General features: G+C 70.4%; 53 protein-coding genes, 1 tRNA gene, 1 pseudogene and 1 CRISPR repeat array (2 of these 56 cut by a window edge). Of the genes and pseudogenes, 21 read left to right on the forward strand and 34 right to left on the reverse strand.

Going from position 1 to position 57,252, the window contains the following annotated elements:
* The 12 genes from J4H86_RS04255 to J4H86_RS04310 form a co-directional block, all read left to right on the forward strand.
* Positions 1-487: the end of an ABC transporter substrate-binding protein gene (locus tag J4H86_RS04255; RefSeq protein WP_236542200.1), read on the forward strand. 494 nt of this gene lie to the left of the window's left edge; the window shows 487 of its 981 coding nt (coding positions 495-981); its start codon lies beyond the left edge, outside the window; the stop codon is at positions 485-487.
* Positions 484-1,269, forward strand: a complete 786-nt coding sequence (locus tag J4H86_RS04260) for an ABC transporter ATP-binding protein (RefSeq protein WP_236542201.1) — start codon at positions 484-486, stop codon at positions 1,267-1,269. The genes J4H86_RS04255 and J4H86_RS04260 overlap by 4 nt, the downstream gene beginning before the upstream one ends.
* Positions 1,270-1,311: 42 nt before the next feature.
* The gene (locus tag J4H86_RS04265; protein ID WP_236542202.1) at positions 1,312-2,124 is read left to right on the forward strand and encodes a class I SAM-dependent methyltransferase; all 813 of its coding nucleotides are present in this window, start codon (positions 1,312-1,314) and stop codon (positions 2,122-2,124) included.
* Between the two features lie 9 nt (positions 2,125-2,133).
* Positions 2,134-2,811: a uracil-DNA glycosylase gene (locus J4H86_RS04270; RefSeq protein ID WP_236542203.1), complete on the forward strand. Its 678-nt coding sequence runs from the start codon at positions 2,134-2,136 to the stop codon at positions 2,809-2,811.
* 781 nt (positions 2,812-3,592) lie between these two features.
* A CRISPR array of direct repeats spans positions 3,593-4,047; the repeat unit is 28 nt; unit sequence GTCCGTTCCCCGCGCGCGGGGATGATCC.
* Positions 4,048-4,383: 336 nt separating this feature from the next.
* Positions 4,384-7,743: an NACHT domain-containing protein gene (locus J4H86_RS04275; RefSeq protein WP_236542204.1), complete on the forward strand. Its 3,360-nt coding sequence runs from the start codon at positions 4,384-4,386 to the stop codon at positions 7,741-7,743.
* 113 nt (positions 7,744-7,856) lie between these two features.
* Positions 7,857-8,747 carry a sulfotransferase family protein gene (locus tag J4H86_RS04280; protein ID WP_236542205.1) on the forward strand — a complete coding sequence of 297 codons (891 nt, stop codon included), beginning with the start codon at positions 7,857-7,859 and terminating at the stop codon, positions 8,745-8,747.
* Positions 8,748-8,882: 135 nt separating this feature from the next.
* Entirely contained in the window at positions 8,883-9,263 is a 381-nt protein-coding gene (locus J4H86_RS04285; protein ID WP_236542206.1) for an Rv3235 family protein, read from the forward strand.
* Positions 9,264-9,300: 37 nt separating this feature from the next.
* Positions 9,301-9,462 (forward strand): hypothetical protein, encoded by a 162-nt coding sequence (locus J4H86_RS04290; RefSeq protein ID WP_236542207.1) that lies wholly within the window; start codon positions 9,301-9,303, stop codon positions 9,460-9,462.
* Between the two features lie 273 nt (positions 9,463-9,735).
* Complete coding sequence (locus J4H86_RS04295; RefSeq protein ID WP_236543894.1) at positions 9,736-11,940, forward strand: tetratricopeptide repeat protein; 2,205 nt, start codon at positions 9,736-9,738, stop codon at positions 11,938-11,940.
* 82 nt (positions 11,941-12,022) lie between these two features.
* Positions 12,023-13,336, forward strand: coding sequence for a phosphoenolpyruvate mutase (gene aepX / locus J4H86_RS04300; RefSeq protein ID WP_236542208.1), 1,314 nt, complete (start codon positions 12,023-12,025; stop codon positions 13,334-13,336).
* A complete protein-coding gene (aepY, locus tag J4H86_RS04305) occupies positions 13,333-14,469 on the forward strand; it encodes a phosphonopyruvate decarboxylase (RefSeq protein ID WP_236542209.1) in 1,137 nt (378 codons plus the stop codon). The genes aepX and aepY overlap by 4 nt, the downstream gene beginning before the upstream one ends.
* Entirely contained in the window at positions 14,466-15,599 is a 1,134-nt protein-coding gene (locus J4H86_RS04310) for a phosphonoacetaldehyde reductase (RefSeq protein ID WP_236542210.1), read from the forward strand. Before aepY ends, J4H86_RS04310 begins: the two co-directional genes overlap by 4 nt.
* A 397-nt stretch (positions 15,600-15,996) precedes the next feature.
* Here the strand turns inward: J4H86_RS04310 and J4H86_RS04315 are convergent, their stop codons facing one another.
* From J4H86_RS04315 to J4H86_RS04330, 4 genes are read right to left on the reverse strand one after another with little or no spacing between them, the layout of a single operon-like run.
* Positions 15,997-16,944 carry a glycine betaine ABC transporter substrate-binding protein gene (locus J4H86_RS04315; protein WP_236542211.1) on the reverse strand — a complete coding sequence of 316 codons (948 nt, stop codon included), beginning with the start codon at positions 16,942-16,944 and terminating at the stop codon, positions 15,997-15,999.
* A 5-nt stretch (positions 16,945-16,949) separates the two neighbouring features.
* A complete protein-coding gene (locus tag J4H86_RS04320) occupies positions 16,950-17,756 on the reverse strand; it encodes an ABC transporter permease (RefSeq protein ID WP_236542212.1) in 807 nt (268 codons plus the stop codon).
* On the reverse strand, positions 17,753-18,952 hold the full coding sequence (locus J4H86_RS04325) for a betaine/proline/choline family ABC transporter ATP-binding protein (RefSeq protein ID WP_236542213.1): 1,200 nt from the start codon (positions 18,950-18,952) through the stop codon (positions 17,753-17,755). Before J4H86_RS04325 ends, J4H86_RS04320 begins: the two co-directional genes overlap by 4 nt.
* On the reverse strand, positions 18,949-19,593 hold the full coding sequence (locus J4H86_RS04330; RefSeq protein WP_236542214.1) for an ABC transporter permease: 645 nt from the start codon (positions 19,591-19,593) through the stop codon (positions 18,949-18,951). The genes J4H86_RS04325 and J4H86_RS04330 overlap by 4 nt, the downstream gene beginning before the upstream one ends.
* Before the next feature lie 248 nt (positions 19,594-19,841).
* Between J4H86_RS04330 and J4H86_RS04335 the strand changes: the two genes are divergently transcribed.
* Positions 19,842-21,509 carry a formate--tetrahydrofolate ligase gene (locus J4H86_RS04335; protein WP_236542215.1) on the forward strand — a complete coding sequence of 556 codons (1,668 nt, stop codon included), beginning with the start codon at positions 19,842-19,844 and terminating at the stop codon, positions 21,507-21,509.
* An 86-nt stretch (positions 21,510-21,595) separates the two neighbouring features.
* Here the strand turns inward: J4H86_RS04335 and J4H86_RS04340 are convergent, their stop codons facing one another.
* From J4H86_RS04340 to J4H86_RS04380, 9 genes are all read right to left on the reverse strand, one after another.
* On the reverse strand, positions 21,596-21,976 hold the full coding sequence (locus tag J4H86_RS04340; protein WP_236542216.1) for a tripartite tricarboxylate transporter TctB family protein: 381 nt from the start codon (positions 21,974-21,976) through the stop codon (positions 21,596-21,598).
* A gap of 117 nt (positions 21,977-22,093) precedes the next feature.
* A complete protein-coding gene (locus J4H86_RS04345) occupies positions 22,094-23,200 on the reverse strand; it encodes a Bug family tripartite tricarboxylate transporter substrate binding protein (RefSeq protein WP_236542217.1) in 1,107 nt (368 codons plus the stop codon).
* A 30-nt stretch (positions 23,201-23,230) separates the two neighbouring features.
* Positions 23,231-24,001, reverse strand: coding sequence for an HpcH/HpaI aldolase family protein (locus J4H86_RS04350; RefSeq protein WP_236542218.1), 771 nt, complete (start codon positions 23,999-24,001; stop codon positions 23,231-23,233).
* A gap of 51 nt (positions 24,002-24,052) precedes the next feature.
* Positions 24,053-25,024, reverse strand: a complete 972-nt coding sequence (locus J4H86_RS04355; protein WP_236542219.1) for an NAD(P)-dependent oxidoreductase — start codon at positions 25,022-25,024, stop codon at positions 24,053-24,055.
* Positions 25,021-26,106, reverse strand: coding sequence for an Ldh family oxidoreductase (locus tag J4H86_RS04360; protein WP_236542220.1), 1,086 nt, complete (start codon positions 26,104-26,106; stop codon positions 25,021-25,023). Before J4H86_RS04360 ends, J4H86_RS04355 begins: the two co-directional genes overlap by 4 nt.
* Before the next feature lie 26 nt (positions 26,107-26,132).
* Positions 26,133-27,839 (reverse strand): tripartite tricarboxylate transporter permease, encoded by a 1,707-nt coding sequence (locus tag J4H86_RS04365; protein WP_236542221.1) that lies wholly within the window; start codon positions 27,837-27,839, stop codon positions 26,133-26,135.
* A gap of 586 nt (positions 27,840-28,425) precedes the next feature.
* Positions 28,426-30,087: a thiamine pyrophosphate-dependent enzyme gene (locus J4H86_RS04370; protein ID WP_236542222.1), complete on the reverse strand. Its 1,662-nt coding sequence runs from the start codon at positions 30,085-30,087 to the stop codon at positions 28,426-28,428.
* Entirely contained in the window at positions 30,084-31,004 is a 921-nt protein-coding gene (locus J4H86_RS04375) for an NAD(P)-dependent oxidoreductase (protein WP_236542223.1), read from the reverse strand. Before J4H86_RS04375 ends, J4H86_RS04370 begins: the two co-directional genes overlap by 4 nt.
* 61 nt (positions 31,005-31,065) lie before the next feature.
* Positions 31,066-31,767 (reverse strand): GntR family transcriptional regulator, encoded by a 702-nt coding sequence (locus J4H86_RS04380; protein WP_236542224.1) that lies wholly within the window; start codon positions 31,765-31,767, stop codon positions 31,066-31,068.
* A 164-nt stretch (positions 31,768-31,931) separates the two neighbouring features.
* Between J4H86_RS04380 and J4H86_RS04385 the strand changes: the two genes are divergently transcribed.
* Positions 31,932-32,441 (forward strand): SixA phosphatase family protein, encoded by a 510-nt coding sequence (locus J4H86_RS04385; protein ID WP_236542225.1) that lies wholly within the window; start codon positions 31,932-31,934, stop codon positions 32,439-32,441.
* A gap of 476 nt (positions 32,442-32,917) precedes the next feature.
* Here the strand turns inward: J4H86_RS04385 and J4H86_RS04390 are convergent, their stop codons facing one another.
* Positions 32,918-33,766 (reverse strand): NAD(P)H-dependent oxidoreductase, encoded by an 849-nt coding sequence (locus tag J4H86_RS04390; protein ID WP_236542226.1) that lies wholly within the window; start codon positions 33,764-33,766, stop codon positions 32,918-32,920.
* Between the two features lie 71 nt (positions 33,767-33,837).
* On the opposite strand from J4H86_RS04390, the gene J4H86_RS04395 reads away from it, so the two are divergent.
* A complete protein-coding gene (locus J4H86_RS04395; protein WP_236542227.1) occupies positions 33,838-34,872 on the forward strand; it encodes a GlxA family transcriptional regulator in 1,035 nt (344 codons plus the stop codon).
* Here the strand turns inward: J4H86_RS04395 and J4H86_RS04400 are convergent.
* Both J4H86_RS04400 and J4H86_RS04405 read right to left on the reverse strand, forming a co-directional pair.
* The gene (locus tag J4H86_RS04400; protein ID WP_236542228.1) at positions 34,857-36,011 is read right to left on the reverse strand and encodes a peptidoglycan recognition protein family protein; all 1,155 of its coding nucleotides are present in this window, start codon (positions 36,009-36,011) and stop codon (positions 34,857-34,859) included. The genes J4H86_RS04395 and J4H86_RS04400 overlap by 16 nt on opposite strands.
* Positions 36,011-36,253, reverse strand: coding sequence for a hypothetical protein (locus tag J4H86_RS04405; RefSeq protein WP_236542229.1), 243 nt, complete (start codon positions 36,251-36,253; stop codon positions 36,011-36,013). The genes J4H86_RS04400 and J4H86_RS04405 overlap by 1 nt, the downstream gene beginning before the upstream one ends.
* 769 nt (positions 36,254-37,022) lie before the next feature.
* Here J4H86_RS04405 and J4H86_RS04410 point away from each other — a divergent pair.
* Together J4H86_RS04410 and J4H86_RS04415 are read left to right on the forward strand one after the other, a co-directional pair.
* Positions 37,023-37,463 carry a hypothetical protein gene (locus J4H86_RS04410; RefSeq protein ID WP_236542230.1) on the forward strand — a complete coding sequence of 147 codons (441 nt, stop codon included), beginning with the start codon at positions 37,023-37,025 and terminating at the stop codon, positions 37,461-37,463.
* The gene (locus tag J4H86_RS04415) at positions 37,454-37,942 is read left to right on the forward strand and encodes a hypothetical protein (protein WP_236542231.1); all 489 of its coding nucleotides are present in this window, start codon (positions 37,454-37,456) and stop codon (positions 37,940-37,942) included. Before J4H86_RS04410 ends, J4H86_RS04415 begins: the two co-directional genes overlap by 10 nt.
* A gap of 54 nt (positions 37,943-37,996) precedes the next feature.
* Here the strand turns inward: J4H86_RS04415 and J4H86_RS04420 are convergent, their stop codons facing one another.
* Both J4H86_RS04420 and J4H86_RS04425 read right to left on the reverse strand, forming a co-directional pair.
* Positions 37,997-38,740 (reverse strand): hypothetical protein, encoded by a 744-nt coding sequence (locus J4H86_RS04420; protein ID WP_236542232.1) that lies wholly within the window; start codon positions 38,738-38,740, stop codon positions 37,997-37,999.
* On the reverse strand, positions 38,737-39,513 hold the full coding sequence (locus tag J4H86_RS04425) for an ABC transporter ATP-binding protein (protein WP_236542233.1): 777 nt from the start codon (positions 39,511-39,513) through the stop codon (positions 38,737-38,739). Before J4H86_RS04425 ends, J4H86_RS04420 begins: the two co-directional genes overlap by 4 nt.
* A 267-nt stretch (positions 39,514-39,780) precedes the next feature.
* Here J4H86_RS04425 and J4H86_RS04430 point away from each other — a divergent pair, with 267 nt between their 5' ends.
* Complete coding sequence (locus tag J4H86_RS04430; RefSeq protein ID WP_236542234.1) at positions 39,781-40,659, forward strand: polysaccharide deacetylase family protein; 879 nt, start codon at positions 39,781-39,783, stop codon at positions 40,657-40,659.
* A 16-nt stretch (positions 40,660-40,675) separates the two neighbouring features.
* Here J4H86_RS04430 and J4H86_RS04435 read toward each other — a convergent pair whose 3' ends face one another.
* Together J4H86_RS04435 and J4H86_RS04440 are read right to left on the reverse strand one after the other, a co-directional pair.
* Positions 40,676-41,269, reverse strand: a complete 594-nt coding sequence (locus J4H86_RS04435; protein ID WP_236542235.1) for a class I SAM-dependent methyltransferase — start codon at positions 41,267-41,269, stop codon at positions 40,676-40,678.
* A gap of 31 nt (positions 41,270-41,300) precedes the next feature.
* The gene (locus tag J4H86_RS04440; RefSeq protein WP_236542236.1) at positions 41,301-41,819 is read right to left on the reverse strand and encodes a hypothetical protein; all 519 of its coding nucleotides are present in this window, start codon (positions 41,817-41,819) and stop codon (positions 41,301-41,303) included.
* A gap of 228 nt (positions 41,820-42,047) precedes the next feature.
* On the opposite strand from J4H86_RS04440, the gene J4H86_RS04445 reads away from it, so the two are divergent.
* From J4H86_RS04445 to J4H86_RS04455, 3 genes are all read left to right on the forward strand, one after another.
* Positions 42,048-43,193 carry an alpha/beta hydrolase gene (locus J4H86_RS04445; RefSeq protein WP_236542237.1) on the forward strand — a complete coding sequence of 382 codons (1,146 nt, stop codon included), beginning with the start codon at positions 42,048-42,050 and terminating at the stop codon, positions 43,191-43,193.
* A 231-nt stretch (positions 43,194-43,424) separates the two neighbouring features.
* Complete coding sequence (locus tag J4H86_RS04450; RefSeq protein ID WP_236542238.1) at positions 43,425-43,664, forward strand: hypothetical protein; 240 nt, start codon at positions 43,425-43,427, stop codon at positions 43,662-43,664.
* A 217-nt stretch (positions 43,665-43,881) separates the two neighbouring features.
* Entirely contained in the window at positions 43,882-45,138 is a 1,257-nt protein-coding gene (locus J4H86_RS04455) for a hypothetical protein (protein ID WP_236542239.1), read from the forward strand.
* A 238-nt stretch (positions 45,139-45,376) separates the two neighbouring features.
* Here the strand turns inward: J4H86_RS04455 and J4H86_RS04460 are convergent.
* The 14 genes and pseudogenes from J4H86_RS04460 to J4H86_RS04525 all read right to left on the reverse strand — a co-directional run.
* A tRNA-Pro gene (locus J4H86_RS04460) sits at positions 45,377-45,450 on the reverse strand.
* Positions 45,451-45,517: 67 nt separating this feature from the next.
* Positions 45,518-46,921: pseudogene (gene der, locus J4H86_RS04465) on the reverse strand (ribosome biogenesis GTPase Der); the annotation flags it as partial.
* Positions 46,922-46,996: 75 nt separating this feature from the next.
* The gene (cmk, locus tag J4H86_RS04470) at positions 46,997-47,704 is read right to left on the reverse strand and encodes a (d)CMP kinase (protein ID WP_236542241.1); all 708 of its coding nucleotides are present in this window, start codon (positions 47,702-47,704) and stop codon (positions 46,997-46,999) included.
* Positions 47,705-47,868: 164 nt separating this feature from the next.
* Positions 47,869-48,942: a prephenate dehydrogenase gene (locus J4H86_RS04475; protein ID WP_236542242.1), complete on the reverse strand. Its 1,074-nt coding sequence runs from the start codon at positions 48,940-48,942 to the stop codon at positions 47,869-47,871.
* A gap of 79 nt (positions 48,943-49,021) precedes the next feature.
* Positions 49,022-49,384, reverse strand: coding sequence for a chorismate mutase (gene aroH, locus J4H86_RS04480; RefSeq protein WP_236542243.1), 363 nt, complete (start codon positions 49,382-49,384; stop codon positions 49,022-49,024).
* 67 nt (positions 49,385-49,451) lie between these two features.
* Positions 49,452-50,684: a pseudouridine synthase gene (locus J4H86_RS04485; RefSeq protein WP_236542244.1), complete on the reverse strand. Its 1,233-nt coding sequence runs from the start codon at positions 50,682-50,684 to the stop codon at positions 49,452-49,454.
* Positions 50,659-51,210 (reverse strand): SMC-Scp complex subunit ScpB, encoded by a 552-nt coding sequence (scpB, locus tag J4H86_RS04490; RefSeq protein WP_236543895.1) that lies wholly within the window; start codon positions 51,208-51,210, stop codon positions 50,659-50,661. The genes J4H86_RS04485 and scpB overlap by 26 nt, the downstream gene beginning before the upstream one ends.
* A 137-nt stretch (positions 51,211-51,347) precedes the next feature.
* The gene (locus J4H86_RS04495; protein ID WP_236542245.1) at positions 51,348-52,241 is read right to left on the reverse strand and encodes a segregation and condensation protein A; all 894 of its coding nucleotides are present in this window, start codon (positions 52,239-52,241) and stop codon (positions 51,348-51,350) included.
* Between the two features lie 49 nt (positions 52,242-52,290).
* Entirely contained in the window at positions 52,291-52,683 is a 393-nt protein-coding gene (locus J4H86_RS04500) for a hypothetical protein (protein ID WP_236542246.1), read from the reverse strand.
* Positions 52,680-53,645 carry a ParA family protein gene (locus J4H86_RS04505; RefSeq protein ID WP_394356446.1) on the reverse strand — a complete coding sequence of 322 codons (966 nt, stop codon included), beginning with the start codon at positions 53,643-53,645 and terminating at the stop codon, positions 52,680-52,682. Before J4H86_RS04505 ends, J4H86_RS04500 begins: the two co-directional genes overlap by 4 nt.
* A 211-nt stretch (positions 53,646-53,856) precedes the next feature.
* On the reverse strand, positions 53,857-54,909 hold the full coding sequence (locus J4H86_RS04510) for a site-specific tyrosine recombinase XerD (RefSeq protein ID WP_236543896.1): 1,053 nt from the start codon (positions 54,907-54,909) through the stop codon (positions 53,857-53,859).
* 617 nt (positions 54,910-55,526) lie between these two features.
* Complete coding sequence (locus J4H86_RS04515; protein WP_236543897.1) at positions 55,527-56,321, reverse strand: MetQ/NlpA family ABC transporter substrate-binding protein; 795 nt, start codon at positions 56,319-56,321, stop codon at positions 55,527-55,529.
* Between the two features lie 84 nt (positions 56,322-56,405).
* Entirely contained in the window at positions 56,406-57,086 is a 681-nt protein-coding gene (locus J4H86_RS04520; protein WP_236542247.1) for a methionine ABC transporter permease, read from the reverse strand.
* Positions 57,086-57,252: the end of a methionine ABC transporter ATP-binding protein gene (locus J4H86_RS04525; RefSeq protein ID WP_236542248.1), read on the reverse strand. It continues 823 nt past the right edge of the window; 167 of the gene's 990 nt are visible here — the last part of the coding sequence; its start codon lies beyond the right edge, outside the window; it ends in the stop codon at positions 57,086-57,088. Before J4H86_RS04525 ends, J4H86_RS04520 begins: the two co-directional genes overlap by 1 nt.

Consider the following 57,252-nt stretch of genomic DNA (forward strand, 5'->3'; position numbering starts at 1 on the left):
CCAGGTGGAGAGCTACGGCCGGATCTTCGACCGCGCCGATGAGGCCGACGAGGTCGTCACCTCCCTGCGGGAGCGGGTGGAGACGATCGAGCGCCAGGCCGCCGACGAACCGGAGCGCACCGCCGCCGTCCTGTTCCCCACCGTGGGTGGCGGCACCACCTACGCCTACGGCAGTCACAGCATGGCCGACCCGCAGCTCGCCGCCGCCGGCCTGACCAACGTGTTCGGCGACGTCGAGGAACGCGTCTTCGAGGTCGCCACGGAGACCCTGGTCGACCTGGACCCCGACGTGCTCGTGCTCCTCCACGTCGACGGTGACCCCGAGCCGGTGCGCCAGGCCATGGTCGACCTCCCGGGCGCCGACAGCATCACCGCCGTCCAGGAGGACGCCATCCACGTCCAACTGTTCAACTTCACCGAGCCGCCCACGCCGCTCGCGGTGGACGGCCTGGAACGCATCGCCGAGGAGTTCGGGACGGACCAATGATCACCGCAGCGGGAATCTCGTTCGCGTTCGGGACCGCCCCCGTCCTGGAGGGTGTCGACATCGAGGCGCGTCCCGGACGCGTGGTGGGCCTCATCGGTCCCAACGGCAGCGGCAAGACCACCCTGCTGCGCACCCTCTACGCCGCGCTGCGTCCCCGTGCCGGCATGGTCACACTGGACGAGGCCCCCGTGGCGGACGTTCCCCCTCGGGAGGTCGCCCGTCGCCTCGCCGTCGTGGCGCAGGAGGGCACAGGGGAGCTGCCCCTGTCCGTGACCGACCTCGTCCTCCTGGGGCGTACGCCGCACCTGTCCACCTTCCAGCGGACCGGCGCGGAGGACCACGCGATCGCGGCGTCCGCGCTGCGCCGGGTGGGGGCCCGGCACCTGGCGGACCGCGTCTTCTCCGGCCTGTCTGGCGGTGAGAAGCAGCGGGTGCTGATCGCGCGGGCGCTCGCCCAACAGGCCGACCACCTCCTCCTGGACGAACCAACGAATCACCTGGACATCCGCTACCAACACGAGGTGCTGGACATCGTGCGCGGACTGGGTGTCACCACCGTCGTGGTGTTGCACGACCTGAACCTCGCCGCGCGGTACTGCGACGACCTCGTGCTGTTGCACGAGGGCCGCGTCAGCGCCGCCGGAGCGCCCGCCGACGTGTTGTCCCCCGAGGTCCTCGAACCCGTCTACCGCATCGGGGTGGAGCAGGTCCGCACCGGCGACGAACTCCACCTGCTCTTCCGCCCACTGCGCCACGACGCGGCCGTCGAGAAGAGCGCCTGAACGACCCACCACCCACGCCGACCCCACACGAACGAGGAACGGATGCCCCACCCCACTCCCCGACCCTGGTCCGCCTCCGAGGCCTCGGACGAGGCGGTGAGCTCCGAGTACGCTCAGTCGAACATCACCGGGTACTGGGACCACCGCGCTGAGTCCTACGACGCCTTCCAGACCCGGCGGCTGCGCAACGACGAGATCCGACGGGCCTGGCTGTCGGTCTGGGCACGACACCTTCCCGCCTCCCCCGCGCGGATCCTCGACGCCGGGACCGGTCCGGGCCACATGGCGCGCCTCCTCACCGAACTGGGCCACTCCGTGATCGGAATCGATGCCTCCCAAGGGATGATCGACCGCGCGCGTGCGCACGCGCGGGTACACAGCGCGCCCACGGGAACGAGTCCGGAGTACCTCCGCGCCGACGCCGTCGCTCCGGACTTCCCGCCCAACAGCTTCGACGTGGTGACGAGCCGCTACGTCCTGTGGACCCTGCGTACGCCCGAGGAAGCGCTCGCGAACTGGCTCCGACTCCTGCGCCCCGGAGGTCGACTCGTGTGTGTCGACAGCACCTGGTTCCCCGACGGCGTCCGCGCCGGTGGCACCGGCGACGCGTCGTTCCGTTCCCGCTACGACGACCAGGTCCTGGCCCGGCTGCCTCTGGCCGAGTCCGACACCATCGAGGACACCGCTGCCGCCGTCCGACGCGCCGGCTTTGCCGCGACCACCGTGACTCCCCTGCCGGAACTGCTGGAGCTGGACCACCGCCACGGGGTCGCCAGGGACCACGAGCCTCGGATCCAGTTCGTCGTCTCCGCCCGGCGTGACCGAACCGCACCGCCTGTCACTCAGCGGCAGTAGGGTGCTGCCATGACATCACGGCCCCTGAACGAGCTCATGGACGAGGGTTGGGCGAAGGCCCTGGAGCCGGTCGCCGAGACGATCGGCAGGATGGGGGACTTCCTGCGCGCGGAGATCGCCGCGGGGCGCACCTACCTCCCCGCGGGCGATAACGTGCTGCGCGCGTTCCACCAGCCCTTCGACCAGGTCCGGGTCCTGCTGGTCGGCCAGGATCCCTACCCCACCCCGGGGCACGCGGTCGGCCTGAGCTTCTCGGTGGCGCCGGAGGTCCGCCCCATCCCCGGGAGTCTGCGCAACATCTTCACCGAGTACTGCGACGACCTCGGCCTCCCGCAACCCAGCAACGGCGACCTCACCCCGTGGACGGAGCGCGGTGTCCTGCTGTTGAACCGGTCCCTCTCGGTGGCACCGCGCAAGCCCAACTCCCACGCGAACAAGGGCTGGGAGGATGTCACCGACCAGGCCATCCGTGCCCTCGCCGCCCGTGGTACCCCCATGGTGTCGATCCTGTGGGGCAGCAAGGCCCGCAACCTGCGCCGCCTGATGCCCAACGTCCCGGCGGTGGAGTCCACCCACCCCAGCCCCATGTCGGCCCACAACGGCTTCTTCGGCACCCGCCCCTTCAGCCGCGCCAACGCCCTGCTCCAACAGCAGGGCGCCGACCCCATCGACTGGACCCTCCCCTAGAAGGGGCGTTCCACCATCGGGCACGGCCCAGCACCAGCGGGGAAGGGAGCAGTGGCCTCCCCACCGACGCACGGCTGTCCCGATCGTCGTGCTCCACGTCCGCGACGCGCGACTGGTGCCGAGTTCCACGCGAGAAAGTCAATTCGGGAAAAGACCACGTGTGTCCGTTATGCCGGAATTTCGAGAAGCAAAGAAATCCGACGCTTGCCAGTGGTAAGCACGCAGGTCATAAAGTGTCCGTTCCCCGCACGCGGGGATGCCCCCTCTTGCCACCGCGACGGTGACCGGGGAGTTGGGTCCGTTCCCCGCACGCGGGGATGCCCCCGCACAAGATCCTTACGCCCCGCCATACCCATCGTCCGTTCCCCGCACGCGGGGATGCCCCCCCGCCATACCCATACACCAAACCGTTCAACGGGTCCGTTCCCCGCACGCGGGGACGACCCCCAACCTCGGCCATCCCCACTGCGAGACCTGGTCGACACCACGTCGGAGGCTAACTACCCGCGCCACCAAGGAGCCATCATCCGTGGAGTTGGCATTACGCCTGTCGGCATCGCTGTTGTCTTGCGACGGCTTCGCGACACGCGACTGGCGTCGTAACCGGGTGGCGCGGCGGGCCAGGCGCGCGCAGTTGCCTGGCCCGCCGTGTTCGTGTGTGGCACCCTGTTTCGCACGCGCGTTAATTCGGGGGAGGCAGTATTGCCTGTCCGTTATGCCGGAATTTCGAGAAGTAAAGAAATCCGACGCTTGCCAGTGGTAAGTGCGCAGGTCATGAAGTGTCCGTTCCCCGCGCGCGGGGATGATCCCCGGCGAAACGCCAGCTCACGCAGATCCGCGTCGTCCGTTCCCCGCGCGCGGGGATGATCCCGCGGCCCGCATCGACTCATACCGCCGGCTGTAGTCCGTTCCCCGCGCGCGGGGATGATCCCGGTTCGGGGACGAAGCTGGTCTTCACCAACGAGTCCGTTCCCCGCGCGCGGGGATGATCCCGAGGAGAACGTTCACCGTGACCACCGCCCTGTGTCCGTTCCCCGCGCGCGGGGATGATCCGCTCTACGAGATCCTCATAGGTGATCGCCGCGGGTCCGTTCCCCGCGCGCGGGGATGATCCCGGTCGACCGAGGCGGCGAAGCATTCGATCGGCGTCCGTTCCCCGCACGCGGGGATGACCCGCACTGCGACGTGCTTCGCGCACGACCACCGCCGTCCGTTCCCCGCGCGCGGGTATGGCCCCGGGGGCTACGACAAGCCACCCATGACCAGTAGCTCCATCACGTACGTCACCACTGTCCGGAACTAGCGTCGCCCCCGCGCATTCGCACTGTAGGACCGCTGGCGCGCTTGGTGGGTGCCGCTCGGAATGTGCGCGGGCGTTCCTGGGAGCCCCGCCGCGGTACGGGCGCTGGCGCGACCACACCGCTCCGATCTGACTGTCGTGCTCCGCGCCGTGGTCGCCTGGGTGAGGGGGTCGGCCCGGTGGGGGCGCGATTGCCTGTGCTGTGGGCCGTTTTCCTATCATGGCGGCGCGCCATCGCTCCGTTGGCAGCGTCGAACCGGGGAGGACCCCGCATGTCTGGCTCACGATCCGCGCTGTCCTACGCCGAGGCGCTCCGGGTGCTCGGGGGCGGGGACTCGGCGGCCGCGGCGTTCGCGGAACGGGTCGCGGAGGGGGCGCTGGAACTGCTCGGGGTGCCCGGGTTGGGTGGGCTGCGGGGACTGATCGTCAAACACGGGCGGGAGCAGCTCGGCCGGCTCACGGGGACGCTCCGGGGCGCGGGGCGGTTGGACCGGTCCGACCGGCTCGCGGCGGCGCACGCGATCATCGTCGTCGAAGCGTACTTCGAGGCGTTGGCCGAGGACCCCCCGGAGGGGATCCCGATGGAGTTCTCCGCGGCGGAGAAGTCCGCGTTGGGCAGCGTGGAGTCCGTTCCGGACGGCCGTTCGGCATTGCTGCGCCAACTCGCCTCCGCCCCGATCCCCCTCCCGTCGCCCTCCCGTTCCCCGGAGGAGAACCGGCTCGCGGTCCAGGAGTATCTCGACACCACGTTGGTCGCGGCGACTCGCAGGTTCGTGCGGGGACTGGCGTGGTGGGACGAGGCGGACGAGACCCGTCGCGGCGCGTTGCTGGACGCGCTCGGTCGGGTCACCGGGCGGGCCATGACCCGCTACGCCGAGTCCTACCGACAGCTCGTGGCCGAGCACGCGGAGTTCGCCGCGTGGAACGCGGGTGTCGAACACGCCGCGACGCGTCACCGGGTGGAAACCGGCCTCGCCCAGCTCGGCGGGTTGCTGGCCCGCATGAGCACCGGTCCCACCGCCGGCGAGCGCCGCTCCGTGCTCGCCGCCCGCCACCGCGCCGTCCTGACTCGCCCCATCCTGGACACCCCCGAGATCCCGCGCGGGTTCGTCCTGCCGACGTTGGAGGAGAGCTACATCAACCCCCGGGGGCGCGTGGGGCAGGCCGTCCGGGACGTGCAGCCCGGTTCGGACGCGTGGGCCGAGGACAGTCCGCTCCGGGACGACATCCAGTCCGTGTTGGCGGGGGAGCTCACCGGTCCCGACGCGGTCGACCGGCCGCTGGTGCTGCTGGGCCATCCGGGGTCGGGCAAGTCACTGCTCACCCAGGTGCTCGCGGCGCGGCTTCCGGCGGAGGACTTCCTTCCCATCCGGGTCACCCTGCGCGACGTGCCGGCCGACGCACCGGTGCGGGAGCAGATCGAACACGCGCTGCGAGAGGCGATCGGGGAGCCGATGTCCTGGGCGGACGTCGCCCGCTCGGCGGAGGGGGCCCTTCCGGTCGTGCTGCTGGACGGTTTCGACGAGCTGCTCCAAGCCGCGGGGAAGGACCAGGGCGACTATCTGGAGCGGGTCCGGGAGTTCCAGCGTCGGGAGGCGGAACTGGGACGTCCCCTCGCCGCGGTGGTCACCTCCCGGACCGTGGTGGGCGATCGGGTGCGGTTCCCCGACCGGTGCCCCGTCATCCGACTGGAGCCCCTCACCAGTGCCCAGATTCGCCGTGGGCTCGCGGTGTGGAACGACGCGAACCCCACCGCCGACCCGCTGACGCTCGACCACCTGACCCCCGTTCGTGAGCTCGCCGAACAGCCCCTCATGTTGCAAATGCTGATGCTCTACGACGTGGAGGGCGCCGCGCTGCGCACGGGTACCGAACTCAGCCGTAGTGGCCTCTACACCGAGCTGCTGACCGCCTTCGCCGCGCGCGAGGTGCGCCGCGCTCACTCGCACCTGGTGGCCGCGGAGACCGCCCGAGCGGTCGAGGAGGAGCTGCGTCAGTTGGAGGTCGCCGCTCTCGGGATGTTCCTGCGCCAGGGACAGCGCATCACGGCCGACCAGTTGGACACCGATCTCGCCGCGCTCCGCGCCGAACCGCCCCAGCCGGCCCAGGCGGCCCAGGCGGCCCCGTCACCGACCGGAGGGGGCCCCGACGCGCGGCGCGTCCTCGGCCGCTTCTTCTTCGTCAACGTCTCCCGGGCCAACGACCAGCACCACGAACGGTTGGTGTACGAGTTCCTGCACGCCACGTTCGGTGAGTTCCTCGTGGCACGGGCGGTCGTGAGCGCGGTCGTGGACCTGGCGACCGCCCGCGCGGAGTCGGCCCGGGGACGGCTCCCCACACCCCTGGACGACGGCCCGCTCTACGCGCTGTGCTCCTTCGGGGTACTGGCGCGCCGCTCCCCGGTCGTGGAGTTCGTGGAGGAACTCCTCGCGCATCGCTTCGGCTCCGCCCTGGTACGCCGGTCCGACGTCCACGCGCTGCTGGTGGAATTGTTCCGCGCCGCCCCCTACCCGCACCCGGCACGTTCCCGAGGCGGCTACGAGCCCATCCGACTGCCCGTCACCTCCCGACAGGCCCGCTATACCGCGAACCTGCTCTGCCTGCTGGTATTGGTGTCCCCGGAGCCGATCGACATCGCCGAGCTGTTCCCCGACGCCGAGGACTCCCGAGCAGCGTGGCGGGGGCAGGCGGGCCAGTGGCTGGACCTGCCCTGGGACGGCTGGCACGGCATGCTGGACACGGTCCGGCTGCGCCACACGGCCGCGGACGACGGCTCGTTGGTGAGCGTGGTGGAGCGAGAGCGCGGCGACCCGCTCAACGTCGGCGAGTGTCTGGGTCTGGAGATGAGGCACGCCGGCGACATCGACATCGTGGACCCACGCGCCATCGAGGTCCCTGCGGCGGGAATCACCGGCCGGCTCCTGCGCTCGATCGCGCTGCGCGTCAACGGTACCGCCGCCCGCACCACACTGACGCTGCTGCCCTATCTCCGCCACGTCTCCGACCTGCTCACCGAGTGGTTCGACGACGCCGTGGACGCGGGGGTCCTGTGGTCGCAGACCCACGACATCCTGGAGCTCCGACTCGCGCCTCCCAGCACCGACCCCCGGGGACGGCTCACCCGCTACGAGCGACTCCTGGCCACCCGTACCCTCGGTCGGATCGAACTGCTGACGCTGCGTCAGGCCACCGAGGACCTCGCGGTACTGAAACACCGACCGTCTCCTCCTCCGACCGGCGACACCGAGTCAACGATGGACACCGACCTCTACCGGAGTTTCCTTCGGTCGACGGTGCTGCGGTACCTGGACCAGCTCCACCGACGTGTCGAGGGTCCGGTCCTCCATCCTCGCGAGGTGCGCCCGGTGCTGGACCATCTCGCCTCCCACCTACCGCAGAAGGACTCCCCCGCCGTCCACCACGTGCGAGATCGCCTGGCGAAACAGGCGACACCCCCGCAGCGCCCCGCGCCCGTCGCGGCGGCGGGTGACACGCCCGGCCCCGGTGCCGGTCCACCGCGCGGCGCCACCGGCGGCGGGCGAGTGGATCCGACCCTCAGCCGGAGGAACGAGCACGCGCGCCAGTTCGGCTCCGGCGGCGGCACCAAGGGCCTACACGGAAGTGCCGGCTGACGGACGCCAACCGCTCTACTCTGGGACAACCGCGGCGACGCCACACGCGGACGCCGCGGCGTGGCCGGCGTGGCGCACGGACCAATCCGACATCAATGCCAAAATCGTTCACGATGACGCAACAGCCCTACATTCTGGTGGTCAACTCCCGGGTTGTGCACCGCCCCCTGTTCCTGATCGGGGCACCGCACTCGGGAGTCGAGGTACTGGCCCGCGCCCTGGGCCACTGCGCGGGTCTCTACCTCACGTCCGGTCGACCCGCCGTGCTGCAGGCGATCTACGCCCTGGCCCGCCGCCCCTCGATCACGCACGGGCGCGCGGCGGGCACCGCCGCCATGTTGCGGGACGCCTTCGCCACGGCGTGGCAGCTCACCACCGACAGTTGCCCGGACTGCTCGCCCCGGGCGCGACCCGGCACCGCACCGTGGGACGTCGACGCCACCCTGTGCCGGCATGGGCGCGGGATGGAGGCGTTCGGTGACGCCAGCCCGGACCTGCTGTACTCGGCCGAGGCCCTCGCGCTGACCTTTCCCGACGCCCGCTTCGTCCAGGTGATCCGCGACGGGCGGGACGCCGTCGCCTCGATGCTGGGCGACAGCCAGATGATGTCGTGGTTCCGTACCGACGTCGTGGCTCGGCTGGACGAACTCCCCCACCCGTTCTTCGGGATCGAGACCGAGGAGGACAAGGCGGGTTACGGAGAGCTGTCCAACGCCGCGCGGTGCGCCCTGCGCTGGCGCAGCGCGATCCGCCTCTCCGCCCGGCTGCGCAGTGAGCTGGCCGAGGACCGGATGATCACGATCCGCTACGAGGAGATCCCGGGCAACGAGGTCGCGGTCGCGGAGCGACTGACGAGCTTCGTCGGGCGGGGGGTCTCCGCCTCGGAGCTCATGACCGACACCAGCTACCGGATCGGCATGTGGCGACGCGGACTCGACCGAGATCAGTACGCCCATGTCCGCACCACCGCGGGGACGGAACTCGCGCGGCTCGGCTACACCTGAGAACAGCACGTCACGGGGTCGCGGGTGCCGACGGTGACGCACCGGACCAACAAGCTGGAATTCCAGCGTGGCTCCGGCCCGCCCCTCGGCACTCTGGACGGATGCATACTCGCGTCGACGAGAGGACGGGCATCCGTGATCCCCCACACATCCCTCACTCACGCCCAACCGCCCCGACCCCACCCCGCGATCGTCGTCTCCTCTCCCCCGTCGGCCCCACTGTCCCATTTCGGCCAACTCGCCCAGGCGGTCGCCGAGACCCTCGCGACTCGACGCGACCCCCGTCAACTCCATCCCCTGATGACACCGGCCGCGTTCGAGTGTCTCCAGGACAACATCGGCGTCTACGGTTGGCGCACCACACCACGCCTACGGCGTCTGCGCTCCCTCTCCCCCCGCCCAGGCGCCCTCGAGGTCTGCGCCGTCGTGCAGTGCGGCGGACGGGTCCGGGCGCTCGCCCTGCGCTTCGAGGGTGTCGAGCGGGCCTGGCTCTGCTGCTACCTACGCACCGCCTGACGACCGGCTCATGATCGTCACCAGTAGGATGATCCGCATGGGTGAAATCGGACTCTTCGAACTTGTCCTGCTGGTGGCGATGCTGGCGGCCCCGCTCGCCATCCTCGGCGCGGCCGTCGTCTACGTCGTGCGCGTCGCCCGGCTGGGACCCGCGGAAACACTCAACCGCGCGACGCGCCGCAGAAATCTCCCGCAGTAATCAACCGACTACTTTTCGCACGCACACCGCATCTCCGTTCCCAGACTTCTCAGTTTCGAACAAAGAAACCACCAAGGACGTAACGATTCGTTCAACATCGGTACGAGTTGCGTTCCAGCTCCTTTAACCCGATGCTAGATTCGATGCGTCCCCAACGAACGCCTCGGCGTGCAGGGTGATCAAAGCCGCGCCGGCCGACCTCGGTTAATCCGCGGCACCACGACAGAAGCCAGATTCCTTTCTGGAGTAGACTTGACCCGCCCTGCGACCTTCGTGGCTCGACGCTCCGCCGCTGTTTGTCGGTTACTTCGCTGCTGGCCTGCGGCTGAATACATTTATCAGACCGCAATTCACCGTGGCGCGGCCGACGCTGGATTGCATTTCCGACTGGGGCAGGTTCGCGAACACCGCGGAAATCCCGCAGGCGCGCTCGACGCCTATACGACGGCAATTCAGCTCGACTCCTCCGCCGCGATCCACCATTTCCGTATGGGGCGCGCGCTGGAACAGCTCGACCGACTCGCCGAGGCCGAAGAGGCTTATGCGGAGGCGCTGCTGCGGGATTCCGCCGACACCGTGGCCCTGCGTCAGCGCGCGAAACTCCGGGAGAAGCGGAAGAATTTCCAGGCCGCCGCCGAGGACTACGAGCGGGCGCTGGAACTGGCGCCGCACCGCAAGGACCTGCACCTCGCCCTGGCCAACGCGCTGGAGAAGGCCTGCGCGCCGTTGCGCGCCGTCGACGTCTACTCCGGACTGCGCGAACGCTTCGGGGACGACGCCAAGGTGCGCCGCAAACTCGCGATCGCCTACGACAAGTCCGGTGACTGGCAGGCGGCGCGCGACATGCTCAGTCACGTCATCGCCGAACGCCCCGCGGACAGGGACGCGCACTACCGGCTCGCCGGCGTCATCGACCGGTTGGGGCGGATCCCGTTCGTACTGCGGGAAGGTGAGGTCCTCCACGTCACCTCCTCCGAACCGGACGACCTGGGCAGCCGGGCGATGTCCCACTTCGAGACCTCGCTGGCGGGGCAGCCCAAGAAGGTGACCTGGCTACACCGGGCCGCGGCCCGTCTGGCCCGGCGCAAGACGCTGTACAAGGTCGCCATGCGGGTCCCCATCGTGGCGACGCGCCTGCACCGTCGTGTGTCCCGCCCGGAGACCCGGTTGCGGCGGCTGTACGAGCTCGGCCAGATGTACGAGCGTGCGGGGAAGCTCGCGGAGGCGGCGCGGCACTACCGGTCCGCCGTGGCCGGCCTGGAGAGCGTCGACGCCATCTGGGTGCACAAGGCCGAGCCGGCGTGGCGGTTCCGCCTGGCCTACGTCGAGACGCGGCTGGGGGCCAACCTCGCCGAGGCAACGGCCGACGACGCCGCGCCCGACGCCGACGACGCCCGGCTCCTGCGTGAGGCCCACCCCGACACCGAGGCCTCCTCGATGTTGGTACGCGGACAGCAGCCGGGCGGCTTCTTCGACGCCACGATCGTGGACGTCGGCCTGCGGGTCGAGGGTTTCCTGCTGCCGACCGACGGTGACGACACGGTCGACATCCACCTCGACGGCGCGCCGGTGAAGAGTGTCGCCACCAACCCCAAGGCGTGGCTGCGTCCCTTCAGTTTCGACCTGTCCCACAAGGTCCTGGCCCAACTGCCCACGACGTCGCGCCTCACCCTGTCCTGCGGTGACCGCCCACTGGTCAGCACCCGGGGCAGCACGGTCATGGCGTTGACCGTGCCCGACGGCTCCAGTCGCCTCCCCGAACTGATGGACGCCGGCTACACCATCAGCAAGAAGGGTGTGCTGGCCGCCCCGCCGGAGGAGATCTCCGACCGGCAGCTCCGGTACCTCAAGTCCTACGGCGAGGCCAAGGACAAGTTCGAGGAGGTTCTGGGCAAGAAACTGTTCCTGCTGTACGGGACGCTGCTGGGCTGCTACCGGGACCGGGCCTTCATCGCCGGGGACGACGACTTCGACGTCGCCTACATCTCCGACGCCACCGACCCGGTGGAGCTGAAGTCGGAACTGCAGGACCACGCTCTGGCGCTGCTGGCCGCCGGATACGACATCAGCATCACGGTCACCGGGCGCCTGTTCAAGGTTCGCCTGGGCCGGACCTGGCTGGACGTCAACGCGTTGTGGTTCTACGCCGACCGCGCCTGGGCGTTCGACGCCCACAACCTGAAGCGGTCACAGTTCGAACCGGTGTCCACCATGGAGTTCCTGGAACACGACGTCTACGTGCCGCGTGAGATCGAGGCGTTCCTGAGCGACAACTACGGCACCGACTGGCGTACACCCCAACCCGATTTTCGCTATTACCGCAGTGAAGAGGACCGTCGGATCCTGCGCCGTTCCTGGCTCACGCCCAGTGAGGCCCGGGAGTTCGCCCGCCTGTGCGCTCTGGAGCAGAGCCGCAACCCACGGGCCGGAACCTTCGTCGGTATCGGTGACCCCGCCGACACCGGGTTCAGCGTCTAGGAACCGTTTCCCCCTCTCCCCCATTCCCGTCGTGACGTGACCACGTGGCGGCGGGACAACCGGATATTTGGAGTGCAAGGACATGACAGAGCGACCGCAGGTCTACGTGGGCATGAGCGCAGACCTCATCCACCCGGGGCACATCAACATTCTGCGCGAGGCGAGCCAGCTCGGGGACGTCACCATCGGGCTCCTCACCGACGCCGCGATCGCCAGCTACAAGCGTCTCCCCCACATGTCCTACGAGCAGCGCAAGACCGTGGTGGAGAACCTCGCCGGGGTCACCCGGGTCGTCGCCCAGGAGACGTTGGACTACGTCCCCAACCTGGAGAGCCTGCGTCCCGACTTCGTCGTGCACGGCGACGACTGGAAGTCCGGGGTCCAGGAGCGCACCCGTGAGCGCGTGATCTCCGCCCTGGACCAGTGGGGCGGCAAGCTCGTCGAGGTCCCCTACACCCCGGGCATCTCCTCCACCCAGCTCAACTCCTCGGTCAAGCAGGTCGGCACCACGCCGGACGTGCGGCTCACTCGCCTGCGCCGGCTGCTCGACGCCAAGCCGATCACCCGCATCATCGAGGCGCACAGCGGCCTCACCGGGCTGATCATCGAGAGCACGAGCGTCAAGCGTGAGGACGGCAGCACCGTCGAGTTCGACGGCATGTGGTCCTCCTCCCTCACCGACTCCACCGCGCGCGGCAAGCCCGACATCGAGGCCGTGGACATCTCCTCCCGGCTGCAGATGGTCAACGAGCTGTTCGAGGTCACCACCAAGCCGCTGGTGTTCGACGGCGACACGGGGGGCAAGCCCGAACACTTCCCCTTCACCGTGCGCTCGTTGGAGCGGCTCGGCGTGTCCGCGGTCATCATCGAGGACAAGGAGGGGCTCAAGCGCAACTCCCTGTACGGAACGGACGTCGCCCAGACCCAGTCCAGCATCGAGGACTTCTCCAACCGCATCGCGATCGGCAAGAAAGCCCAGATCACCGACGACTTCATGATCATCGCCCGGATCGAGAGCCTGATCCTGGAGAAGGGCATGGAGGACGCGGTCGCGCGCGCCGAGGCCTACATCGACGCCGGCGCCGACGGCATCATGATCCACAGCCGGCAGAAGACGCCCGACGAGGTCTTCGAGTTCTGCTCCCGCTTCAACAAGCTGCCCCGCCGCGTGCCGCTGATCGTGGTTCCCACCAGCTACCACCAGGTCACCGAGGCCGAGCTCGTCGACCACGGCGTGAACCTCGTGATCTACGCCAACCACATGCTGCGTGCCGCCTACCCGCAGATGGCGAAGGTGGCCACGACGATCCTGGAGCACGGCCGCGCCTACGAAGCCGACCCGATGCTCGCCCCGATCAAGGACGCCCTCGCGATCGTTCCGGCGAACGAGTCATGATCGCGCCCAAGGAGTTCACCCAGGTCTGTGAGGAGCAGGGCATCACGCTCTTCACGGGCGTGCCCGACAGCCTGCTGAAGAATCTGTGCTCGCACGTGATGGCGGAGCTGCCCCGGGACCGGCACATCGTCGCCGCCAACGAGGGCGGTGCCGTCGGCATCGCCATGGGCCACTACCTGCGCACCGGCAAGCCGGCCCTGGTCTACCTGCAGAACTCGGGGTTCGGCAACATCGTCAACCCGCTGCTCTCGCTCGCCGACCCCGACGTGTACGGCGTGCCGATGCTGGTCGTCATCGGGTGGCGCGGCCAGCCGGGTGTGAAGGACGAGCCGCAGCACGTGAAGCAGGGCCGGATCATGGAGGCCGCGCTGGACGCGCTGGAGGTCCCGTGGTCGGTGCTCCCGAAGGACCCCGAGGACGCCGCGACGGCCGTCCGCCGGGCCGTGTCCGCGGCGGTGGAGCAGGGCGGCCCGTCGGTGCTCCTGGTGGAGAAGGGCACGTTCTCCGACGCCGCGACGTCGCAGGAGGCCCCCGCCTCGACGCTGCCCAGCCGGGAGGACGCCCTGATCGCCCTGGCGGACGCCGTGGGCGACCAGTCGGCCATCGTCTCGACGACGGGCATGCTCAGCCGGGAACTGTTCGAGTACCGCGAGCGCAGCGGCACCGACGGCAGTCGTGACTTCCTCACCGTGGGAGGTATGGGGCACGCCAGCGCCATCGCGTTCGGCCTGACGACCGGTGGCGACGACGAGGTCTGGTGCTTCGACGGCGACGGCGCGCTGCTCATGCACCTGGGCGGACTCGCGGTCATCGCCGACCACGCGCCGGACCGCTTCTTCCACGTCGTGTTCAACAACGGCGTCCACGACAGCGTCGGCGGTCAGCCGACCTCGATGGACGTCGTGGACACCGCGGCCACCGCGAAGGCGCTCGGGTACCGCTACGCCGCGTCGGTGAGCGACCTGGCGGAGCTTCCCGACCGGGTCGCCGAGCTGCGAGCCCAGGGCGGCCCGAGCCTGCTTGAGCTGCGGGTGCGCCCCGGGAACCGGGCCGACATCGGGCGCCCCACCCGGACCCCACAGGAGAGCCGCGAGGCGTTCATGGCCGCACTCGGTGGAGGTGCCTCGGAATGACCCGCACCTGCTACGGTTTGGGGGCCGTGGACCAGCTCCCCCGCCTGGTCGAAGAGCTGGGTGGGCGCAGGGTCCTGCTGGTGTGCGGCGAACGTTCGTTCGCCGCGTCCGGCGCGGACACCATGCTCCCCGAGCTGCGGCGGCGGGCGGAGGTGCGCCGGTGGAGCTCCTTCGAGCCCAACACCAACGCGACGGACCTGCTCGCCGGACTCGGCATCGTCGAGGAGTTCCAGCCGGACACGGTGGTGGCGGTCGGTGGCGGCAGTGCGATGGACATGGCGAAGCTGCTGTGCGCCTTCCCTGACGCGCGCGACACGGAGGCGTTGCACACCGCGATCCGAAGCGGGAAGCCCACGGCGCCCCGTGGGCCGCGTCTCGTCCTGGTTCCCACCACGAGCGGTTCCGGGTCGGAGGCCACGCACTTCGCCGTGGTGTACATCGGCACCGACAAGTACTCCATCGCCGCGCCCGGCCTGCTCCCGGACGTGACGGTGCTGGATCCCGCCCTGACCCTGAGCGGCTCGCCCTACCAGCGGGCGACGTCCGGGATCGACGCGGTGTCCCAGGCCGTGGAGAGCCTGTGGGCCGTGGGTGGAACGGCGGAGAGCAGGGGCTTCGCCCGGCGTGCGCTGCGGGTGCTCCTCCCGGCGATCGAGGGTTTCGTCCACACCCCGGACACCGGGAACGCGCGGGCGATGGCGGTCGGGAGCCACCTGGCGGGCCGGGCCATCAACGTGTCGAAGACGACGGCGGCCCACGCGCTGTCCTACGGTCTCACCAAGGGCTACGGGGTGAGCCACGGTCACGCGGTGGCGTTGACCCTCGGACGGTTCGTGGAGGCGCACGCCAACGCCGTCGACGCCGACCTCCAGCCCGCCGTCGACGTCGAACGGCACCGGGACGCCATGTCCCGGGTGTTGGACGCGCTGGGCGCCGCGGACGGTGCCGAGGCCCGACGGCGATTCACGGAGCTGGGCGAACGCCTCGGTCTGTCCATGCGTCTGGACGAGGTGGGAGCCGACTCCGAGGAGCGCGTCCGCGCGCTCACCGCGAGCGTCAACACCGAACGTCTGGGCAACAACCCGGTGCGGTTCTCCGCGGAGGGACTGGTCGCGCTGCTGCGCGCCTGACCCCAGCGAGGGACCGGACGGACGTGCGGGGGCGGCACCCAGCGGGGTGCCGCCCCCGCACGCGTGTGTGCCGCGGCCTGTCGCCGGCGGCGGTGTCCCCCTGTCGTCCACGCGACGCGAGACACGCCACACCCGTTCCCAGTGGGACCGGGCCCACGTCCTTCACGGGCGCGGTGACCGCGATCGTGCCCATCCGCGTTTTCCGCGACCGTCCGGAGGCCACGAACTCCCCGCGGGGACTCCCGCGACGGGGATGCCGACCGGCCTGGGGCGGACACGGCCGGCTCGACGATCCACCGGCCAGCTTCGCGCGGCCCCTCTCCCTTATGGACCGGGCGGGCCGCACGTGTGGAGCCGGTACGACCGTGCCCCACACGTGCGCAAGAACCCCGACGACCTAGATCAGGTCGTGGTCGATGAGGAAGTCCTCGGCGATGATCTCCTCGAGTTCGCCCTCCTCGATCAGGCGGGCGTTGAGGTCCTGCATCACCTCGTCGGTCAGTGCCTCGGTGATGGGCGCGAACAGGTCGCGCAGCGCGTCGCCGTACTCGTCGTCGATGTCGGAGCGGGTCGTCAGGGCGACGTTGTAGCTGGGGAAGGACTCCAGGTCGTCCTCCAGCACCTCGAGGTCGTTGGTGACGATCTCTCCGTCGGTGGCGAAGACCTCGCCGAAGTTGCACGGGTCGCTGTCGGGAACGCGGGTGTGGATCACGCCGAGTTCCATCTCGTGGAGCTGGCCGCCGGGGAGGTCGAAGCCGTAGTCCTGCTCCAGTCCGGGCAGGCCGTCGTCGCGGGTGATGAACTCCGCGGCGGCGCACATGGACGCGTCCTCGGGGGTGTCCTCGACCAGTTCGGCGTACTCGGAGATGGTGGTGACCCCGAGGCCGGAGGCCACGCCAGGGGCGCTCGCCACGGCGTAAGTGTTGTTCATCGGCCCCGGGTCGTACCAGACGACGCCGTTCTCCTCGTCCTCTTCCGCGACGGCCGCGTAGAGCTCCTCGGCGCTGTCGGGGGCGTCCTCGATCTCGTGTCCGAGCAGGGCGCTCCAGCCGGTGCCGGTGTACTCCCAGTAGAGGTCGATCTCCTCGGTCTCCAGGGCGCGACGCACGTTCTCCGTGCCCTCGATGCCGGTCTCGTCCACGGGGTCGGCGCCGGCCTCTTCCAGGGCGCGGATCGCGATGTGGCCGAGGATCGTCTGCTCAGGGAACTCCTTCGATCCCACGACGATGGGGGCACCGTCGAGGGAGCCGTCGCCCGGCCCACTGTCGGACCCGCCGCCTCCACAGGCGCTGAGCGCGAGCGCCGTGACGGCGACGCCCGCGAGAGTCCGATGTGTCTTGGCCATGATCTCTACTCCTCAGAGTTGTCGGAAAGCCCCCGCGGGCGCAAGCGGTCCTCCGCGAGGCCGGCGAGGTAGTCGATGAGCAGCGCCAGTACCGCGGTGAGCACGGCGCCGACCAGGGTGATGAGGGGACGGACCTGCACCGAACCGGTGACGATCAGGCTGCCGAGTCCGCCGGCTCCGATGAAGGTGGCGACGGCGGCCGAGCCCACGTTGATGACCAGGGCGGTTCGGATCCCGGCGAGGATCACCGGCACCGCGAGGGGGAGCTCGATGCGCAGCAGGACCAGGCCCGATCCCATGCCCATCCCCCGCGCCGACTCGATCACCGTGGGGTCGACCTGTCGCAGCCCTACCATCGTGTTGCGCAGCACCGGCAGCGCCGCGTAGGCGACCAGCGCGGCGACGGCGGGCCAGAACCCGATGTCCCAGATGAGGGCGAACAGCGCGACGAACCCGATGGAGGGCACGGCGACACCGATGTTGAACACGGCGACGGTGAACGGGGTGATCGGTCGCGCCCACCGCCGGGTCAGCACGATCCCCAGCGGGACGGCGATCACCAGCACCAGCAGTGTCGACACGACGGTCAACGAGACGTGCTCACCCGTGCGTTGGGCGATGTTGGCGACGGTGAGGACCCGGGACTCGATGCTGTCCAGCGGACGCCGCTGGACCCACCAGGCGAGTGCCAAGAGCACGGCCAGGAGCAGGAGCGGCATGAACAGGTAGCCGGCGAGCGTGCGGCGCGGCCGGGTGGGCCGCGTGGCCGGTGGCGCCGGCGCGGCCGGGTCCTGCGTGGGTCGGTCCGTCACAGCGATGGCGACGCACCTCCCCCGGCGGTGTCGGCGTCGGCGACACCGAGCTGTCCGCTCGCCCGGCCCCGCTCGGCGGCGCGCATCCCGCGCACGGCCTCGTTGATGGCGTGGATGTCGACGGTGCCGCGGTACCGGTCATCGTCGTCGACGACGATCGCGGTGGAGAAGCTGGCGACGAGCATCTCGTTCAGCGCGTCGCTCAGCGTCGCCCGCTGGCGCACCACGGCGTCGGCGAGGAGACCGGTCCGGTCCAGCTCGCCGTCGACGGCGGAGTCGAGGTGGTCGCGGCCGAGCCACCGGCGGGGGCGGTCGTCGTGGTCCAGGACCAGCACCGCCGTCTGGTCGGAGCGGCGCAGCGCGTCCTCGACATCGGCGCGGGTGGCGTCGGCGCGCAGGGTGGGCCAGTCACCGATCTCGATGTCGGCGACCCGGCTCAGGTTCAACCGCTTGAGCCCCGCTCCACGTCCGATGAAGTCGGCCACGAAGTCGTTCTCGGGCGCGACCAGGATCCTCTCCGGGGTGTCGTACTGGACCACCTGGGAACGTTCGCGCAGGATCGCGATCCGATCGCCCATCTTGATCGCCTCGTCGATGTCGTGCGTGACGAACACGATGGTCTTCTTGATCTCGCTCTGGATCCGCAGGAACTCGTTTTGCAGCCGGTCGCGGGTGATGGGGTCGATGGCACCGAACGGCTCGTCCATCAGCATGACGTCGGGATCGGCGCTCATCGCGCGCGCGACGCCGACCCGTTGGCGTTGTCCACCGGACAGCTCCTTGGGGTAGCGGCGGGCGTAGACGCCTGGATCCATCCCGACCATGGTGAGGAGTTCCTCGACCCGCTCCTTGATCCGGCCCGGATTCCACTTGAGCAGTTTGGGGACGGTCGCGATGTTGTCGTGGATCGTCATGTGGGGGAACAGGCCGATCTGCTGGATCACGTAGCCGATCTGGCGTCGTAGCTGGTCGGGGTTGACGTGGGTGACGTCGACGTCGTCCATCCGGATCCGGCCGGAGGTCGGCTCGATCAGACGGTTGATCAGCTTCATCGTGGTCGTCTTGCCGCAGCCCGACGGGCCGACGAACACGACCACCTCGCCCTCGGGGATCTCCATGGTGAGGTCGTCGACCGCGGGGGTCTGTTGACCGGGGAACCGCTTCGTCAGGTTCTCCAGGTGGATCTTGGTGGTCATCGGAGGCCTCGCGAAGTGGTGAGCCGGGACACTAGGACGTAGAGGGCGTCGAGGACGACGGCGACGACGATCACGCCGAGCAGCCCGCCCAGGGCGATGTTCAGGGACGCGGGGCTGCCGATGCGCCCCAGCGCGCGGAAGATGTCGTTGCCGAGACCGGGCCCGTTCACGTAGGCGCCGATCGCCGCGATCCCCACGATCAGGACCGTGGAGACGCGCATTCCGGTCAGGATCACGGGCCAGGCGAGTGGGAGCTCGACGAGCAACAGTCGGCGGGCCCGCCCCATCCCCATGCCCGCGGCGGACTCGACGACGGCCGGGTCGACCTGGCGCAGGCCGACGATCGTGTTGCGCACGATCGGCAGCAGCGAGTACATGACCAGCGCGACGAGCACGTTGGTCCAGCCGATGCCCAGCGGCACGATGAACAGTCCGAACAGCGCGAGCGAGGGGATGGTGAGGAACGCGCCCGTCACCGCGAGGATGATCTCCCGTGGCCGGTCCGTCCGGTAGGTCGCGACACCCAGCCCCACCCCCACCACCGTGGCGATCGCGACGGCGACGAGGACGATCACCGTGTGGTCGATCGTGAGCTCCAGAAGGTGATCCCACCGTCGCCCCAGGTATTCAAGAAAGTCCATATCACCGCATTCAATGACCGATTCTCACGACTAACCGAGAATGTGCCAGGTGGGCGCGTGAATCGCAAGAACAGCAAGATCACGATGTGCCTGTGACCAGGCACGAGGCCACTCAAGAGACGGAGAAACTCGTCACCTTCCCTCGACGAAACACGCGAAGATTCTTTGGGCGCAACTCGTTGCGTTATACGGCACAAGAGGCCAGTATCGGGGTGTGTGGATATCCGCCCCGAGCTGTAGGAGACGCAATGGCTCCGTTCCCCAGTGACCTACGGATCGCACGTGACGCCACGTTGACGCCGCTGACGGAGATCGGTCGACAGATGGGGCTGGGCGCGCACCTGTTGCGTCCCTACGGCTCCGACGTCGCCAAGATCGACCTCGAGGCGGTGACGGAGTTGGCCACGTCGGCCGACGGAACCCCCACACCTCCCGCGAAGTACGTCGTGGTCACGGCGATCACCCCGACCAAGGCCGGCGAGGGAAAGACCACCACCACCGTGGGCCTCGGACAGGGCCTGAACCGGCTCGGGCACCAGGCGACGATCGCGGTGCGACAACCGTCCATGGGACCCACGTTCGGCATCAAGGGCGGCGCCGCGGGCGGCGGCTACAGCCAGGTCGTGCCCATGGAGGCACTGAACCTGCACCTCACCGGGGACAGCCACGCGGTGACGGCGGCCAACAACCTGCTCGCCGCCATGATCGACAACCATCTGCACCACGGGAACACGCTCGGCCTGGACCCACACACCATCACGTGGCGCCGTGTCCTGGACGTCAACGACCGGGCGCTGCGCAACATCGTCATCGGCCTCGGCTCCGCCGCGGACGGGGTTCCGCGCCAGACCGGCTTCGACATCACCGCGGCCTCGGAGGTCATGGCCCTGCTCGGACTGACCCGGGACCTCGAGGACCTGCGGGACCGACTGGGCCGCATCGTGGTCGGCTACACGCCCACGGGCGAGCCGGTGACCGCCGAACAACTGGAGGCGGCGGGGGCGATGGCGGTGCTCCTGCGCGACGCGCTGCAGCCCAACCTGTTGCAGACCCTGGAGAACACCCCTGTCCTCGTGCACGCGGGCCCCTTCGGCAACATCGCGACCGGCAACTCCTCGATCCTGGCCGACCTCATCGGCATCCACTCCGGGGAGTACCTGGTCACCGAGGCCGGGTTCGGCGCCGACATGGGGGCGGAGCGGTTCTTCAACATCAAGTGCCGGGCCTCCGGGCTCACGCCGGACGCGGCGGTCGTCGTCGCCACCGTCCGGGCCATGCGCGAGCACGCCCAGCCGGAGGACCGCTTCCCCGGGGAGGCCAACCTCCGGCACCACATCGGCATCGTGCGCACGCACGGGGTGACGCCGGTGGTGGCCGTCAACGCGTTCCCCGACGACACCGACGAGGAGCACCGGGCGATCGCCGACATCGCCGCGGACATGGGCGCCCGGTGCGCGGTCGCGACCCACTTCGTGGACGGCGGACGCGGTGCCGAGGACCTCGCCGCCGCCGTGGTGGAGGCCTGCGCCGAGGGCTCGGACTTCGCGTTCCTCTACCCCGACTCCGCCCCGCTGACGGAGAAGATCGAGACGATCGCCCGGCGGGTGTACGGAGCCGGCGACGTCTCCTACAGCGCCCAGGCGGCCCGGCAACTGGAGACCTACGAGAAGGCCGGATTCGGCGGTCTGTCCGTGTGCGTCGCCAAGACCCACATGTCCACGACGGCCGATCCGTCGGCCGTGGCGGGCGCCCCGCGTGGGTGGACCCTTCCCGTGCGCGAGGTACGTGCGTCGGTGGGCGCGGGCTTCGTCTACCCCGTGTGCGGGGACATGCGCACCATGCCCGGCCTCGGGGCCTCCCCCGCGGCCGGACGCATCGACCTGGACGCCGACGGGGAGATCCTGGGACTCTCCTAGCGACGCGGGCCCGGACCCTGGATCCGGGCCCGCGACCGCGGACGACGGGGGCGCCCCTCCGCGCGTCCCCGCGCGGAGGGGCGCCGTCACGGCAGGGGCATCGTGAACGCGTAGGGGATGACGAACGCGGTGAGCCCCACGCCCACGACCGTGGCCACGACCACGGTGGCCCATCCGCCCGCCCGCACGAACAGGAAGCTGGCGAGCAGGAACGCCGTGGTCACGACCGCGTAGTGGACGACGCCGATCAGGCCTACGTAGACGCCCATGAGGACGACGAGCACCACCACCCGTCGGGACTCGTCGCTGCCCGCCATCTCCCGGGTCCGCGTCACGATCCCGCGGAGTGCGCCTCGCCACACCGCGCGCACGACGAGGACGAGGCTGAGCGCGGCGATGACGGCGCAGGCGAGGAACGGGGTGAGTCCGGGGCTCGTGAGCAGGCCGAGGTCACCGCGTCGGGGCATCGTCCACGCCTGGCTTCCCGCCCACGCACACCGCGACCAGGCCGAGCCCGAGTCCGAGGTCGCCCACCGACCTGGTCGGTGTCCGTTCCTCCGCGACCGTCGCCGGTTCCGGCGCGGTCACCGCAGTGCCTCCGGCCACGGCGCGGCGTTCTCGGCTCGTTCGTGCGGAGGCCAGACGAAGTCCTCGATCTCGGGGATGTCAAGGTCCGCCGGGTTCTGCTCCGTCAGGCCCAGGGTGTCCAACGCCCAGGACCGGCTTGCCTCCACCCGCGCCATGGCCTCGTCGGACTCGGGACCGACGGTGAAGTCGACGACTCCCCCGAGGTCGCTCTCGTAGAGGTCGACGAAGCCGTCCTGTTCGGTGGCGTTCCGCACCGACTCGGCCAGCCGTTCCACGATCTCGGGGTCGGTGTCCCGGGGCACGTAGATCCCGAACCAGGGGTTGATCGCCACCTGCTCGACGAGGTCGGGGTAGGACTCCGTAATCGGCGGGATCTCGGTTCCGGCGAACTCCACCACGTCCTCGAACAGGTTGACGATGGGGCGCACGTCCCCGGACTCGGCCATGGCCACCACGTCGCCCTGGGTCACGGAGATGAAGTCGACCTCGCCCGCGGCGAGGTAGCGGGCGGCCTCGCTCCCGCCGTCATAGGGGATGTGTTCGGCCTCGGTTCCGGTCTCCTCGGTGAGCAGTTCACCGAAGATGTGGCCGTTGCTGCCGGGCCCGGGCGTGCCGTACCGCATCGAGGAATCCTCCTCCATCGCGGCGACGAGGTCCTCCACGGTCTCCACGTCGCTGTCACCGGCCACGTAGATGGTGGTGGGCGAGGGGCCGGCGAGCAGCGCGTAGAAGTCCTCCCAGGACACGTCGGACTGGTCCATGACACGCCACATACCCGCCGTGCTGGCCCCACCGAAGATCGAGTAGCCGTCGGCGCGGTCGTTGGCGACCTGTGAGGCTCCCACCCCGCCGGTCGCGCCCTCCACGTTGGTGACCTGGACGGCGACTCCGAGGTCGTCCTCCATCTCCGTGGCCAGGCCCCGGCTGACCAGGTCGGAGCTACCGCCCGCGGACCACCCGACGGTGAGCTCGACGGGTCGGGCGGGATAGGCGTCGGCGCCCGTCCCGCCACTGGCGCAACCGGCCAGGCCCAGGACGGTGACCATCGCGACGACGCCGACGGGCAGCGCCACGCGGCGGGGGAATCGGTGGGTGGGGCGCATGATTGTCTTCCTTTCCTCGCTCACCGCACGTCACGGCCTGACCGCCTCGCGCACGACCCGGACGTTGTCACTGGCCTGGTCGACGATGGAGTTGACGTCGCTGCCGACCGAGCACATGGTGATGCCGTCGTGGATGAGTTCGATGGCCATGCGTGGGTCGAAGACGTGGATGGCCGCGACGAGACCCCGCTCGCGCGCGGCGGCGATGACCCTGCGGTAGGCCCGGCGCAGCTCGTCGTGGGTGACGTCCGCGGGCAGGCCCAGGTCGACGGAGAGGTCGAACGGCCCGATGAGGAACCCGCCGAGGCCCTCGACCGCGGCCAGGGCGTCGACGTTGTCGACGGCGCGGGCCGTCTCGATCTGGACCAGCAACAGCGTCTCGCGGTCGGCCGCGCGCATGTACTCGGCGGCGGGGCCGGGAGCGTAGTCGCTGTGGGCGCGACGGAGGGCGACGCCGCGTCGCCCGCGGGGAGGGTAGAGGCCGTGGGCCACGACCTCCTCGACCTGCTCCACCTCCTCCACCTGGGGGACGACGAGTCCGGCGGCGCCGGCGTCGAGCGGTTTGAGGATGGTCTCGCGGCGGATCTCCGGGACCCGCACCAGGGGCGCCACGCCCCGGCCGCGCGCCACCGCGATGAGTCCGGCCATCTGGGAGTAGTCGTAGGTCCCGTGTTCCATGTCGATGATGAAGAAGTCGAAGCCGGCCGTGGCCACCATGACCGCGGTGTTGGGGTTGGCGACTTCGGAGATCATGGTCCCGAGGACCGTCTCTCCCTCGTCGACCCGTTGACGGAACGACATACGTTTCCTCCTCGTGTCAGCGCGTGGTGCTGGACGCTCGGGGTGGCTGGGTCAGTCCGGACGGACGGGGGCGGCGGTGGGGTCGAGCGGGCGGTCGTCGAGCACGGCGGTGATCCCGTGGGCCGCGTGCAGGGACATCCGGCGCAGCGCCGCGGCCGTGTGCGCCGCGGTGTGTGGGGTGAGCACGACGGTGTCGAGGTCGAGCAGGAGCGAATCGTCCGGGGGTGGCTCCACGGCGTAGACGTCGAGGCCGGCACCACCGATCCGGCCGGCGCGGAGCCGTTCGACGAGCGCGGGTTCCTCCAGCACCCCGCCGCGCGCGGCGTTGACGACGACGGCCCCGTTGGCGAGCAGGTCGAGTTCCGTGGGCCCGATGAGCCCTCGGGTGTGCTCGGTCAGGGGAACGTGCAGGGTGAGTGCGTGTGCGCCGCGCAACGCGTCGGTGAGCGTCGCCGCGCGGGTGACGCCGGGCGGGGTCGTGGTGGCGGCTTCGGGCATGTCGTGGCCGCGCACGTTCATCCCCATGGCCTGGGCGATGGTGGCGACCCGCCGGCCGACCCGCCCCAAGCCGATCACCGCGAGCGTGCTGTCGGCGAGCTCCAGCCCCGCCAGTCCGTCCCGCTCGAGGAACCGTCCGGAGCGGACGGCGTGGCTGGCCTGGGGGAACCGCCGTGCCGCCGCGACGAGCAGACCGATGGTGTGCTCGGCGACGGACGCGCTGTTGGCCTCGGGGGTGACGAGGACGAGCACCCCCCGCTCGGCGGCCGTCCGCACGTCGATGGCGTCGGTGCCCACCCCGTGTCGGGCGATGACCCGCAGGTGGGGGGCCGCGTCGATCCGGGTGGCGTCGAACGTCCCGGTACGCACCAGGACGCCGGTCACGTTCGCGCACACGGCGTCGAACGGGGTCGCGTCCGGCCCGTAGCCGAGGGCGACCGGGCCGTGGCGGCGAAGGTGGTCCACGGCGTCGGGGTGGACGGGGTCGTCCACGTAGACGAGGCCGGGGACTCCTCCGGCGGTCACCGCTCCACCCCGTCGGAGACCATCTCGGCCGGCGGCGGCAGCGGGCACGCGACGTCGGCGGCGAGCCGTTCCAGGGCCGCGAAGATGTCGTCCGGATAGTCGATGCCGTGCTCGTCGCGCCGGCGCGCGACCTCCGCCTCGCGCTCCCCCGGCAGCAGGACACGCTCGGCTCCGTCGGCGAGCGGGGTGGCCCGCATTGTCGCGGCCAGCGCCTCGATCCGGTCGGCGAACCCGGTCGGGTCGCCGAACGCGGAGACGTCCAGGGCGATACAGGTGTGGCTGGCGTCCACCGGTCCGTCCTGGTCGAGGCGTTTGACGTCGATCCCGGGCGCCCCTCCACCGAGGACGCTGGTGAGCAGATCGACGACGAGCGCCAGACCGTACCCCTTGTGGTCGGCGACCGGCCGCAACAGACCGCCCCCGGCGAGGACCTCATGGGGGTCGGTGGTCGGTCGGCCGCGCCGGTCCGCGCCCCAGGAGTCGGGGATGGACTCCCCTCGGCGCGCGGCGAGCATGACGCGTCCCGCGGCGACGGCGCTCATCGCGATGTCCAGGACGATCGGGAACTCGGAGAAGGGGACGGCGACGGCGATCGGGTTGTTTCCGACCCGGCGTTCTCGACCGCCGGTCGGAGCCATCAGTGGCGCCGCGTTGGTCATGGCGATGCCGACGGCGCCCTGTGTGGCGGCCATCGCGGCGTAGGCGCCCGCGGCTCCGAAGTGCCCGCTGCGGCGCACGGTGGTCACACCGACGCCGTCGGAACGTGAGCGTTCCAGGGCGTGGTTCATGGCGTAGTCGGCGGCGGCGTGGCCGAAACCGTGGTTGGCGTCCACCGTCGTCACGGCGCCGTGTCGGGCCTCGACGTGGGGGCGGGCCGTCGGGTCGAGGGTCCCGCGACGTACCCTCTCGACGTAGGCGGGGAGTCGGACCAGGCCGTGGGTCTCGGTGCCGCGCCGGTCGGCCCAGAGCATGTGGCGTGCGACCGGGTCGGCCGTCGTCGGCGGGGCACCGTGGGAGCGCAGGATCGTGGTGACGAAGGAGTGCATCGCGGCGACGGAGCGGGGGGCGACTCGTTGGGACACGGTCGGACCTCCAGGGGTGGCGGTGGTCAGCTCGGGTCGTCGGGGCGGGGGCGTTCGGGGCCTGGCTCGTCTCGTTGGGCCGGATGCGCTGGGGCGTCGGATGGGTCGGATGGTCGGGGCGCGTCGGTCACGGTGCGGTCCGTCGCCGACGCAGCGGCCTCGGAGCTTGTGCCGGAGGTGGTGGTGTCGGTGCCCGTGGCGTCGTCCTCGTCGGCTCTCGTGTCGGTCGCGGTGGAGTCGGTGGTGGTCTCATGCGCCTTCGCGCGGGCGCGGCGCTTGGACCACACGTTCTGGGCGATCATGAGCAGGAGGAAGGCGATGAGGACGAGCCCGATCGGACGCGCCAGCATGGTGGCGAAGTCACCCTCGTAGGTGAGGATCGCGCGCCGTAGCGACTGGTCGGCGATGGGGCCGATGAGGACACCGAGGACGAGTGGTGCGAGGGGAAACCCGCGACTGCGTAGCAGGTACCCGACCAGCCCGGCGATGAGCACGACCTGGATGTCGAACACGGTGAAGCCGACGCCCCACGCGCCGATGAATCCCAACGCGACCGCGATGGGCAGGATGATGCCCCGTGGAATCGACAGCAGGCGGATGAAGTAGGTGGAGGCGAGGTAGGCCAGGACCCGCATGATGATCGCGGAGACGAGGAAGAGCGCGATCGTGGTCGAGATGAACCCGGGTTCCTCGACGATGAGGTTCGGTCCCGGACGCACGCCGTACATGAACAGCGCCGCGAGGAGGATCGCGGTCGGCCCGCTGCCCGGGATCCCGAGGGTGAGCGTGGGGATCAGCGCCCCGCCGGACGTCGACTGGTTGGCCGTCTCCGCGGCGATGAGCCCCTGGTGGGACCCACGTCCGAACTCCCGCGGCGTCTTGGACCGCCTTCGGGCGACGTCGTAGGCGATCCACGGTGAGGCCGACTCCCCGGCGCCGGGAACGATGCCCATGAACACGCCGATCAGGCCGGAGCGGACGATGTTGACCACACTGGCGGGCTTGCGCAGGATGTCCCACCGGGTGATGGCGCGGCCCGGCCGGCCGGAGAGCGTGTAGGGCTGGCGGGACCGGAGTACGACGAGAATCTCGGCGACACCGAAGAGGCCGATGAGCACCGGCACGAAGTCGATTCCCCGCATGAGTTCGGGCGTGTAACCAAAACGCGGAGTTCCGAAAATGGGATCGGTTCCCACAGTGCTGATGGCGATTCCGATGAAGGCCGCGATCCAGCCGCGCAATGGACTGTTCCCGGCGAGACTCCCGGCGAGGAGAATGCCGATGATCGCGACCAGGAACAGTTCCCAGTCGCCCAGACTGAGGGCGATGACGGCGACGAACGGCAGCAGGAAGAATCCGACTATCACCCCGATCCACTCGCCGAAGAAACTCGCCCAGGTGACGGTTCCCACGGCCTCGCGCGCCTTTCCCTTCTTCGCCAGCGGGAATCCGTCGAGTGTGGTCGCCGCCGCGGCGGGTGTGCCGGGGATGTTCAGCATGATGGCGGTGATACTGCCGGAGTAGATGGCCCCGCAGTAGACGCCGACCAGGAGCCCGAGCCCAGCTTCCAGCGGCAGGTTCAGCATGAACCCCAGCAGCAGCGACATGGCCATTACCGCGGTCAGGCCCGGCATCAGCCCGACCGCGATCCCGATGACCCCGCCCAGCACGAGCGCGATCATCACGACCAGGCTGGTCACGATGCCCAGATCGCGCTCGGAAAGAGTGCCCATTCCTGTACGACTAGTCCCCAGTCCATATCGTCACCCCTTGGTCGGGATTCGGTGGGACAGGAAGTCGATGCGCCGGGCGACACATCGACCGTCACGTCTTATTCGCACGATGAGCTCATTCACTAGATACGGTACATAACGCATTTTAGGTGTCAATAGCTGCGATTAGCCGAAACCAGTGTGAATCAAATCGAAAAACCCGCGCGATTGGAATTAGCGCATATCGGCTGGACTGGTGTCGATGTGGCACCAGCCGGCGGATGGATTGGATTCTTGCGGGGTCGGAAAAGCGACGACGCGAATTGGGCGGATACACGGAATCGACGCGGAGGGTGGGTCGGTCTCAGTGGATTCCGGACTCGGGGTTGGTGGGTGACGGCTCAGGGAGTCGGCGGCACGGCCGGATGTCTGGTCGACGTGGTCGGGGAGGAACGCGCCGTGGTCCCGGACGCGACACGGCCCGTCGAGAGGGGGCCGCGCTGAGGGCCGACCGGGGAGGCACGGTCGCCGGCGGGGGCGCTCGGCGACGCCCCCGCCGTGGTGGAGGGTCCCGGCGGCACCGAGCGCGCCGCGAGGAGAACACGACCTAGTGGAGGTCGGTGGAGAGCCGGGCGCCGGGGGCGATGAGGTCGGGGTCGGTCACGATGTCCAGGACGGTCACGCCCGAGGGCGTGGTGCTGAGGCTGTCGAGCGCGGCGTCCAGCGCGGCCTCGTCACGCACGGTGAAGGCGCGCGCCCCGAGGCCGCGGGCGATGGCGGCGACGTCCACCTCTCCGATGTCGACCGCCGCGAGTTCTCCGTAGGTCATCGCCTGGTGCATGGCGATCGTGCCGTAGAGGCCGTTGCGGAACACCGCGACGGTGAGGTCGACGCCGAGGCGGACCGCGGTCTCGACCTCCATTCCGGTCATCAGGAAGCCGCCGTCGCCGGCCGCGGCGAGGACGTGGCGGTCCGGCTCGGCGAGCGCGGCCGCGACGCCGGCGGGGACCGCGTAGCCCATGGCGCCGTTGACCGGCCCCAACTGGGTGCGTGGGTGGCTGAACCCCCAGTGGCGCTGCAGGAACGCCGCGAAGTTCCCGGCGTCGTTCGTGACGATCGTGTCGGCCGGGAGCCTTCGGCGCAGCGCCGCCACGGCACGGGCCGGGTGCACTCCCGTGCGTTGTTCGGCGTCGGGGATCCGCACCGACTTGGTGTAGGTGGCGCGGGCCGAGGTCCAGTCGCGGGAGGCGGACGCCGCGGCCCCCACGCGCCGCGCTAGGGCGGCCAGTGTGCTGGGGACGTCGGCGGTCAACCGCTGCACCGGGCGTCCCGGACTGCCGAGCGGCCCCGGTTCCACGTCGACCTGGACGACGTCGGTCTCGGCGCCCGGAAGGCTGTACCCCTGACTGGTGATCTCGTCGAGCCGGTTGCCCACGAGGACGACGAGGTCGGCCTCGCGCAGCGCGCGGGTGGTCGGGCCTCCTCCCAGTCCCAGGTGGCCCAGGTAGTGCGGGTGATCGTTGGGGAAGGTGTCCTGACGCCGGAACGCGGTGTAGACACCCAGACCGTACCCCTCGGCGACCTCGATCAGGGGGTCGTGGCACCCGCGTGCTCCGCTGCCCACGACGAGCACCGGGCTCCGTGCCGCCCGCAGGCGCTTGGCGAGCTCGTCGACGTCGGACTCGGCCGCGACGGGACGCCCGGCCCGACCGGCCTGGCCGTAGATCGGGAGAGGGGCCGCCACCTGGGTGAAGAGGACGTCGGCGGGAAGCGCGACGGCGACCGGCCCGGGGCGTCCCGACACGGCGATCTCGTAGGCCCGACCGACGAGTTCCGCGACCCGGTCCCCCCGGTGCACGGTGGTGACCCACTTCGTGATGGGTCCGAGGAACGCCTCCAGATTCACCTCCTGGAACGCGCCCTTGCCCAGATGGTCGGTCTCCACCTGCCCGAGAAGCGCGATCAGGGGTGTCGAGCCCTCGTAGGCGGTCTGCAGTCCGATGGAGAGATTGCCGGCGCCGACCCCCCGAGTGGCCATGGCGACGGCCGGATGGCCGGTCAACGCGGCGTCGGCCTCCGCCATGAACGCCGCTCCCGACTCGTGCCGCGCGGAGACCAGTGTGAGCGCCGGGTCCCGTTCGACCGCCGCGAGAACGGGGAGGAAGCTCTCTCCGGGAACCGTGTAGAAGCGGCGTACCCCCGCCTGGGCGAGTGCCTCCACGGCGGCCGCGCCGGCCTCGCGTGTTCCCTCGGGGCCGTGGTCGGTCACTGGTGGCCTCCGTTCGAGCCTCCGGCGAGGCCGTCGACGACCCGCGCCAGGGCGGAATGGTCCTCGTCGCCCCGCCCGGACGCGACGAGGGACCCCAGGAACTGGTGAACGAGGGACGTGGTGGCGAGGGGCACTCCGGCGGCGGCGCCCGCCTCCAACGCGATGCCGAGGTCCTTGTGGTGGAGCCGGGCCCGGAAACCCGGCTCGTAGACGCCGTCCACCATGCGCTGACCGTGCACCTGGAGGATCTTGCTCCCGGCGAGGCCTCCCGGGAGCGCCTCTCGCACCTGCCCGGCGTCGACCCCGCTGTGTCGCATCAGGGTCAGGGCCTCGGCCACCGCCTGGATCGTGCCCGCGACCACGATCTGGTTCGCGGCCTTGGCGAGTTGGCCGGCGCCGGTACCGCCGAGGTGGGTCACGGTGGTACCGAGCGCGGTGAGGATCGGCCACGCGCGCCGCACGTCCTCCTCGGCCCCGCCGACCATGACGGTGAGAGTTGCCTCCACCGCGCCGGTCTGGCCTCCGCTGACGGGCGCGTCCAGCAGGTGGATGTCCTTCGCCTCCAGCCGCGCCGCGAGTTCCTTGGTCTCCTCGGCGGAGATGGTGCTCATGTCGATGACGAGACTGCCCGGACGGGCGGTGGAGGCGACCCCGTCGTCGCCCAGCACCACCGCGCGCACGTCCGGAGCGTCGGGGAGCATGAGGATGGTGACGTCCGCGTTCTCGGCCGCTTCGGCGGGACTGGCGGCCGTGGAGGCGCCGGCCGCGCGCAGACGGTCCATCGCGGGCTGGCTGCGGTTGTGGACCGTGACGGCGAACCCCGCGGTGAGGAGGTTGCGGGCCATGGGTTCGCCCATGATCCCCAACCCCACGAACGCCACGCTCGTCTCTCCTGGCCGGTGCTGCTCTACGCTCACGACGTCCCTCCTGGTGGATGCTGTGTCCGGCGTGGGTCTGGGTCGGTTGGGCGCCGTCGCCTCAGGTCGTGTTCGTGGGGCCTCGGTCCTCGGCGGCGAGGCTGTCCATCAACTGTGTGACGAAACCATTCATGTGTGCCCGCGCCTCGGCCTCCGCCGCCGCGGCGTCCCTCGCGGCGACCGCGTCGAGAATACGTTGGTGTTCGGCGTGTTCCTGTTCCCAGGTGGTGCGCTGGGTCCAGCCCGAAAGGGAGATGAGGGCGACCAGATCCTGAAGGCCGTCCAGATAGCGACACATCACGGGGTTTCCGCAGGCCCCGTAGAGGCGTCGGTGGAAGGAGCGGTTCAGGAGCTGCATGTCGATCCACGCTCCGCGCCGTCCGTGCTCTCCGGCCCGGTCCAGCACCGTCTGGGCCTCGGAGACGTCCGCGTCGTCGACACGGTGCGCGGCGAGGCCGATCGCGTACGGTTCGAGACGGTCGCGGGTCTCGAACACGTCCCGCGCGAGCTCGGGCGACACCCTCTGTACGGTCATCCCGCGATAGTGGTGTTGGTCGACGAGGCCGGAGCCGACCAGACCGATCAGGGCCTCGCGTACGGGGGTCTTGGAGACACCGAACTGTTGGGACAGCTCCCGTTCCACCAACGGTTGGCCGGGCGCGAGCTTCCCGGACAGTATGGCCTTGCGGATCGAGTCGGCGACGACCTGGGACCGTGATCCTTGGAAGGTCAGCGTCGGCAGTCCTTCGTTCGCGTCGCTCATCGCACCCATCCACCGGTTCGGCGTCGGGCCGCCCGGTCCGACGGGAACACCTACGTCCTCAGGGCATGCACGGTACATGGTATATGAGACACCACACCCCGGGAAGGGGCGTACGTCCTATGCTGGGACGTCGCGACCGCTGACCGGCAAGGGACTGATTGTTCGTGTCTGACTCCGTACCGACGCCCGCCTCCGTCACCAGCGCCCCCCGTGGCGGTGTGCGGCGGCTGTTGCTGATGCGGCACGCCCGGGCGACGGGCACCCATCACGACGCGGAGCTCACCCCGGACGGCGAACGTCAGGCGGACGAGGTGGGGAGTCGGTTGCGCGCCGCGGGCCTCGTCCCGGACCTGGTGGTCTGCTCCGACGCGCGACGCACCCGCGCCACCGCCGACGGTGTGCTCGCGGGGCTCGGGGCCACGCCGCCCGTCGAGGCCGAGAGCGCGCTGTACGGCGCGTCCCCGGACACGACGCTGGAACTCGTGACGATGACCGAGCCCGCCGTGGGGACCCTGTTGGTGATCGGCCACAATCCGTCCATGGCGCTGCTGGCGACCGGGTTCCTCGACGACGCGCCCGACTCCTTCCCGCCGGCCACGGTCGTCGTCGTGGAGCTGGAGGTCGAGTGGTTGTACGCGGCCCCGGGCACGGGCCGGGGCCGATTGCTGGTCTAGGGAGTGCTGTTGAGCGCTTTCGGATGAGGGAGTGGCCGTCGCCGACTGCAGCCGCTGCGCGATGATGCCTGAGCGTGGCCCAGGCCGCGGCTCACGGGACGATCCGTGCTGGGCATCCTGGTCGGCCGCGTGACGCGCGAGGCGCAGCGGCGCAGCGGCGCAGCGGAGTACCGTCCATCAACGCTGTCTCTCGCGCCAGGTCGGGACTGACTGGGGCCAGCGACACGACGGGCTGGAGCAGCGCGTCCGACGGCGTTCGGAGTCGTGGCGCGGCGGGACGTGAGCCAGGGCCACACACGTCGGTTCGGCCTTGGTGAGCACAGGCGCCGGCCCGCGCTCGCCGGGCCGCTCCGGCCACGGAGTCACCTCGTCGTGCACGCGGACGTAGGGTCCGGTCAGAAGGGCGTCAAGGCCATTGGTCACACACTGATCCTCGGCGCCCTCGTCATGAGCGCGGGCGATCCACCACGGCCCCGTCAACCATCCAGCACCCCCACCCCGACCCCGGCGTGACGCGGGTCCGCGGCCCGGCCGTGGGCGTCCGTCTCCGCGTCCTCACGGGTGTGGGCACCGAGTCCGAGGCGTCCGGGCGACAGGTGGTCACGCAGCACCAGGTCGTCGTCGTACTCGCCTCCTCGCTCGTGCCGGTAGGCGAGGGTCGGGGTGTGCGGCAGCGTGCGCAGGCGACGCCGCAGCTCCTGGCCGTACTCCACGGCATCGGCCGGCGTCGCGCGGTCGGCGCCGTAGACCACCATCGGTGGCACGGCGGCGACGCCGGTGTACCACATGACGCCGTGCAGCACCGGGAACAGTACCTCGTCCACGTGGCCGTGGATTCCGCGCGGGCCGAAGGCCGACTCCCGCGCGCCGACCGAGGTCACGACGAGGCCCCGTTTGCCGGCCAGTCCCCCGTCGCCGTACCGCCGGACCTGCCCCTCCGCCCCGCGTAGCCCGAAGGCGAACCCCTGCACCAGGACGCGGTCGAACCATCCCTTGAGGATCGCGGGTGGCCCGAACCACCACAGCGGGAACTGGAGGACCAGCGTGTCCGCGCGGGCGATCTTCTCCTGTTCGGCCCGGATGTCGGCGCTGAGCCGGCCAGCCGCCTGTGCCTCCTCCTGTGCCGCTCCGACCAGGAACCGAGCGTTGTCGTTCGTTCGTGGCGCCATGTCGTCCGCGTCGAGGACCGCCTTCCACCCCATGGCGTAGAGGTCGGACACCTCGACCTCGTGGCCCTGGCCTCGTAGCTCGTCCACGCCCTGACGCATCAGTGTCCCGTTCAGCGACGCCGGTTCGGGGTGTGCGAAGATCCAGTGAACTCTCATGCCCTCGAGGATCGCGCCTCCTCGGGCGCGGAAACAGTGGCGCGCCAGCCAATGACTGACAGGATCTGGCCATGACCTCCCGTCCACGCCACCAGGTGGCGGTACTGGTCCGCCACGGGGTACTGCCCCTGGAGCTCGGCCTGGTCCACCAGATGTTCGACGCCGCGACCGACGCCAACGGCGAGCCACACTACGACGTCCTCACCTGCGCCACTCGGCCCGGCGCGATCCGGACCAACGCCGACTTCCCCATCACCGTCACCCACGGCCCACCGGCTCTCGCGTTCGCGGACACGGTCATCGTCGTGGCGACGCACGAGGAGGGGCCGCCGGAGACGACCGGCGAGCTGGACCGGGACCTGCGGGACGCGCTGGAGCTCGTCCGTCCCGACGCGCGGATCGCGTCGATCTGTACCGGCGCGTTCGTTCTCGCCGCGGCGGGGCTGCTCGACGGTCGGCGCGCGACCACGCACTGGAAGTCGACCACGCGGTTCCGGTCCCTCTTCCCCTCAGTGGCGTTGGACCCGGACGTGCTGTACGTGGACGAGGGCGACGTCCTCACCTCCGCGGGTGAGGCCGCCGGATTCGACCTGTGCCTCCACCTGGTGCGACGTGACTTCGGGGTCGCGGTGGCCAACCGTGCGGCCCGAGCCACGGTCGTCCCTCCACACCGGGAGGGCGGTCAGGCCCAGTACATCGCGCTGCCCGTCCCCGACACCGGCGAGGACTCCACCGCGCCGGCGCGCTCGTGGGCGTTGTCGAACCTGCGGGACCCACGCATCAGCCTGGAGGACTTGGCGCACCGCGCGACGATGAGTGTCCGCACGTTTTCGCGCCGCTTCCACCAGGAGGTCGGCGTCTCCCCCGGCGTGTGGCTACGGCAACAACGGGTCGCGCACGCGCTACACCTGCTGGAGCGCACCGACCTCCCGATCGACCAGGTCGCCGCGGAGGCCGGGTTCGGCAGTGGCGGTGCCCTCCGAACCCGGGTGTTCTCCGCGATCGGGGTCTCACCCCGCGCCTACCGGGCCACCTTCCGCGGCGTCGTCCCCACCTCCTCGGCCGCGTCGGTGCCCAAGTCGTCCGGCCCTCATCGGGGCCAGTAGAAGACGTCCGATGTGGCGGCGGTGAGTCGGGCGGTGGTGTCGCCGAACTGGGCGACGCGGACGCGTACGCGGCGGCCGGCGGCGAGGTTGCCCTTCCAGGCGTAGGTGAAGTGTCCGCCGCCGCCGACGTGGGCGGGCGAGTGGATGGGTCGGTTGCGGGCGATCTTCCAGGAGTCGCCGTCGGGTTCGTACTCGGTGGCGCGCACCTGGATCTCGGCGCCGGGTGCGAGGTCCTGGATGGTGAGGCCGACGGAGAAGTCGTAGAGTGCCCCGTCCTTCTCGTAGACGCCGACGAGTGAGTAGAGCTCCTCGTCGTTCTTGTCACCGTGGACCGAGTCGGCGACGGAGTCCAGTCGGACGCTCTTCCAGGATCCGGGCGGGAGTTCGAGTTCGGTGCGTCCTTCGTAGCGGCGGTGCTTGGGCATGTCGTCCTCCAATGCGTCGTCGAGTGCGGCGCGTGTGTCGGGACCGACGATCCCGTCGGCCTCCAGACCCGCGCTCCGCTGGAACTTCTTCACCGCGGCCTCGGTCTCCGCACCGAAGTCACCGTCCGCGCCGTGTTCGGGCAGCGCGTAGCCCAACGCCAGGAGGTCCTTCTGCAGGGCCTCGACCAGGGCGCCGGAGTCGCCGCGGCGCAACACCACGCCGCCGCCCCCTCCCCCTCCTCCGCCGCCGGCGACGTCGCGGTAGTTCGAGGACTTCCACCACGAGTAGTTGCCGCTGCCCGGACACGACGTGGAGTTGATGTCCCGGTGGCCCTTGCGCGCCAATGTGCGGCCCGCCCGCCGGTTCGCCTCGTCGTAGATCGCGATCACGGCGCGCTTCGCCGCGTCCGACATCCCATCGGAGCCAATGAAGCAAACTCCGATCCCCTGCCGGTTACGCGGCGCCGCGTGCGCCCCCTGCACGTTCCACCCACGCCCCTCATAGGCGTTGCCGTCATTGTCGACCAGGAAGTTGTAACCGATATCCACCCAGCCACGAGAATCCATGTGGTAGTTCTGAATCTGACGCGGCGTCTGCGACGTGGAACCCGTGGAATAGTGCAGCGTCACCTCCACCCGCTCCGACATCCCCACCGACGTCTGGGAACGCGCCGCCCGCGCCCCCCACTGGGCTCGAGAGATGATCGTCGCCATCAGTGATCACTTCCGTTCAGGTCGCGCAGCAGCCGGTCCACTGACTCGGGCGCTGTTACCGTGGCCCGGATTCCGAACGCCATCAGCGCGGCGACCGCGTAGCCATACCATTCCTCGATCATCAATTCCGATAGGTCCGCACCACCCGCGACCCGCGCCGCGGTGATGATGAGAGCTGCGAGCGAAAACAGATAGACGACTGGTTCTCTTCGGAACGCGAACGCACCAAGGAATCGACGCACGGCTCCTCCCTTGAACGTCTGCGGATGAACACCGCCGAGTCACTACAGATCGTATGCACAGGCCCGCGTTGCGTGTCTGGCGTTTATCGGAATCACCCGAGAAAAACACTGTCCGGAATCACATCAATACACTCAGCAACGAATTGGCCGACCGTGGCCACAGGGACGTTCGTCGACTCAGCCACTGGTCCACAAAACAGAATGTGCCTGCCGATTCCGAGACAGAAGTGTCTGAAGTGCGGGGATGGACATGGCACCACCCACCGCCCGCACGTCCGCCCTCCCGCCCGGGGCGGTGGGGACCGCCCGGGCGCCAAGGTCGCGATGGAACCCAGTTCGTCTTTCCCGCGTTCATTCCGCGAGCCGAGCCACATGACGCCACCCCTCCACAGCCTGATCACGTGATTGGCCCGCTTGTGGCTCGCCGGACGACGCGCGCCGGCCCGGCGCGACTGACCGAAACGACGGGAGTGTGAGCGATGGCGTGGCACGAGCGCTTCGGCGGTGTGGGCAGGAGAATCGGCCTGCGGGGAACGGCACCGGCCCAGACGGCGACCGTGCGGGACGCGGTGGAGCCCGCCAGCGACGACACCGAGAACGGACTCGGCGGTCCGGCGCAGGACACGCTCGTTCCGCCGGCCGAGGCGACCGCGACCCCGGGTGAGTGCGACGGGTCGGAGCGCCCCGTCGATCCCGACGAGTCGACCTCGCGGGAGGTCCTCGACCCCGAGGGCACCGGGCCGGAGCCTGACGGCGAGGAAACGACGCCGTGGGAGTCCCCGGCCGGCGAGCCCGTCGACGCCCCGGCGCCGAGACCTCGGAGGGGGTGGTGGTCGAGGGCGACGACGAGTGGCTTCGGTGGGCACTGCTCACCTATCCGCAGCCCGAGTACCCCCTGGAGGAGGACTGGAGCGTCTCGGTCGCCGCGCTCCTCGCGAAGATCCCCAGGTTTCCGCGGTTCGCGGTGCGGCTGCTCGGCGTGCTCGACCGGTTCGGAGCCGTCCGCATCGGACCCCAACGGCTCGGATTCGACGGCTCGGAGCTGGACTGGGACCGGGTCACCGAGATCCGGTTGCACAACCCCGCCGACCTGCTCACCGAGCACGTCCTCGAGGCGGAGCTCAACCGGCTGCTGTGGATCGTCCCCCGGTCCCGGGGCGGCGCTGGCTCCTGCGCCGCGTCGGACGTCTCGTTCTCACTATGTACCTGATCGTCGAGGGCGGGACACGGGACTTGCTCGACGCCAAGGAGGCGGACGGGGAGAACACCGCCGACGGGCTGCCCGCCGGCGTGCCCGCGGAGATCGTCTACCGTCGCCGGCTCCTCGGCGAGACCTCACAGGAGGCCGGGCTCGTCTCGGTACTGCTGCTGGCGTTGATGCCACGGACGAAGGAGGTCATCCACCAGATCGCCCAGGAGCGCGGTATCCCCATCGTCGCGGCAGAACGGGACGGGACGCTCACGGCCTCGGCGAACGACGCCGAGGCGGTACGTGGCCGGGTGGGCGGGCTCTGGCGCCGCTGGTCGGGGGAGGTCGCCGCGGACTCCGGACCGGACGAAGGATCCCTCGAGCCGCACGAGCTGGAGCCGGCGACGGAGGGCGAGACACGCGAGGCCCTGACGTCCCGACCGACGACGGACGACACCGGGGACCGTGACCACGGCTCCCCCGCGCCAGGGCGTCCGTGAGATGAGAGGATGCCACCGGGCCCGCCTTCCATTGGCATCCAGCCTCGGGGGCGTCTAGACCGTCACGTCCGCGCGCTGCACCTTCGCCGCTCCCAGGATGAGCAGCCCCACGGCGATGCCCGCGAACAGCACTCCCGCCGTCTGCGGGGTGTGCAGGTCCGAGTTCGGGAACCCGGTCAGCGCGGTCGACGCCTCACCAGGGAGCCATCGGCCGAGCGTCGTGGAAGCGCTGGCGAGGATCGGCTCGATCAGCAGGAACCATCCCAACGCCACGACGACGCCGATCACCGGGTTGCGCACGAGCGCGCCGACCGCGACACCCAGCACGCCGAAGACGGCCGCCGCGAGCACGACCCCCAGCAGCGAGTACCACACGGCCGCGCTGTCGAAGGGGAAGACCAGGTTCTCCGCCCGGTAGGAGCCCCAGGCGGCGACCAGCGCGATGCCGGAGGCCACGACACCGTAGACGACGCCGAGTGCCCCGTAGACGCCGGCCTTGGACGTCACTACCCACCAACGCCGCGGCGTGGACATCAGGGTCTGGTTGATCTGGCCGGTGCGCCACTCCCCGGCGATCCCGATGACTCCGACCGCGGCCATCAGGATCGACCCGCCCGCGGCGCCGTGCATCGTCTCCCGCAACTGGTTGTCGGTGAGGAGCGCGTCACCCTCGGCGTCGCTCAGGCCGACGGCGAGGAAGGTCCCCAGGGCGACGATCCCGGCCGCGGTCAGGAGCAGCCACCAGATGGTTCCGGTCGCGGCGACCTTCCGGGTCTCCGACCGAAGGGTAGTGATCATCGTGCGGCTCCCCGGGGCGTGGTCCTGGTGGAGGTGTCCGCGAGGGATCCGGCGAGTTCGAAGTAGACGTCCTCCAAGGACCGTCCCTCGGCGAGTTCCTCGACCGTGGCGTCGGCCTTGATGACCCCGTGGTCGATGATGACCACGCGCTCGGCGATCTGGTCCAGTTCGGACAGGAGGTGGCTGGACACCAGGACGGCCCTTCCCTCCCCGGCGAGTTCGTTCAGTAGGTCGCGCATCCACAGGATTCCGCGGGGGTCGAGACCGTTGACCGGCTCGTCCAGCAGGAGCACGTCGGGGTCCCCCAGGAGGGCCGACGCGAGGGCGAGGCGCTGCTTCATCCCCAGGGAGAACCCGCCGACGCGTCCCCGCGCGTAGGCGGTGAGGTCGACGCGGTCGAGGACCTCGGTCACGCGCTGGTGGGACACCCCCATCGCGGTCGCGAGAATCCGCAGGTGCGTACGGGCCGAATGGCGCGGGTGGGCACCAGGGCCGTCGATGACCGCGCCCACGGTGCGACGGGGACGGACGAGCTCCCGGTAGGGCTGGCCCATGATCAGGGCGTCACCCGCGGTCGGGGTGATCAGGCCGAGAAGCATGCGCATCGTGGTGGTCTTCCCGGCACCGTTCGCGCCCACGAACCCGGTGACGCTTCCGGGCGCCACCTCGAAGCTGACGTCGTTGACCACGGCGACACCGCGGTACTTCTTGGTCAGGGAGTGACAGGTGATCGCGGACGTTGGTGAGGAGGCGCTTCGTGAGTCTGTGGTCATGGCGCCCATGGTGGGCTCGGGACCGTCGGTGGGGCGTCGTCCCCGAGGGGGCAATCGCGGCTACCCTGCCGAGGTACGGTTACCGCCCCGATACTCCCGCGGCGGTAGCCGCCCTCCCCCCGACCACGGATTCCGGTCCCGCGCGTGGTCGGACGCGTGGCCCGCGTTGTTACCGGCGGGCGCGCCGCGGGCAGGAGCCTCACAGGGGTGACGGACGCGACGCACCCGGGAACCGGTCGTTGACCGGCGAGGAACGGAGTACCGGACATGGCGAAAGAGATCCTGGTCGCCTACGGCGTCGACGTCGACGCCGTAGGCGGATGGCTTGGCTCCTACGGGGGCGAGGACTCCCCGTGCGACATCTCACGTGGGCTGTTCGCCGGCGAGGTCGGGGTGCCGAGGATGCTGGAGCTGTTCCGACGCAGGGAACTACGCACCACGTGGTTCTGGCCCGGGCACTCGATCGAGACCTTCGAGGAGGAGTTCGCGGCGTGCCACCGCGCCGGTCACGAGATCGGAGTCCACGGCTACAGCCACGAGAACCCGATCTCGATGTCCCGGGAGCAGGAGGAGGCCGTCCTGGACCACTGCGTCGGGCTGATCGAGTCGCGGACGGGGCGACGGCCCACCGGGTACGTCGCGCCGTGGTGGGAGTTCTCCGCGGTCACCAACGAGCTGCTCCTGGAACGGGGCATCAAGTACGACCACTCACTGATGCACCGCGACTTCGAGCCGTACTACGTGCGCGTGGGCGACGCCTGGACCCGGATCGACTACGAGCGGCCCGCCGCGGAGTGGATGCGACCACTGGTGCGCGGCGAGGAGACCGACCTGGTGGAGATCCCGGCGTCCTGGTACCTCGACGACCTGCCGCCCATGATGTTCATCAAGGCCAACCCGAACAGTCACGGCTTCGTCAACCCACGCGACCTGGAGCAGCAGTGGCGGGACCAGTTCGACTGGGTCTACCGCGAGCACGACTACGCCGTCTTCACCATGACGGTCCACCCGGACGTGTCGGGCCGGCCGCACACCCTGCTCATGCACGAACGGCTGATCGACCACATCTCCGCCCACGACGGAGTGCGGTGGGCGACCTTCGACGACATCGCCGACGACTTCCTACGGCGCCGGCCCCGGAGCTAGGCACGGTCCGACCACGCTACTTCGGTACGTCCCGCGCGTCGTCGTGGCGCAGCACGCTCACCACGAACTCGGCGTCGTCGGACCACGCGCGCAGGTCCCAGGTCGCGAAACGGTGCTCCAGGCGCAGGCCAGCGGCGGCGACGTGCCGGTCGAAGTCGGCCACGGTGAGCGTGCGCCCCAGTCCGAAGCCCACGACGACCACACCATCGGCGCGAACGTGGCGGGCGACCGAGGTCAACACGTCCGTCTCGGAGTCGGGGGCGACGAAGCACATCACGTTGCCGGCGAGGATCGCGGCGTCGAACGGGTCGTGGGTGTCACCCAGGTCGAGGTCGGCGAGATCGGCGACGAGGTACTCCGGCCCCGGATGGTCCTCCGCGGCCGCCACGACCAGCGCGGGGTCGACGTCCACGCCGACCACGTGGTGTCCTCGGTTGGCCAGCTCCACGGCGATCCGACCGGTCCCGCACCCCGCGTCGAGCACACGGGCGCCCCGAGGCAGCAACGCGTCCAGCGTCCGCGCCTCACCGGCCAGGTCGGCGCCCTCGGCGGCCAACGCGCGGAACCGGTCGATGTACCACTGCGAGTGGCCCTCGGAGGTTTCGGTCATCCAGCGGGGTGGAGTCCTCATACCTCGAACATTAGTCCCCCCGCTCCGTGGACGGGTCACGCCCCAGGGGCGTCGCCGGCCGGAGGCGACCAGTCCGGGCACGCGTGGCGTGGCAGTACCACCAGAACGCGAGGGTGAGCACGAGGATGCCCACGTCCCAGAGGTTGGTGAACGCGCCCAGCGCCGCCCACCGGTCCATGAACGTGAAGGTGATCACCATCAGTAGCGCCAGGGCGCCGGCGGCGGTCGCGGCGACCGGCGCGGCGTAGCGGGAGCGCAGCAGAAGAAGCACCGGCCCGGCGAGCCCCGCCGCCACGTTGAGCGTCCACAGGACCTGGACGGCCCCCGGGTAGTCCGAGAAGTACGCGACCGCCTCGGCCCCCCACCCCTGGCTCTCGATGTAGGCCACGCGGGGTTCCAGCAGGTTGACGTAATCCCATGCCCCCGCCGCGTAGAGCGCGAACATCGCGACGCCCACCACCCACAGGTGCCAGGGAGCTCGCGACGGGCGCCCGCCGGGACGCGGCCGCTCAGTGGTGTCGTCAGGCATGGGTGGCTCTTTCAGAGGGAAGGCAGGGGCGACTCGGGGACACTGATTCTACGAACGTCGGCGCGGGAGGGACTCCCCCGTGCGGGTGAGCCCCCACCCCGCGATCGGGGTCGTTTCCCCGCTGCCTTCGGGGGTCGCGGTGGGATTGACCAACGCTCGCGCGGGGTCGACACTCTTGGTGCCAGCGCAGCCCACTGGCCCCCGATCGGCTCTCCCCCGAGGAGCTCGATGGCACACGCGGATGACCTACCCCCGAGCTCGGCGCCGCCGGAGGAGAACCGGAGATGGTGGGATGAGCTGGATCCGGCCCGTCGTGACACGTTTCTGGCCCAACCCCCGACGGAGCTCGGCGCCCGCGACGGCCTTCCCGCCGAGGTCCGGGACGCGGCCAACCGCGCGGCCCTGGACCGGCACATCGAGCGCACCGACGATCCCGACGCCGTCCTGCTCCGGGACAGCATCGGCTCCACGACGGCCCCTCCCCACCAGCGGAGTTATCTGCTTCGGTTCGAACCGCCGTCGACCACCGGGGCGACGGACGCGCTCGTCGCCGTCTCCATGGGCCAACCCGACACGGCGGACCGGACGTGCGTCTACGTTCCCGGCGCCACGAACACCATGGGGAACATCGACTACGGGATCGACTTCGCACGGCAGCTCAAGAGTGAGGTGGACGCGCACTCCGACGGTCACGCCACCTCGGCCTGCGTCGTCTGGCTGGGGTACAACGCCCCCGACTCCGCCGTCCCCGGTGCCCTGCGGCGCCAACCGGCCCGTGAGGGCGGCGAACGCCTCAACGAGTTCCTCGCCGGCCTGGCCGCGTCGACGACGATCCCTCCGTCCGACCGGAGTACCACGGTGTACGGACACAGCTACGGTTCGGTCGTCGTGGGGAACGCCGCCACGGGTGACCGCGCGTTCCACGCGTCCCGCGTCGTCGTCGCGGGGAGCCCGGGCATGGGGCGCCATGTCCGATCGGCGCGGGATCTCAACGTCCCCGAGGGCCAGGTCTTCGCCGCGGCCGCCGACCTCGACGTCGTCACCCACGCCCCGCGGGTGATCCACGGGACCGACCCCGCCTCGAGGGAGTTCGGGGCCCGGGTGTTCAGCGCCGAACAGGGTGGCCACGAGGCGTACTTCCCCCAGGGGTCCGGTGGGATGCGCAACCTGCGCAACATCGTGACGGGCCGGTTGGACCGCGTGCGCTACGTCGAACCCCGCGTCACGAGCGGGTTGACGGCGATCATGCGCACGCCCGAACTCCGACAGAGCGTCAAGGACCGGGCGGCCCAGGCCGGAGGGAAGGACGGCGCGCCACAGTTCCGCTCCCGACGCGGCCCGCCGTCGGTCGATCGGCGGGGGCCACGCCGATAATCTGCGGCGGTACCAGCAGGTAACCCCCCGACGGAAAGGCGAACGTGGTGGAGACGGTTGCGAAACAGACGGCGGCCGAACGGGTCATGGCGCGCGGGACCGCTCTTGGCCCGCTGTTCCCCGTGCCGCTGGAGTTCACCTTCGCCGGCCCCGGCCCCTGCTCCCCCCTCGGCCCCGAGGAGGAGGCCAAGGACACCTACGCCATGAGCGCCCTGTACGTCGCGGTGGTCGGTGCGCCGAACGTACTCCCCACCCTGCGACGCCTCCACTCCCACTGGTCCGCCGAGGGCTGGTCCAGCGACCGAGTTCTTCGCGACCGGCGGCGTCGTCACCGCCCACGACCCCCACGATGGGTTCACCTACACCGTCGAGGACCGCGAGTCGGGAGACGCCGTCGTGGTCCGGATCTCCAGCCCGTGCTACCGCGACCCCCACCCCCGTTCGGTGTTCACCGGCATCTACCCGGAGTGACACGGCGACCCCTGACTGGGCGCGGCACGACGACCAGCCCCGACGGACAGCGTCCGGCCAGCGGGCGCTCGGTGGGCACGGAGGACGGGGACCGTTCGACCGCGCCGGCGGGACGGAAGGATTCCTTTGGGAGCCGAACTGGCGAAAGACCGGAGTTGATCACGACCGCGGTCGTACGCTCCCGGGAGACACGACTGAGGCCGGAGGGAGTCCCCCGATGTCCGTCCCGAACGGTCACCCACCCCCGACCCCGACATCGACGGTCGGGACGGCAGGACACCGCGGCCTCCCCACCGGAGCGCCGCCACGTATCCGCGGCAATCGACTGTGCGCCGCCGCGACGACGCTCACCGTCGTGGCCGTCGGCGTGTCCTGTGCGTCCGATCCTGAGCCCACGCCCGACACCAACCCGGCGCCCCCGGAGCTCGGTCTCCCGGACGTCGAGCCACCGCCATGTGTGAACGGGGAGCTGCCGCAACTGGAGTCGACGGCGGACTTCTCGCTGCCCGAGGAGTGGGTACTGGTCGACGGCGAGACGGGGCCCTCCGAGCCCGGCGTCGGACTGGACCAGGAGTGGCATCTCTCGACCGCCGACACGGAGGGAGGGGACGACGAATCCGACGGCGGGGACCAGGTGGTCCTCAAGGTGGCGATCGACCATTCCGCCGGGCTCGCCGACGACACGGATTGGGGGCCGGACGAACGGCGCATCGACTGGACCCCCGCGGACTTTCATGAACTCGACGCCTACCTCGGCGATGGGACGCAGGGAAGCACCCCCTTCATACTTCGTCTCGGCAACTGGGAGGTGGCTCTGGACCTGGACGCGCCGGACACCGTCGAGGCGCACGAGTTCCTGCGGGCCGCGGCCCTACGCGTGGACTTCGATCCAACGGTTCCCGCCGATGAGGCCGAGCTGAACGTGCTGGAGCCCGACACCGACCTCGCCCAGGTGTGCGAGGGGGCGCGTTTCGCCAACGCCGCGCCGCACGAGGGCGACGCTCCGCACCCGACCCAGATCTTCAAGTACGACGAGGACGAGGACACCTGGATCGAGGAACAGTGGACGGCACACTGGCCGGATGAGTGGAGACCCGGGGAAGCCGACTCCGGGGACATCCAGCTCGCCCTGTGCGTCGACCGCCGCGATCGTGGGGTGCGGCCGATCGGAACCCCGTGTTACTACGTCACCGATTCCACCGATCCGATCACCGGACTCGAGGAGGGCACGGAGTTCACGGCGACCTTGGCGGTGATCTCGGAACCGATCACGCTCCACGAAGTGGAGACCGGTTCGATCGTCGCGGAAACGACCCTCGAGAGCCTGGCCACATGCCCTGAACGCGCCTACAGCGACGGCAGGTCGTATTCCGGGGACAGCGACCCCGCCGATGACGGAACCCCGACGACCGTGCACAACTTCCTCGACTCCAACGACTACGCCGAGGCCGTCGAGACCCACGTCCTCGACTGAGCGGCGCCCGTGCCAGGCGTCCGCTCGGGAGCGGGTCGCTTCGATATCGACCGGGCGTGATCCTGCGAGGGCCCGGTCCTCACCGCGGGCCCACTCCGTCGCCCCGGAAACACGGCTCGGCGGGACAGACCCCACCTTCGGCGACGACTTCCACGAGAAAAATTCTCGAAATCGGCCCAAACAGAAACGAGCCCCTCCGTTTCCGGAGGGGCTCGTTCGCTGACCTGCTATTTCTCTGTCGGGACGGCGGGATTTGAACCCACGACCCCTTGACCCCCAGTCAAGTGCGCTGCCAAGCTGCGCTACGTCCCGGCGTCATCGGGGGTTGCGGCCCCGAAGACGTTCACTACTGTATCGCACCTTCGGCGGTGCCTCGTACTCAGGATTTGCGGGTGGGCTTGCGGTTCTTGCCGCCTTGCTTCTTCTCGCGGATGCGCATGCTGAGTTGGATCGGGGACCCCTCGAAGCCGAAGTCCTCCCGGAGACGGCGGGTGATGAAACGCCGGTAGGCGTCCTCGAGGAACCCCGTCGTGAACAGGACGAAGCGGGGTGGGCGGACGTCGGCCTGGGTGGCGAAGAGGATCTTGGGCTGTTTGCCGGAGCGGGCGGGGGGTGGGGTGGCGGCGACGAGGTCCTTGAGCCAGCCGTTGAGGCGTCCGGTGGAGATGCGCTGCTCCCACCCCTCGAGGCTGCGGTGGATCGCCGGCACCAGCCGCTCCACGTGGCGGCCGGTGGAGGCGGAGATGTTCACCCGCGGGGCCCAACTGGCGCGGCCCAGTTGGCGGTCCAGCTCCTTCTCCAGACGCTCGCGGCGTTCCTCGTCACTGGCCAACAGGTCCCACTTGTTGCACGCCAGGACCAGCGCCCGCCCCGAGTCCACGACCTGCTCGACGACTCGGACGTCCTGCTCCGACAGGGGCTCGCTGACGTCGATCAGCACCACCGCGACCTCGGCCCGTTCCAGGGCGGAGGAAGTCCGCATCGTGGCGTAGTAGTCCGCTCCCTGCAGGGAGCGGAAGCGACGGCGGATGCCGGCGGTGTCGATGAACGTCCACTCCTCCCCGCCGAGCTGGATGACCTCGTCCACGGCGTCCCGGGTGGTGCCGGCGACCGAGTCGACCACGACCCGGTCCTCCCCCGCCAACCGGTTCAACAGGCTGGACTTGCCCACGTTGGGGCGGCCCAGCAGCGCGATCCGACGCGGCCCCACCTCGGGCTCCAGCGTCTCCGGTGGCGCCTCCTCGGGCATCGCGTCCAGGACGGCGTCCAACAGCTCCCCGGTTCCCCGGCCGTGCAGGGCACTGATGGGGAACGGTTCGCCGACGCCGAGGCTCCACAGCGCGTGCGCCTCGTGCTCCTGGGCCTGTCCGTCGACCTTGTTGGCGGCGAGGACGACCGGGCGGGCGGAGCCACGCAGAACACGGGTGACGGCGCTGTCGGTGTCGGTGGGGCCGACCGTGGCGTCCACGACGAACAGGACGACGTCGGCCGTCTGGGCCGCGTACTCGGCCTGCCGGGCGACGAGGGCGGCCATACCGCTCGCGTCGGCCTCCCAGCCTCCGGTGTCCACCAGGGTGAACCGGCGCCCGCGCCACGTGGCGTCGTAGGCCACCCGGTCCCGTGTCACGCCCGGAACGTCCTCGACCACCGCCTCACGGCGGCCGATGATCCGGTTCACCAACATTGACTTGCCGACGTTGGGTCGGCCAACCACCGCGACCACGGGCTGCGTGGTCTGGTCCTCGGTCTCCGCCGCGAGCGTCTGCTCTTCGGACACGGTTCCCCCTGTGTTGTCCCTGGTACTGACATCCCCACGCGCCCAGGTCGCGTACCGCGGGGAGCGATGCGTCGGTCGTCCTCAGCCCGTGGGCGAGGACTGTTCGGCCTGTTCGGCCAGGCGAACGATGTGGTCGATCACCTCGGGCAAGGTGAGTCCCGTGGTGTCCAGCTCGACGGCGTCCTTGGTCTGCCGCAGCGGGGACGTGGCCCGGCTGGAGTCCAGGGTGTCGCGGCGGGTGAGCGACTCCAACGTCGCGGAGACGTCGCTGCCCTCGACCTCCGCGCTGCGCCGGTTGGCCCGCGCCTCCTGGCTCGCGGTCAGGAACACCTTGACCGGCGCGTCCGGGGCGACGACCGTGGTGATGTCACGCCCCTCCACGACGATCCCACCCGTCTCCCGGCCCGCCAGCGTGATGATGGCCCGCTGGTCGGCGAGCATCCGCGCCCGGATCTCCGGAACGGCCGAGACCGCGCTGACGTGGCCGGTCACCTCCTCGCCGCGGATCTCGGTGGAGACGTCGACGCCGTCCACCTCGATGCTGGGCGCCGACGGGTCGGTGCCGACGGTGATCACGGGCTCGGGGACGTGCTTGGCCACCGCGACGGGGTCCCCGGTGTCGACGTCGTGTCGGAGCATCCACCAGGTCATCGCCCGGTACATCGCACCGGTGTCGAGGTAGCGCAGGCCCCGCGCGTTCGCCACACCGCGTGAGGTGCTGGACTTACCCGACCCTGAGGGACCGTCAATCGCGATGACCAGTCCCCCGTCTCGGTGATGCTCGCCCACCGGACCCCCTTCGTCCACTGCCACGGCCAGTTCCACCGCCAGCGTAGCGCCGCGTGCGAGCGTTCCGTCCCGGCTTGTCGTACTGGTCGGACTCCGCCCATGCCCCACGTCGGCGCCGGCGGCCCGAGCCGCCGACGAGGAGGGTCGAGGGTGTGAAGGTCACCTCACCCGTGCACGGCCCACCCGTCCGCCGCGAGCGCCTGGGCGAGCTCCCGAAGCTCCTCGACCCGGACCGACAGTTGGGCGACACCCACCGGAAGGCCGGGCGAGTGGTCGATGCGCACGTCCTCGATGTTCACACCGGCCGCGCCGGCGCTGTCGAAGAGCCGCGCCAGCGTCCCCGGTTGGTCGGGGATGACGACGGGCAGCATCGCGAACTCCGGCTGCCGCTCCGCCCCATGCTTGCCAGGGATGCGCTCCTGCCCCGAGCGCCCACGGTCGAGCAGGTCCCGCACGGTCGGCTCGGTCGCGTCGCTCCGCAGCGCGGTGGCCGAGGCTCGCAGGTCCTCGGCCACGGCGGCGAGCACGTCGGCGACCGGCTCGGCGTTGTATCGCAGGATCTCCATCCACATGTCGGGGTCCCCGCCCGCGACCCGCGTCACGTCCCGCAGTCCCTGTCCCGCGAGTCGCAGGGCGGTGGGGTCGCCCCCCAGCAGGCGGGCCGCCACCGCGGAGGACGCGACGTGGGGTGCGTGCGACACCAGCGCCACGGCCCGGTCGTGGGCCTGGGCGGCGAGGGTGAGCGGAACCGCGCCGCACAGTTCCGCCAGTCGAGTGACCACGGCGATGGCGTGGGTGTCGGTCTTCTCCGTCGGGCAGATGGCCCAGGACCGTCCGAGGAAGAGGTCGGCGCGGGCCGCCCCGGGTCCGGCCTTCTCCCGGCCGCCCATGGGATGGGACGGCACGAACGTCGACAGGTCACAGCCCAACCGGTCGGCTTCCCGCGTCACCCAGGTCTTGACGCTCGCGACGTCGGTGTAGGCGTGAGCGAGGCCCCGTTCCTGGGCGCGGTGCAGAACAGCGGGGACGACCGCGGGCGGGGCTGCCACCAACGCGACGTCGGCGGGAGCGTCATCCTGGGTGAGCCGCGTCCCGGCCCCCAGGTCCACCGCCATCGCCACGGCGGCGGGATCGGGGTCCTCGAGGGTGACCACCACCCCGCGTTCGGCCAACGCCAACGCCACGGACGTGCCGATCAGCCCGGTACCCAGCACCACCGCACGGTGAATCTGACCCACTGCTCTCTCCGATGTCACTCCCGCCCCCGTCCCCGTCCGACGGCTCCGCGCCCCCACGCGGCCCCGTCCGGGCTCCGTCCTACTGCGCGATGTCCAACCGCAGTGCCTGCGCCCCACGCAGGTACACGTGCTTGACCTCCGCGCGGGGACGCTCGGTCTCGACGTGGGCGAGCAGACGGACCACCCGGGGCAACGCCCCGGGGACGTCCATCTCCACGGCGCACATCAGCGGGACGTCGGTGAGTCCGACCTTCCGGGCGGCCAACGCCGGAAACTCCGACGTCAGGTCCGGTGTGCCGGTGAACACCACGCTGATCAGGTCCTCTGCGGTCAGCTCGTTGCGTCGCATGACCTCCGAGACCAGCTCAGCGGTGGCCTCGATGACGAGCTCCCGCTCGTCGGCGTCCACCTGGACCGCTCCACGGATCGCCCGTACCGTCACTGCCGTGCCCTTTCCGGATTGTCGCCGGCGGTCGGCCGTTCGGGTGGCCGCCGCGTCGCCCTTCGATTCACATTCCCGCCGCGGTGTACAGCTCGCTGACCTCGCGTGAGGTCAGCGCACGCACCGTGCCGGTCTTCAGGGTGTGCAGCCCGATCGGCCCCACCTGCGTGCGCGCCAGGTCCTGGACCGGCAGGCCGACGGACTCCAGGAGCCGGCGCACGATGTGCTTTCGCCCCTCGTGCAGCACGACCTCGACCAGGGCGCGGGGCTCGGCGTTGTCCACGACACGGAAGCTGTCCACCTGGACGGGGCCGTCGTCGAGCTCCACGCCCTTGGACACCTCGGTGACGAGGTGGCGCGGCACCGGTCCCGGCACGGTCGCGATGTAGGTCTTCAGGATCCGGTACCGAGGATGGGTGAGTCGGTTGGCCAGCTCGCCGTCGTCGGTGAGCAGGATCAGCCCCTCGGTCTCGGTGTCCAACCGTCCGACGTGGAACAGGCGGCCGGTGGTCTGGCTGGTGTAGTCGGCCAGCGTCGGGCGTCCCTCCGGGTCGCTCATGGTGCTCACCACGCCGCGTGGCTTGTTCAGGGCGTAGTAGTGGCGTCCCGGTTCGGTGACGACGGTCATCCCGTCCACGCGGATCTCGGAGGCGGTGACGTCCACCCGGGCGCCGAACCTGCGCACCACGTGGCCGTCCACGGAGACCCGGCCCTGCGCGATCATCTCCTCGCTGGCACGCCGGCTGGCGACCCCGGCCTGCGCGAGCGCCTTCTGGAGTCGGATTCCGCCGGGCACGTCGACGTAGGAGTCGCGCTCGCCCGCGGGACGGTCGTCGTCGCGAGGCGTGTACTCGTCGCGCAGCCGCCGAAGCCGCGCCTGCGCCTCACGCGACAGGTTGCGCTCGGCGTTGGAGGCGCGCTGCCCGCCGCCCTGGCGGGCGCCGGATCGCGTGTTCGGGCGGGCGCCGCGGCCGGCGCCACCGTCCCGCCTCTGCGCGTCCCGACCGTCTCGGCCGTCCCGCCGCTGGCCCTCTTTGTTGTCCCTGCGCTGCCGACCGTCCCGGCCATCCCGACCATCCCGGTCGTCGCGGCTGTCGCGGCGGCCTTGGTTGGAGCCGTCGCGTGGACCGGAGCGGGCGCCGTCGCGCCGCTGGGCGGAATCGGTTCGGGAGTCACGCGCGGGCTTGCCGCCCGTGCCGGACGTGGAACCGCGTCCGGACCGTTGAGCGTGCGCGCCGTCGCGCCGGCCCCGGGGCGCGTCGCCGCCAGGGGTGTCACGTTTGCGAGGTGGGGTGTTCACCGGTGTCGTCAAAGCCTTCGATGTCGTCGGGTAGGAACTGGGCCAGGTCGGGGAGTTCCTCAAGATCGCGCAGGCCCATGCGCTCCAGGAAGTAGTTGGTCGTGCGGTACAGCAGCGCCCCGGACTCTCCGTCCTGGCCGGACTCCACGATCAGCCCCCGTAGTACGAGGGTACGCATTACTCCGTCGCAGTTCACACCACGGACCGCGGAGACCCGCCCGCGCGACACCGGCTGCCGGTAGGCCACGACGGCGAGCGTCTCCAGGGCGGCCTGGGTGAGGCGCACCTCGGCCCCGTCCCGCAGGAATCGTTCCACCGCCGACGCGCACTCCACCCGAGTGTAGATCCGCCAGCCCTCCGCGACCTCGCGCAGGTCAAACCCCCGCCCCTGTTCGGTGTACTCGGCGGCGAGCTCGCGAAGGACCGCGGTCACGTCCTCGACGGAGCGTTCGTTGGCGCGCGCGAGCTCGAACGCGCCGACGGGCTGGTCCACCACCATCAGGACCGCCTCGATGTCGCGGCGCAGGGTGTCCGGGGTCTCCCGGCCGACGTCCCGGGCCTCGGCGTGCGAATCCCCCGGAGCCGCGACGACCGCGCCGGTGTCGGTGTCGGTGTCGGTGTCGGTGTCGGTGTCGGTGAGGAGTGTGCTGATCCGTTCGGCTGTCACTGTGCTGCGTCCCCCGTGTCCGCGTCGTCGTCGGTCGGTCCGGCTCCGTCGGCGTCCGCCCCGTCGCCGCCGTAGTCCTCGGCCACCTCGATGGGTGTCTCGTCCTCGCCCGTCCAGGTGAGCAGCAGGTCCCCCAGCGGCTCGGGCTGGTCGAACGCCACGAAGGCACCACGGTAGAGCTCCAGCAGCGCCAGGAACCGCGCGATGACCTCGAAGGTGCCGTCACAGTCGGCCACCAGGTCGGCGAACGACGTCGGCCCCCACTCGCGCAGCCTCGTGGCGACGACCTCGGCCTGCTCCTGGACGGAGGTCTTGGGCTGGTGGATGTGCGACACCGGGACGCTCGGCGGCTCTTTCGGCGTCAAGGCGCGCGCCGCGAGGGCGGCGAACTCGCGTGGGCCGAGGCGGATGAACACGTCGGGCCGCGCCTGGGCGAACCGTTCCTCCAGCGGCACGGCGCGCGCCACCCGACGTCCGGCCTCCGCGGCCCGGACGGAGAGGATCCCGGCGATCTCCTTGTAGGCACGGTACTGCAGCAGTCGGGCGAACAGCAGGTCCCGGGCCTCCAGCAGCGCGAGGTCGTCCTCGTCGTCGACCTCGCCGCGGGGCAGCAGGCGCGCGGCCTTGAGGTCGAGCAGGGTCGCCGCGACGAGAAGGAAGTGGCTGGCCTGGTCGAGGTCCCACCCGTCCTCGTGCGCCGCGATGTAGGCGATGAACTCGTCGGTCACCCGCGACAGCGACACCTCGGTGATGTCGAGCTTGTGCTTGGCGATGAGCCCCAAGAGCAGGTCGAAGGGGCCTTCGAAGTTGTCGAGGTGGACCTGGAAGCCGGCGGTGACCCCAGCGTCGTCGGGATCGGCGCCGGTCAGTGTCTGCGTGGTGTCCGTCATGCGCGGCGGGACTCCGGGGAGGTGCTCACACCTCCCAGGGTCCCATGCCTCAGCCGCTGGCGAGCCGCTGAACGAGGGTGCTGGACGCGCCGCGCTCGTCGAAGTCGGCGAGCAGGGTCGCGACCGCCTCCCGCACGATCCGTCCCCGGTCACAGGCGATGCCGTGCTCCACGCGCAGGCTCAGCCGCGCCTGCTCCAGCGCCACGAGTTCCGCGGCGGAGATGTAGACCGTGATCTTCTCTTCGTGCCGTCGGCGTCCACTGGGCCGCACCGATGTCTCCTGCGCCGTGCGCGTGGGCACACTCGCCGGCTCGGCCGGGGCACGCGTCTCGGCCACCGGGGTGACCGGAGCGAGCTGGACCGACTCCGCCGCCTGCGGCTGCGCGGCGCCCGCGGCACTGCCCGTGGGCCGGAACAGTTCCGAGGCCCCGGGAAGGTTCATCCGTGGAGACCGTTGTCTGGCCACCGGGCCAGCACCTCCTTGGCCAGGTCCCGATAGGCGTTGGCACCGGCGGACGAGGAGTCGAACTGGGTGATCGGTTCGCCCGCCACCGTGGCGTCGGGGAACCGCACCGTCCTGTTGATGACGGTGTTGTAGACGCGTTCGCCGAAGCCGTCGATGATGGTCGCCAGGACCTCCCGCGCGTGCAGCGTACGCGGATCGTACATCGTCCCGAGGAAACCGTCGATGACCAGGTCGGAGTTCAGCCGCTCCTGGACCTTGCCGATCGTGTCCATGAGCAGCGCGACCCCACGCAGTGCGAAGAACTCGCACTCCAGGGGAACCACGACGCCGTGCGCGGCGGTGAGCGCGTTGACCGTCAGCAGACCCAGGGACGGCTGGCAGTCGATCAGGACGACGTCGTAGTCGTCGGTGACCTCCGACAGCACCCGACTGAGCATCTGCTCCCGGGCCACCTCGCCGACCAGTTGAACCTCGGCCGCCGACAGGTCGATGTTGCTCGGGATGAGGTCCAGGCCGTCGACGTTGGTCTTGAGCAGGACGTCCTCGACGCCGATGTCCCGCTGCATGAGCAGGTTGTAGATGGTCAGGTCCAGTTCCCGCGGATCCAGCCTGCCCAGTCCCACGGACAACGCCCCCTGGGGGTCGAAGTCCACCAGCAGCACGCGCCGACCGTACTCGGCGAGCGCCGCACCGAGGTTGATCGTCGTGGTGGTCTTACCGACACCACCCTTCTGGTTACACAGCGCGATGATCCGGGCGGGCCCGTGTTGGTCCACACGCGCCGGCTCGGGAAAGTCTGGTTTCGGTCTGTTGGTTGTCAGTTCCGCCCCCGATTTCTGGTCCCCCCAGGGGTTGCGTGGCGCGGCCGCGGCCGCCGTCTCCTCGTGCGCGGAGCGGGCGCCATGGGCACCCCTACCAGCTTGCTCGGACCTGCTCACAACCCTTGACCTCCCTACGGACCGGCCTGTCGAACGCCGTAACGCCGCCGGGTCCAGCCGTCGGAATCACTTGATTTGTCGACAGTGCGATACCGTCGTGCGGCGACTCTAGAACCTCGCCCCTGATGATTCAACGCAACACTCACGGGCGAGTGTTCGCGGTCGGGGACCTTCAGCAATTATGCCGCCAACGTGACCCCGCCGCGGCCCCTCAGACATCGTCGGCGGCCACGCCCCTCGCCCCCGCCCGTGGATGGCTGTGCGCGTAGACCTCACGCAGGTGATCCACGGTGACCTGTGTGTAGATCTGTGTGGTGGTGACCGACGCGTGGCCGAGCAGTTCCTGCACCACCCGCACGTCGGCGCCGCCCTCCAACAGGTGGGTCGCGAAGGAGTGGCGCAGGGTGTGAGGGCTGACCGCGCCGGCCGTCGCCTCCGTGGGGGCCGCTCCACCCGCCCGGTCGGACTCGCGGGTGGCGAGCCCGGCGCGTTCGGCCGCCGCCCGCAGGACCGCCCACGCACCCTGTCGGGTCAGACGTCCACCACGCGCGTTGAGGAACAGCGCGGGGGTGGTACGTCGGGCCGACACGAGTGAGGGTCGGGCGCGGACGAGGTAGGCGTCCACGGCGTCGCGCGCGTAGCGGCCGACCGGGACGATCCGCTGGCGCCCGCCCTTGCCCCGGAAACGCACCAGGTTCGCGCGGGTCGTGGCATCGTCGGTGTCCGCGGACACGCCCAGGTCGTCCACGTCGAGCCCCACCGCCTCGGAGATGCGCGCGCCCGTGCCGTACAGCAGTTCCAGCAGCGCCCGGTCGCGCAGCCCTCGGGGATCCTCGCTCGGTCCCGCGGCCGCGAGCAACGCCTCCACCTGCGACAGTGACAACGCCTTGGGCAGTGGCCGCGCCGGCGTGGGGGGGCGCACGTCGATCGCGGGGTCGGGGACGGCGATCCCCTCACGGGCGGCGAACCGGTGCAGGCCACGCACCGCCGCGAGGGTTCTACCGGCCGAGGTGACGCCCAGCGGGGCGCGCTCCTCGGTCCCCTCCCGGATGTCGCGCAGGAAGCCGCTGATGTCGTCCGGGGTGACCTCGGCGAGCTGGCCGTACCCCCGCTCGGCGAGGTAGGCCAGGTAGCGGCGCAGGTCCCGTCGGTAGGACAACAGGGTGTTGCGGGCGAGGCCGCGTTCGACCGCGAGATGGTCCAGGTAGGCCTCGACCACGGTGACGAGCGCGTCGGCGGGTTCCGACCCGCCCGGAACGTCCATGGTCGACGGAAGGTTCACCAATTCCCCCTGGGGGTGGCCCCGGCCCTGGAGCCGGGGAGGAATCCGGTGTGGTGCTGGTACATGTGTCGCTTTCCCGTAGACACCTAGGTCGTGCTTCGTGAACCGCTGTGTTCTCTGGGAGCGCTGGGGACTCGCGACCGGGACGGCCCGCTCCCCTGTCCGATGGGCCTCGAGAGCCACTCCCCACGCGCGTTCGTCCGACGCGGGCGTAACGACGCCCGGTCCACCGCACGGGTCCCGGCCGTGACGTGGCCGGGGTGGAGAACGCCCCCGCGGTTGGTCGGGGCGCGGCGCGGGGACACCCGGGCGATGCGCGTGGCACCGGTGTCCAACGGCACGGGGTCCCCCTTTTCCGCGACTGGCGATGAGACAGGAAACCCACCCCCGAGAGAGGGTGGACTCCACTCCCCTCGTGGGAGGAAGCCGAGGCGACGATGATGTCACACGACGTGGGTGTCGGCGCCACCAACGAACGCCGATCGCGATGTCCACGATCGGCGTTGGCACGACGGGCGGCGCGGTGGTGTCACCACCGCGCCGCCCGTCGCCTCGGTCGGGGCGGTGCCGTCCGCGGCCCCGACCGCCCCTCACGCGGTTCAGTCCTGGACCGGGATCACCACGCCGTCCCAGGTCTCCTCCATGTAGTCGCGCACCTCGGCGGAGTGCAGGAGGTCGTTGAGGGTGGCGATGTCCGGGTCGTCGGCGTCGCCGGAGTTGACGACCAGCCCGTTGGCGTACGGGTTGTCCTCGGTGTCCTCGAACCCGAGCACGTTCGCCGTCTCGGCGAGGTCGGTCTCGATCGCGAAGTTGCCGTTCACCACCGCGGCGTCCATGTCCTGCAGCGACCGGGGAAGCTGCGGCGCCTCCAGCGGCACGATCTCCAGGTCGCGCGGGTTGTCGGCGATGTCGTTCTGTGTCGCCAGCTCCCCGGCGTCGTCGTCCAGGGTGATGAGCTCCTTCTCCTCGAGGAGGAGCAGGGCCCGTCCGAGGTTGGACGCGTCGTTGGGGACACCGATCTCGGCGCCGTCCTCGATGTCGTCCAGGTCCTCCAGCCCCTCGGAGTACAGTCCGAAGGCCTCGACGTGGATGTCCTCGACGTAGGTGAGGTCGGCGTCGTCGTTGCCCTCCAGGTACTCCTCGAGGAAGGGCCGGTGCTGGTAGTAGTTCACGTCCAGCTCGCCCTCGACCAGTGCCGCGTTGGGCTGGTTGTAGTCGGTGTACTCCACGATGTCGAGGTTGAGGCCCGCGTCCTCGGCGAGGTTGTCCTGCACGAAGTTCAGGATGTCGGCCTGCGGAACCGGGGTGGCCCCCACACGCAGGGTCGTCAGGTCGCCGTCCGCGCCCCCGTCGTCGGCACGTTCGCTCGGGCTGGAGCAGGCGCTCAGGCCCATGGCGAGTGCCACCGGGACGACGATCCACGTCTTGCGCACGTTCTTACTCCCTAATGCGTTGGTGGTTCGGGTGAACCGTTGGTGTCACCGGCGGGACACCCGCCGGACGACCACATCGCCCAGGCTCTGCACGCCCTGCACGATGACGATGAGGAGGACGACGGTCGCGGCCAGGTACAGGTCGTCGAAACGTTGGTATCCGTACCGGATCGCGATGTCGCCCAGTCCGCCACCGCCGATCGCCCCGGCCATGGCCGAGTAGGAGATCAGGGTGACGACGGTCATGACGAGACCGGCCACGAGTCCGGGCAGCGACTCGACCAGCAGCACCTTGCCGACGATGGTGAGCCGCCGCGCCCCCATGGCGTGCGCGGCCTCGATCACCTCGCGGTCGACCTCGCGCAGCGAGGTCTCCACGAGTCGAGCGAAGAAGGGGATCGCGCCGATACTCAGGGGGACGATCGCCGCGGTCGGACCGAACGTGGTCCCGGTGATGAGGCGCGTGAGCGACAGCACCGCCACCATCAGCACGATGAACGGAAGGGACCGTCCGACGTTGACCACGGCCCCCAGGACGACCTTCACCCAGCGGGCCTGTGCGAGGCCACCGCGGTCGGTGACGACGAGCAGGACACCCAGCGGCAGGCCGAGGAGGATCGTGAACACCGTCGCCCACGCCACCATGTACAGGGTGTCGAGGGTCCCCAACCACAGTTCCGGCCACATGTCCGGCCACCGTTCGGGAAGCTCCGCGAGCCACTCCATCAGTCCGTCCCCTCCACGCCCAGCCCGGTCGCGCCCTGCTCCACCCCGAGGCCGAGGCCGCGCAGGTACTCGACGGCCTCCGCGCGACGATCGCCGGTGATCGTCACGCTCAAGCGTCCGACGGGTCCCTCGGCCACGGTCTCCACCGAGCCGCCCAGGATGTTGA

Source organism: Spiractinospora alimapuensis (assembly GCF_018437505.1).
Taxonomy (GTDB): domain Bacteria; phylum Actinomycetota; class Actinomycetes; order Streptosporangiales; family Streptosporangiaceae; genus Spiractinospora; species Spiractinospora alimapuensis.

Excerpts from the sequence above, each read along its gene's own strand:
- J4H86_RS04335 (WP_236542215.1), top strand. The coding sequence starts at position 19,842 with ATGGCTCCGTTCCCCAGTGACCTACGGATCGCACGTGACGCCACGTTG.
- aepY (WP_236542209.1), top strand. The coding sequence starts at position 13,333 with ATGATCGCGCCCAAGGAGTTCACCCAGGTCTGTGAGGAGCAGGGCATC.
- J4H86_RS04425 (WP_236542233.1), bottom strand. The coding sequence starts at position 39,513 with ATGACCACAGACTCACGAAGCGCCTCCTCACCAACGTCCGCGATCACC.
- J4H86_RS04390 (WP_236542226.1), bottom strand. The coding sequence starts at position 33,766 with ATGAGAGTTCACTGGATCTTCGCACACCCCGAACCGGCGTCGCTGAAC.
- J4H86_RS04270 (WP_236542203.1), top strand. The coding sequence starts at position 2,134 with ATGACATCACGGCCCCTGAACGAGCTCATGGACGAGGGTTGGGCGAAG.
- J4H86_RS04455 (WP_236542239.1), top strand. The coding sequence starts at position 43,882 with ATGTCCGTCCCGAACGGTCACCCACCCCCGACCCCGACATCGACGGTC.
- J4H86_RS04315 (WP_236542211.1), bottom strand. The coding sequence starts at position 16,944 with ATGGCCAAGACACATCGGACTCTCGCGGGCGTCGCCGTCACGGCGCTC.
- J4H86_RS04495 (WP_236542245.1), bottom strand. The coding sequence starts at position 52,241 with ATGACGGACACCACGCAGACACTGACCGGCGCCGATCCCGACGACGCT.
- J4H86_RS04275 (WP_236542204.1), top strand. The coding sequence starts at position 4,384 with ATGTCTGGCTCACGATCCGCGCTGTCCTACGCCGAGGCGCTCCGGGTG.
- J4H86_RS04415 (WP_236542231.1), top strand. The coding sequence starts at position 37,454 with ATGTACCTGATCGTCGAGGGCGGGACACGGGACTTGCTCGACGCCAAG.
- J4H86_RS04515 (WP_236543897.1), bottom strand. The coding sequence starts at position 56,321 with ATGGGCCTGAGCGCCTGCTCCAGCCCGAGCGAACGTGCCGACGACGGG.
- J4H86_RS04310 (WP_236542210.1), top strand. The coding sequence starts at position 14,466 with ATGACCCGCACCTGCTACGGTTTGGGGGCCGTGGACCAGCTCCCCCGC.
- J4H86_RS04520 (WP_236542247.1), bottom strand. The coding sequence starts at position 57,086 with ATGGAGTGGCTCGCGGAGCTTCCCGAACGGTGGCCGGACATGTGGCCG.
- J4H86_RS04345 (WP_236542217.1), bottom strand. The coding sequence starts at position 23,200 with ATGCGCCCCACCCACCGATTCCCCCGCCGCGTGGCGCTGCCCGTCGGC.
- J4H86_RS04440 (WP_236542236.1), bottom strand. The coding sequence starts at position 41,819 with ATGCCTGACGACACCACTGAGCGGCCGCGTCCCGGCGGGCGCCCGTCG.
- J4H86_RS04365 (WP_236542221.1), bottom strand. The coding sequence starts at position 27,839 with ATGGGCACTCTTTCCGAGCGCGATCTGGGCATCGTGACCAGCCTGGTC.
- J4H86_RS04420 (WP_236542232.1), bottom strand. The coding sequence starts at position 38,740 with ATGATCACTACCCTTCGGTCGGAGACCCGGAAGGTCGCCGCGACCGGA.
- J4H86_RS04290 (WP_236542207.1), top strand. The coding sequence starts at position 9,301 with ATGGGTGAAATCGGACTCTTCGAACTTGTCCTGCTGGTGGCGATGCTG.
- J4H86_RS04350 (WP_236542218.1), bottom strand. The coding sequence starts at position 24,001 with ATGTCGTTCCGTCAACGGGTCGACGAGGGAGAGACGGTCCTCGGGACC.
- J4H86_RS04280 (WP_236542205.1), top strand. The coding sequence starts at position 7,857 with ATGACGCAACAGCCCTACATTCTGGTGGTCAACTCCCGGGTTGTGCAC.
- J4H86_RS04435 (WP_236542235.1), bottom strand. The coding sequence starts at position 41,269 with ATGACCGAAACCTCCGAGGGCCACTCGCAGTGGTACATCGACCGGTTC.
- J4H86_RS04330 (WP_236542214.1), bottom strand. The coding sequence starts at position 19,593 with ATGGACTTTCTTGAATACCTGGGGCGACGGTGGGATCACCTTCTGGAG.
- J4H86_RS04260 (WP_236542201.1), top strand. The coding sequence starts at position 484 with ATGATCACCGCAGCGGGAATCTCGTTCGCGTTCGGGACCGCCCCCGTC.
- J4H86_RS04430 (WP_236542234.1), top strand. The coding sequence starts at position 39,781 with ATGGCGAAAGAGATCCTGGTCGCCTACGGCGTCGACGTCGACGCCGTA.
- aepX (WP_236542208.1), top strand. The coding sequence starts at position 12,023 with ATGACAGAGCGACCGCAGGTCTACGTGGGCATGAGCGCAGACCTCATC.
- J4H86_RS04445 (WP_236542237.1), top strand. The coding sequence starts at position 42,048 with ATGGCACACGCGGATGACCTACCCCCGAGCTCGGCGCCGCCGGAGGAG.
- J4H86_RS04400 (WP_236542228.1), bottom strand. The coding sequence starts at position 36,011 with ATGGCGACGATCATCTCTCGAGCCCAGTGGGGGGCGCGGGCGGCGCGT.
- J4H86_RS04265 (WP_236542202.1), top strand. The coding sequence starts at position 1,312 with ATGCCCCACCCCACTCCCCGACCCTGGTCCGCCTCCGAGGCCTCGGAC.
- J4H86_RS04325 (WP_236542213.1), bottom strand. The coding sequence starts at position 18,952 with ATGACCACCAAGATCCACCTGGAGAACCTGACGAAGCGGTTCCCCGGT.
- J4H86_RS04395 (WP_236542227.1), top strand. The coding sequence starts at position 33,838 with ATGACCTCCCGTCCACGCCACCAGGTGGCGGTACTGGTCCGCCACGGG.
- J4H86_RS04510 (WP_236543896.1), bottom strand. The coding sequence starts at position 54,909 with ATGGACGTTCCGGGCGGGTCGGAACCCGCCGACGCGCTCGTCACCGTG.
- J4H86_RS04500 (WP_236542246.1), bottom strand. The coding sequence starts at position 52,683 with ATGAACCTTCCCGGGGCCTCGGAACTGTTCCGGCCCACGGGCAGTGCC.
- J4H86_RS04340 (WP_236542216.1), bottom strand. The coding sequence starts at position 21,976 with ATGCCCCGACGCGGTGACCTCGGCCTGCTCACGAGCCCCGGACTCACC.
- J4H86_RS04380 (WP_236542224.1), bottom strand. The coding sequence starts at position 31,767 with ATGAGCGACGCGAACGAAGGACTGCCGACGCTGACCTTCCAAGGATCA.